At 64.1% G+C, this 54,671-nt stretch carries 59 protein-coding genes, 1 tRNA gene and 1 pseudogene (1 of these 61 running past the window's edge); 16 read left to right on the top strand and 45 right to left on the bottom strand.

Going from position 1 to position 54,671, the window contains the following annotated elements; genetic code table 11:
• Positions 1–395: the 3' portion of a MarR family transcriptional regulator gene (locus Q0687_RS26435; RefSeq protein ID WP_298883519.1), read on the top strand. The gene continues 112 nt to the left of window position 1, outside the view; 395 of the gene's 507 nt are visible here — the last part of the coding sequence; the start codon falls outside the window, past its left edge; it ends in the stop codon at positions 393–395.
• 27 nt (positions 396–422) lie between these two features.
• Here Q0687_RS26435 and Q0687_RS26430 read toward each other — a convergent pair whose 3' ends face one another.
• The 3 genes from Q0687_RS26430 to Q0687_RS26420 all read right to left on the bottom strand — a co-directional run bounded on the left by Q0687_RS26430 (position 423) and on the right by Q0687_RS26420 (position 3,835).
• Positions 423–1,538 (bottom strand): alpha/beta hydrolase, encoded by a 1,116-nt coding sequence (locus Q0687_RS26430; RefSeq protein ID WP_298883517.1) that lies wholly within the window; start codon positions 1,536–1,538, stop codon positions 423–425.
• Between the two features lie 274 nt (positions 1,539–1,812).
• Positions 1,813–2,784, bottom strand: a complete 972-nt coding sequence (locus tag Q0687_RS26425) for an SDR family NAD(P)-dependent oxidoreductase (RefSeq protein WP_298883514.1) — start codon at positions 2,782–2,784, stop codon at positions 1,813–1,815.
• A 142-nt stretch (positions 2,785–2,926) separates the two neighbouring features.
• Positions 2,927–3,835 carry a dihydrodipicolinate synthase family protein gene (locus tag Q0687_RS26420; RefSeq protein WP_298883511.1) on the bottom strand — a complete coding sequence of 303 codons (909 nt, stop codon included), beginning with the start codon at positions 3,833–3,835 and terminating at the stop codon, positions 2,927–2,929.
• Between the two features lie 321 nt (positions 3,836–4,156).
• Here Q0687_RS26420 and Q0687_RS26415 point away from each other — a divergent pair, with 321 nt between their 5' ends.
• On the top strand, positions 4,157–4,396 hold the full coding sequence (locus Q0687_RS26415; RefSeq protein WP_298883509.1) for a hypothetical protein: 240 nt from the start codon (positions 4,157–4,159) through the stop codon (positions 4,394–4,396).
• Between the two features lie 126 nt (positions 4,397–4,522).
• On the opposite strand, the gene Q0687_RS26410 is transcribed toward Q0687_RS26415, so the two are convergent.
• Entirely contained in the window at positions 4,523–5,497 is a 975-nt protein-coding gene (locus Q0687_RS26410; protein WP_298883508.1) for an alpha/beta fold hydrolase, read from the bottom strand.
• Positions 5,498–5,618: 121 nt separating this feature from the next.
• On the opposite strand from Q0687_RS26410, the gene Q0687_RS26405 reads away from it, so the two are divergent.
• Both Q0687_RS26405 and Q0687_RS26400 read left to right on the top strand, forming a co-directional pair.
• Positions 5,619–6,248 (top strand): TetR/AcrR family transcriptional regulator, encoded by a 630-nt coding sequence (locus tag Q0687_RS26405; RefSeq protein WP_298883507.1) that lies wholly within the window; start codon positions 5,619–5,621, stop codon positions 6,246–6,248.
• Positions 6,249–6,426: 178 nt separating this feature from the next.
• Positions 6,427–6,669, top strand: a complete 243-nt coding sequence (locus tag Q0687_RS26400; RefSeq protein ID WP_298883504.1) for a hypothetical protein — start codon at positions 6,427–6,429, stop codon at positions 6,667–6,669.
• A gap of 93 nt (positions 6,670–6,762) precedes the next feature.
• Here Q0687_RS26400 and Q0687_RS26395 read toward each other — a convergent pair.
• From Q0687_RS26395 to Q0687_RS26365, 7 genes are all read right to left on the bottom strand, one after another.
• A tRNA-Pro gene (locus Q0687_RS26395) sits at positions 6,763–6,840 on the bottom strand.
• A gap of 126 nt (positions 6,841–6,966) precedes the next feature.
• Positions 6,967–7,545 (bottom strand): MerR family transcriptional regulator, encoded by a 579-nt coding sequence (locus Q0687_RS26390; protein ID WP_298883502.1) that lies wholly within the window; start codon positions 7,543–7,545, stop codon positions 6,967–6,969.
• A 25-nt stretch (positions 7,546–7,570) separates the two neighbouring features.
• On the bottom strand, positions 7,571–7,912 hold the full coding sequence (locus tag Q0687_RS26385; RefSeq protein ID WP_018456841.1) for an integration host factor subunit alpha: 342 nt from the start codon (positions 7,910–7,912) through the stop codon (positions 7,571–7,573).
• A 133-nt stretch (positions 7,913–8,045) separates the two neighbouring features.
• The gene (locus tag Q0687_RS26380) at positions 8,046–9,026 is read right to left on the bottom strand and encodes a beta-ketoacyl-ACP synthase III (RefSeq protein WP_298883497.1); all 981 of its coding nucleotides are present in this window, start codon (positions 9,024–9,026) and stop codon (positions 8,046–8,048) included.
• On the bottom strand, positions 9,023–10,084 hold the full coding sequence (plsX, locus tag Q0687_RS26375) for a phosphate acyltransferase PlsX (RefSeq protein ID WP_298883495.1): 1,062 nt from the start codon (positions 10,082–10,084) through the stop codon (positions 9,023–9,025). Before plsX ends, Q0687_RS26380 begins: the two co-directional genes overlap by 4 nt.
• A 293-nt stretch (positions 10,085–10,377) precedes the next feature.
• Positions 10,378–10,959, bottom strand: coding sequence for a DUF177 domain-containing protein (locus Q0687_RS26370; RefSeq protein WP_298883492.1), 582 nt, complete (start codon positions 10,957–10,959; stop codon positions 10,378–10,380).
• Entirely contained in the window at positions 10,956–11,510 is a 555-nt protein-coding gene (locus Q0687_RS26365; RefSeq protein ID WP_298883491.1) for a ubiquinol-cytochrome C chaperone family protein, read from the bottom strand. Before Q0687_RS26365 ends, Q0687_RS26370 begins: the two co-directional genes overlap by 4 nt.
• A 98-nt stretch (positions 11,511–11,608) precedes the next feature.
• Here Q0687_RS26365 and Q0687_RS26360 point away from each other — a divergent pair, with 98 nt between their 5' ends.
• Both Q0687_RS26360 and Q0687_RS26355 read left to right on the top strand, forming a co-directional pair.
• Positions 11,609–12,115 (top strand): outer membrane protein assembly factor BamE, encoded by a 507-nt coding sequence (locus Q0687_RS26360; RefSeq protein WP_298883489.1) that lies wholly within the window; start codon positions 11,609–11,611, stop codon positions 12,113–12,115.
• A 131-nt stretch (positions 12,116–12,246) separates the two neighbouring features.
• Positions 12,247–13,260 carry a tripartite tricarboxylate transporter substrate binding protein gene (locus tag Q0687_RS26355; RefSeq protein WP_298883487.1) on the top strand — a complete coding sequence of 338 codons (1,014 nt, stop codon included), beginning with the start codon at positions 12,247–12,249 and terminating at the stop codon, positions 13,258–13,260.
• 65 nt (positions 13,261–13,325) lie between these two features.
• On the opposite strand, the gene Q0687_RS26350 is transcribed toward Q0687_RS26355, so the two are convergent.
• From Q0687_RS26350 to Q0687_RS26265, 18 genes are all read right to left on the bottom strand, one after another.
• Entirely contained in the window at positions 13,326–13,598 is a 273-nt protein-coding gene (locus tag Q0687_RS26350) for an acyl carrier protein (RefSeq protein WP_298883485.1), read from the bottom strand.
• Positions 13,595–15,073: a hypothetical protein gene (locus Q0687_RS26345; protein WP_298883483.1), complete on the bottom strand. Its 1,479-nt coding sequence runs from the start codon at positions 15,071–15,073 to the stop codon at positions 13,595–13,597. Before Q0687_RS26345 ends, Q0687_RS26350 begins: the two co-directional genes overlap by 4 nt.
• A 35-nt stretch (positions 15,074–15,108) precedes the next feature.
• On the bottom strand, positions 15,109–16,659 hold the full coding sequence (locus Q0687_RS26340) for an amino acid adenylation domain-containing protein (RefSeq protein WP_298883482.1): 1,551 nt from the start codon (positions 16,657–16,659) through the stop codon (positions 15,109–15,111).
• A 1-nt stretch (position 16,660) separates the two neighbouring features.
• Positions 16,661–16,825: a hypothetical protein gene (locus Q0687_RS26335; RefSeq protein WP_298883479.1), complete on the bottom strand. Its 165-nt coding sequence runs from the start codon at positions 16,823–16,825 to the stop codon at positions 16,661–16,663.
• 279 nt (positions 16,826–17,104) lie between these two features.
• On the bottom strand, positions 17,105–19,225 hold the full coding sequence (locus Q0687_RS26330) for a sodium-translocating pyrophosphatase (RefSeq protein WP_298883475.1): 2,121 nt from the start codon (positions 19,223–19,225) through the stop codon (positions 17,105–17,107).
• A gap of 223 nt (positions 19,226–19,448) precedes the next feature.
• On the bottom strand, positions 19,449–20,057 hold the full coding sequence (locus Q0687_RS26325) for a hypothetical protein (protein WP_298883472.1): 609 nt from the start codon (positions 20,055–20,057) through the stop codon (positions 19,449–19,451).
• A gap of 90 nt (positions 20,058–20,147) precedes the next feature.
• Entirely contained in the window at positions 20,148–20,753 is a 606-nt protein-coding gene (locus tag Q0687_RS26320) for a hypothetical protein (protein ID WP_298883469.1), read from the bottom strand.
• A 102-nt stretch (positions 20,754–20,855) separates the two neighbouring features.
• A complete protein-coding gene (gene thiL / locus Q0687_RS26315) occupies positions 20,856–21,848 on the bottom strand; it encodes a thiamine-phosphate kinase (protein WP_298883467.1) in 993 nt (330 codons plus the stop codon).
• A 154-nt stretch (positions 21,849–22,002) separates the two neighbouring features.
• A complete protein-coding gene (nusB, locus tag Q0687_RS26310) occupies positions 22,003–22,497 on the bottom strand; it encodes a transcription antitermination factor NusB (protein ID WP_298883464.1) in 495 nt (164 codons plus the stop codon).
• A gap of 3 nt (positions 22,498–22,500) precedes the next feature.
• A complete protein-coding gene (ribH, locus tag Q0687_RS26305) occupies positions 22,501–22,992 on the bottom strand; it encodes a 6,7-dimethyl-8-ribityllumazine synthase (protein WP_298883462.1) in 492 nt (163 codons plus the stop codon).
• Positions 22,993–23,105: 113 nt separating this feature from the next.
• Positions 23,106–23,732 carry a riboflavin synthase gene (locus Q0687_RS26300; RefSeq protein WP_298883460.1) on the bottom strand — a complete coding sequence of 209 codons (627 nt, stop codon included), beginning with the start codon at positions 23,730–23,732 and terminating at the stop codon, positions 23,106–23,108.
• A gap of 1 nt (position 23,733) precedes the next feature.
• On the bottom strand, positions 23,734–24,882 hold the full coding sequence (gene ribD / locus Q0687_RS26295; protein WP_298883458.1) for a bifunctional diaminohydroxyphosphoribosylaminopyrimidine deaminase/5-amino-6-(5-phosphoribosylamino)uracil reductase RibD: 1,149 nt from the start codon (positions 24,880–24,882) through the stop codon (positions 23,734–23,736).
• Positions 24,879–25,361, bottom strand: a complete 483-nt coding sequence (gene nrdR, locus Q0687_RS26290) for a transcriptional regulator NrdR (RefSeq protein WP_027529969.1) — start codon at positions 25,359–25,361, stop codon at positions 24,879–24,881. Before nrdR ends, ribD begins: the two co-directional genes overlap by 4 nt.
• 29 nt (positions 25,362–25,390) lie before the next feature.
• The gene (gene glyA / locus Q0687_RS26285; RefSeq protein WP_298883455.1) at positions 25,391–26,689 is read right to left on the bottom strand and encodes a serine hydroxymethyltransferase; all 1,299 of its coding nucleotides are present in this window, start codon (positions 26,687–26,689) and stop codon (positions 25,391–25,393) included.
• A gap of 293 nt (positions 26,690–26,982) precedes the next feature.
• On the bottom strand, positions 26,983–27,204 hold the full coding sequence (locus tag Q0687_RS26280) for a hypothetical protein (RefSeq protein ID WP_128951430.1): 222 nt from the start codon (positions 27,202–27,204) through the stop codon (positions 26,983–26,985).
• A gap of 37 nt (positions 27,205–27,241) precedes the next feature.
• Positions 27,242–27,475, bottom strand: coding sequence for a hypothetical protein (locus Q0687_RS26275; RefSeq protein WP_298883448.1), 234 nt, complete (start codon positions 27,473–27,475; stop codon positions 27,242–27,244).
• Between the two features lie 198 nt (positions 27,476–27,673).
• Entirely contained in the window at positions 27,674–28,192 is a 519-nt protein-coding gene (locus tag Q0687_RS26270; RefSeq protein ID WP_027529973.1) for a MarR family winged helix-turn-helix transcriptional regulator, read from the bottom strand.
• 516 nt (positions 28,193–28,708) lie between these two features.
• On the bottom strand, positions 28,709–29,200 hold the full coding sequence (locus Q0687_RS26265; protein ID WP_298883444.1) for a DUF6163 family protein: 492 nt from the start codon (positions 29,198–29,200) through the stop codon (positions 28,709–28,711).
• Between the two features lie 123 nt (positions 29,201–29,323).
• Here Q0687_RS26265 and hemB point away from each other — a divergent pair, with 123 nt between their 5' ends.
• Positions 29,324–30,385 (top strand): porphobilinogen synthase, encoded by a 1,062-nt coding sequence (gene hemB / locus Q0687_RS26260; protein ID WP_298883442.1) that lies wholly within the window; start codon positions 29,324–29,326, stop codon positions 30,383–30,385.
• Between the two features lie 93 nt (positions 30,386–30,478).
• Here the strand turns inward: hemB and Q0687_RS26255 are convergent, their stop codons facing one another.
• Positions 30,479–31,114, bottom strand: coding sequence for a DUF6151 family protein (locus Q0687_RS26255; RefSeq protein ID WP_298883439.1), 636 nt, complete (start codon positions 31,112–31,114; stop codon positions 30,479–30,481).
• 195 nt (positions 31,115–31,309) lie between these two features.
• On the opposite strand from Q0687_RS26255, the gene Q0687_RS26250 reads away from it, so the two are divergent.
• Positions 31,310–31,858, top strand: a complete 549-nt coding sequence (locus tag Q0687_RS26250; RefSeq protein ID WP_298883436.1) for an RDD family protein — start codon at positions 31,310–31,312, stop codon at positions 31,856–31,858.
• A 130-nt stretch (positions 31,859–31,988) separates the two neighbouring features.
• Positions 31,989–32,765 carry an arginyltransferase gene (locus Q0687_RS26245; RefSeq protein WP_298883433.1) on the top strand — a complete coding sequence of 259 codons (777 nt, stop codon included), beginning with the start codon at positions 31,989–31,991 and terminating at the stop codon, positions 32,763–32,765.
• A 5-nt stretch (positions 32,766–32,770) separates the two neighbouring features.
• Here the strand turns inward: Q0687_RS26245 and Q0687_RS26240 are convergent, their stop codons facing one another.
• Positions 32,771–34,126, bottom strand: coding sequence for an Nramp family divalent metal transporter (locus tag Q0687_RS26240; RefSeq protein ID WP_298883430.1), 1,356 nt, complete (start codon positions 34,124–34,126; stop codon positions 32,771–32,773).
• 167 nt (positions 34,127–34,293) lie between these two features.
• On the opposite strand from Q0687_RS26240, the gene Q0687_RS26235 reads away from it, so the two are divergent.
• Complete coding sequence (locus Q0687_RS26235) at positions 34,294–35,538, top strand: MFS transporter (RefSeq protein WP_298883428.1); 1,245 nt, start codon at positions 34,294–34,296, stop codon at positions 35,536–35,538.
• Here the strand turns inward: Q0687_RS26235 and Q0687_RS26230 are convergent.
• The gene (locus tag Q0687_RS26230) at positions 35,535–36,794 is read right to left on the bottom strand and encodes an adenylate/guanylate cyclase domain-containing protein (RefSeq protein WP_298883427.1); all 1,260 of its coding nucleotides are present in this window, start codon (positions 36,792–36,794) and stop codon (positions 35,535–35,537) included. The two genes, Q0687_RS26235 and Q0687_RS26230, sit on opposite strands and share 4 nt — an antisense overlap.
• A gap of 155 nt (positions 36,795–36,949) precedes the next feature.
• On the opposite strand from Q0687_RS26230, the gene Q0687_RS26225 reads away from it, so the two are divergent.
• Positions 36,950–38,107, top strand: a complete 1,158-nt coding sequence (locus Q0687_RS26225) for an MFS transporter (RefSeq protein ID WP_298883425.1) — start codon at positions 36,950–36,952, stop codon at positions 38,105–38,107.
• A gap of 31 nt (positions 38,108–38,138) precedes the next feature.
• Entirely contained in the window at positions 38,139–38,330 is a 192-nt protein-coding gene (locus tag Q0687_RS26220; RefSeq protein WP_298883422.1) for a hypothetical protein, read from the top strand.
• A gap of 227 nt (positions 38,331–38,557) precedes the next feature.
• Here Q0687_RS26220 and Q0687_RS26215 read toward each other — a convergent pair whose 3' ends face one another.
• On the bottom strand, positions 38,558–39,382 hold the full coding sequence (locus Q0687_RS26215; protein WP_298883420.1) for an N-acyl homoserine lactonase family protein: 825 nt from the start codon (positions 39,380–39,382) through the stop codon (positions 38,558–38,560).
• A 270-nt stretch (positions 39,383–39,652) separates the two neighbouring features.
• On the opposite strand from Q0687_RS26215, the gene Q0687_RS26210 reads away from it, so the two are divergent.
• The 3 genes from Q0687_RS26210 to Q0687_RS26200 all read left to right on the top strand — a co-directional run bounded on the left by Q0687_RS26210 (position 39,653) and on the right by Q0687_RS26200 (position 41,415).
• Entirely contained in the window at positions 39,653–40,471 is an 819-nt protein-coding gene (locus Q0687_RS26210) for a chromate resistance protein ChrB domain-containing protein (protein WP_298883417.1), read from the top strand.
• Positions 40,472–40,609: 138 nt separating this feature from the next.
• Positions 40,610–40,966 carry a hypothetical protein gene (locus Q0687_RS26205; protein ID WP_298883415.1) on the top strand — a complete coding sequence of 119 codons (357 nt, stop codon included), beginning with the start codon at positions 40,610–40,612 and terminating at the stop codon, positions 40,964–40,966.
• 56 nt (positions 40,967–41,022) lie between these two features.
• Positions 41,023–41,415: a DUF3551 domain-containing protein gene (locus Q0687_RS26200; protein ID WP_363323992.1), complete on the top strand. Its 393-nt coding sequence runs from the start codon at positions 41,023–41,025 to the stop codon at positions 41,413–41,415.
• 95 nt (positions 41,416–41,510) lie between these two features.
• On the opposite strand, the gene Q0687_RS26195 is transcribed toward Q0687_RS26200, so the two are convergent.
• The 12 genes from Q0687_RS26195 to rpoZ all read right to left on the bottom strand — a co-directional run bounded on the left by Q0687_RS26195 (position 41,511) and on the right by rpoZ (position 54,243).
• Positions 41,511–43,055, bottom strand: a complete 1,545-nt coding sequence (locus tag Q0687_RS26195) for a GMC family oxidoreductase N-terminal domain-containing protein (protein WP_298883533.1) — start codon at positions 43,053–43,055, stop codon at positions 41,511–41,513.
• 347 nt (positions 43,056–43,402) lie between these two features.
• The gene (gene parC / locus Q0687_RS26190; protein WP_298883413.1) at positions 43,403–45,658 is read right to left on the bottom strand and encodes a DNA topoisomerase IV subunit A; all 2,256 of its coding nucleotides are present in this window, start codon (positions 45,656–45,658) and stop codon (positions 43,403–43,405) included.
• A 60-nt stretch (positions 45,659–45,718) separates the two neighbouring features.
• Positions 45,719–45,997 (bottom strand): hypothetical protein, encoded by a 279-nt coding sequence (locus Q0687_RS26185; protein WP_298883410.1) that lies wholly within the window; start codon positions 45,995–45,997, stop codon positions 45,719–45,721.
• Between the two features lie 101 nt (positions 45,998–46,098).
• Positions 46,099–46,851, bottom strand: a complete 753-nt coding sequence (gene recO, locus Q0687_RS26180; protein ID WP_298883408.1) for a DNA repair protein RecO — start codon at positions 46,849–46,851, stop codon at positions 46,099–46,101.
• Positions 46,852–46,884: 33 nt separating this feature from the next.
• A complete protein-coding gene (locus Q0687_RS26175; protein ID WP_298883406.1) occupies positions 46,885–47,265 on the bottom strand; it encodes a hypothetical protein in 381 nt (126 codons plus the stop codon).
• Between the two features lie 21 nt (positions 47,266–47,286).
• Positions 47,287–48,213: a GTPase Era gene (era, locus tag Q0687_RS26170; protein WP_298883404.1), complete on the bottom strand. Its 927-nt coding sequence runs from the start codon at positions 48,211–48,213 to the stop codon at positions 47,287–47,289.
• The gene (gene rnc / locus Q0687_RS26165) at positions 48,203–49,123 is read right to left on the bottom strand and encodes a ribonuclease III (RefSeq protein ID WP_298883403.1); all 921 of its coding nucleotides are present in this window, start codon (positions 49,121–49,123) and stop codon (positions 48,203–48,205) included. The genes era and rnc overlap by 11 nt, the downstream gene beginning before the upstream one ends.
• Positions 49,120–49,884 carry a signal peptidase I gene (gene lepB, locus Q0687_RS26160; RefSeq protein WP_298883400.1) on the bottom strand — a complete coding sequence of 255 codons (765 nt, stop codon included), beginning with the start codon at positions 49,882–49,884 and terminating at the stop codon, positions 49,120–49,122. The genes rnc and lepB overlap by 4 nt, the downstream gene beginning before the upstream one ends.
• Positions 49,885–50,134: 250 nt before the next feature.
• On the bottom strand, positions 50,135–50,554 hold the full coding sequence (gene acpS / locus Q0687_RS26155; RefSeq protein ID WP_298883395.1) for a holo-ACP synthase: 420 nt from the start codon (positions 50,552–50,554) through the stop codon (positions 50,135–50,137).
• Entirely contained in the window at positions 50,551–51,303 is a 753-nt protein-coding gene (locus tag Q0687_RS26150) for a pyridoxine 5'-phosphate synthase (RefSeq protein WP_298883393.1), read from the bottom strand. The genes acpS and Q0687_RS26150 overlap by 4 nt, the downstream gene beginning before the upstream one ends.
• Positions 51,304–51,348: 45 nt before the next feature.
• Positions 51,349–53,640, bottom strand: a complete 2,292-nt coding sequence (locus tag Q0687_RS26145; RefSeq protein ID WP_298883391.1) for a bifunctional (p)ppGpp synthetase/guanosine-3',5'-bis(diphosphate) 3'-pyrophosphohydrolase — start codon at positions 53,638–53,640, stop codon at positions 51,349–51,351.
• 210 nt (positions 53,641–53,850) lie between these two features.
• Positions 53,851–54,243 carry a DNA-directed RNA polymerase subunit omega gene (gene rpoZ / locus Q0687_RS26140; protein ID WP_008133017.1) on the bottom strand — a complete coding sequence of 131 codons (393 nt, stop codon included), beginning with the start codon at positions 54,241–54,243 and terminating at the stop codon, positions 53,851–53,853.
• Positions 54,244–54,574: 331 nt separating this feature from the next.
• Between rpoZ and Q0687_RS26135 the strand changes: the two are divergent.
• A pseudogene (locus Q0687_RS26135) lies at positions 54,575–54,671 on the top strand (NYN domain-containing protein); the annotation flags it as partial.

Genomic DNA, 54,671 nt, shown 5'->3' with positions numbered 1-54,671 from the left:
GTCAGTTCTGGGCCAGGACGCTCGGCATCAGCGGACCGCAATGGCTGATCCTGATGGCGATTTCCGACCTCGACAAGGACGATGGCGTCCCCATCAACGTGGTCTCCAAGCTGCTTCACGTCGACCCGTCCTTCGTCACCACCCAGTCCAAGCTGCTGGAGAAGAAGGGCCTGTTACGCCGCCGCCCTTCACCGACTGACGCCCGCGTGGTGCGGCTGTCGCTGGTCGAGAAGACCCAGAAGCACATCGCGAGCCTCAACGAGCAGTACAAGACGATTCGCGAATTCGTCTTCCAGGAGTTCGACGAGAACGAACTGACGGAATTCACCACCAAGCTCGCGACGCTGAAGGGTCGGCTCGAGAAAGCCTGCGTCAGACTCTCCCTGGATTTCTGAGGCGCCCCTTCCGCTCGAAGGCCGCGCTCAGATCCGCTTGCCAGCGGCGCCGAGTTGGGATTCGAGCCAGTCGAAGATGTATTCGTTGGCAAGGCTCGGATTGTCGGCATGTGCCTGCGCCGCGCCGGTCTCCGCTGCGGTGAACACTTTCAGCACGATGTCGGAGCTGCCGAGCCGGGATTTCTGCACGATCTGCTGCGCCCGGTCGGCTTCGAGCCAACCATCCTCGCCCAGCGTGATCAGCACCGGGCATTCGGCGCCTGACGCCATCAGCGGCGCATGCGGTACCGGAACGATGCTGAGATCGCTCATGGCAAAGCGGCTGGCAAAGAACGACCGCTCGTGCAGGTCCCACAGACCGCCATCGCAGACGGCCGCGGCAAACCGCGGCTCCTGCAACACGGCGCGCGCAACGAACGATGAGCCCCACCCGTCGGCCACGATCGCAACGCGATCGAAATCGACGTCGCTGCGCAGCTCCAGGTAATCCATCGCGCTGGCGATCGAGCTCTCGATGTCCCGACGCTGCAGCAGCACGTCAACGTAGTCGTCGCGCTCGTCGCCGAGCAGATCGAGCGCCAACATCGAGAATCCGCGCTCGCGCGCATGCGGCGCAAGCTTGACCAGGAATTCTTCCTTGCGATGCCCGGGCTCGCCGATGCAGATCACGGTCGGAGCGCGACCGCTGGTCGCGGGCGCAGGCAGGAAATAGCCCTGCAACGAATGCCCTTCGATCCACGGAATTGTCACGACTTCGCCGGCAGGGCCGCGGGCCGTGAGGAAACGGCGGGCGCATTCCTGCATCGCGAGCACCGCCACCCAGCGGCGCTCGTCGGCGGGATCGAGCGGCATCGCGGCCGCGCCGTAATAGTTCATCGCGCGCAGCCAATTGCGCTGCGCGGTGACCATGTGGCCTTCCGCGAAGGCTGCCTCGGCACGATGCCGGTTGGCCTGCGCCAGCTTCTTCCACTCGCGATGCCAGGACTGCTCGTCGCCGCGCTTGAGCTGCCGCGCGATCATCAGGCATTCGGCGATGGTGGCGCCACCCTCTTGTGCCGCGGTCAGCAGCCGGGTGAACTCGGCGGAGATATCCTCTCTCTCCGGGCAGAGGATGAAGTCGTCGGAGAGGCAAGCGGGTATCATCGGAGCGACGCTCTATCGTGGCATTACCCCCGATTCACTAAACTATTTTAGTTCACCGACCAAGCAGCGCTGCCCCGAATGAGACCCGTTCAAGATCACCATCGCTTGAACGCGGGAATATCATTGCATGCGTCACATTCCGTTTCGTCATAAGGGCGTCAGGACAGGCAGGGGCGGCCGCAAATACATCAGTAAAATGTCGTGCACGCCCTTGCGATGACGATGATCATACCTACTTACGCGCGCGGTAATTGACCGCCTCCGCCGAACGGAGTCAGCCAAGCTGCCAGCCGACCTCCTGGGTAAAGCTTTCGTAGAAGGCACGGTCATAGGCCTGCTCGGGCGTCGCGCGGACACGCTCGTCCAGACGCTTTGCGTCATCTCCCACCAGAATACGCCACCGCTCTGCCTTCACGCCATCCAGGATGATCTTGGCGGCTTGCGCCGCGGTCGTCGGTGCATCCTCGAGGAAGCTGCGGGCGCGCTCGGCGAACACCGCCTGGATGTCCTCGTCCGACATTTTGTCAGCATCTGGCACGGCGGCCGCGACCATGCGTTTGCGGGTCAGCGCAACCTCGTCGGCGTTGAGCCGCTCCGAACCGTCGCCACTCTGCACCTTGCGTGAATTGGAGACGATCGAGGTGCCGATATGGCCGGGCATCACGACGGAGCATTTGACATGCGGCGCGTGCAGACGGAGATCATTGATCAGCGCTTCAGTAAAACCCTTCACCGCGAACTTCGCCGAGCTGTAGGCGGTGTGGGCCTGGCCCATGCCGATCGAGGCCCAGAAGCCGTTGACGCTGGCAGTGTTGATGATGTGGGCTTCGTCCGCCGCAACCAGCATCGGCAGAAAGGTGCGGACGCCGAGATAGACGCCACCCCAGCAGATGTTGAAGGTGCGCTCCCACTGCTCGCGCGTGTTGGTGAACAGGCTGCCGCCACCGCCGATGCCGGCATTGTTGAACAGCAGATGGATCTTGTCCGTCTTCTGCTGCTCGGCGAGCTCATCGCGAAAACGCTTGAGATGATCCTCGATCGAGACGTCGGCGACATGCGTCGTCACGCGCAGGCCCTGCGGCAGCTTCTCCACCTCGCACAGCCGCTTGGTCTCGGCCATCGCGGCTTCCGAGACGTCGCACATCGCGACGTTGCAGCCCTCGGCCACGAGCTGCCGCGCGAGCTCCCGTCCCATGCCCGTGCCGCCACCGGTGATAACAGCGATCTTTCCAGCAAATTCCTTCATGGGACTTTCGGCCCTCCGCTTGTCGGTGTGTTTCTTGTCGCTGCGCCGCCGACGCGGTCGCGCGCAAAATGTAGCAGCGCCGCATCCGCAGGTAAAAGCGGATCGGCGCTGCCATTCGAGATCAGTTATTTCGGCGTGCGGACTATTCGGCTGCCTCGGTGTGCCGCCCGCCCAGCGCTCCCAACGCCTCCAACGCCTTGCGGGTCGCCGCCTGCTGCGCGGGTGACGCCTCCGGCATCGGCGCACGCGGAAAGGTCCTGGGCAGGCCTTGGAGTGTCTGCGCGTAGCGCGTACAGGCAGGCAGGTTGTCGGCAATGATCGCGTTCCACAGCGTCAGCAGCTTCTTGTGCAGCTCGAGTGCACGCGGATGGTCACCTGCCTTCACGGCGTCCCACAGCGCGACGGAGGCATGCGGTGCAGCGGTCAGGATCGCAGCGATCGAGCCGTGGGCGCCGAGCGTATAGGACGGATACATCAGGGCATCGACCGCGCTGTAGATCAGCTTGTCCGGCGCCATCATCATGAGATCCGCGAACAGCTTGAGATCGCCCGCGCTCTGCTTGACGCCGACGACCAGCGGCACCTCGGTCATGATCCGCGTCAGCAGCGCCGGCGACAGATACGACCACGGCACCACGTTGTAGATGATGATGGGCATGCCGGTCTCATCGGCCATGGCGCGGAAATGCGCCACCATCGCCTCGTCATCGGGCTTGAACAGATAGTGCACCGGCGTGACCTGGAGAGCGGCGACATTCATGTCGCGCACCAGCTTGCCGCGGCGGATCGCATCGCGCGTGGAATCGACGATGATGCCGGCGATGACAGGGATGCGTCCCTTCACCGCCTCCACGGTCGCCGCCATCAAGTCGCGATATTCCTCGTGGTCGAGCGTGTGCCCTTCGCCGGTCGAGCCACCGGCCGCAACGCCATGGGCGCCGGCACCGATCATCCAATCGACCTGCGGCGCCACTAGCTTGTAGTCGATCTCGCCGTCTTTCCGGAATGGCGTTGTCATCGGCGGAATAACGCCGGTCGGTCGCACCTTCATGGTCTGCCCTCGCGGTTCCATAACCCTTGTGGCGGCCCCGCTCTTTTGACGAGTACCCGCACGTCTGAAGCGTATCGGCTACGCCAACCTTGTGAAGCGCTGATCGCGCGGCACTGCCCCCACAATCGCTCATCCCTGCCAATTATTCGGTGGGTTCCCCGTATTTGTCCGGCTTCGGTTTATGGGCAATTTTTTTACAATCCGAATCGTCAAATGGGGCACTGGGGCGAGCAGACCCAGCTGGCGTGTCGTTTCCGACACAGGCTGTGGCACTCGGCTTGCATCCTCCTCGTGGTCGAAACTACCGATGAGGTGACTGGAATGTTCATAACCGTCGTTGCCGTGCTCTGCCGGCTTGGCGCTGCTGCTTCGGGCGGCTGTGTCGAGGAAATCGTGACCGACAGCAACATGACGCCCGACATGTCGATGATGGCATGCGCAGTCGGTGCGCAGGCCCCGCTCGCAAAATGGATGGACGAGCATCCGATCTACCACAACAATTGGCGCCTCGAGCGCTACAAATGCGTGCCGGGCCATTACGAGATCAAGGGACACGCCTAAGGCCCCGCAAAATTACTGACATCGAGGAGACGCCCCAGGGGCCGCATCGTCCCTTTCATGAGGGCACCACAGCGGCAAGGTCTCAACCGAGGCCACGCGCAGCGTGACATCAGTCACGCACTTTCTTCAAGCCACCGCCCCCAAAATCATCGAACGTGCCCGCCGGCCCTCCGGTGTCGGCATCAATGCGTAATTGTGCGGCTGGTCACGCCACAGATACAGCTCGACCGATACACCCGCGGCCCGCGCTCGCGCGGCGAGATCGACGCTATCGGGGTAGAGCAGATCGCGCGTCCCCGAAAAGATCGTCATCGGCGCGAGCGATCTGAACGCGCCGTTGAGCGGGCTGACGAAGGGATGGCCGACATCGAGCTCGCCGGCATAGAGCCGCGCGGCCTCGATGATGCCGGGAATATCCTGGATCGGATCGCGCGCGGCGATCTCGATTTGCTCGGGGCGGCTGACAGACGCATCGGCTCCCGGCGAGATCAGCATCAGGCGGCTTGGCTGGCAGTGACCGCGGTCGCGCAGCCATTGGCACGCCGCAAGGGCAAGGCCCGCTCCGGCCGAATTGCCGACCACCGTGACCTTCGCCTGCCCCGCATCCTCCAGCAGCATCCGCAATAGCTCGGCCGTAGCAGGCACGACATCCTTTGCGGTGGCGCGCGGCGCCAGCGGGTAGATCGGCACGACGCAGACGACGCCTGCCTTGCGCGTCATCTGGCCGACAAAGCGCCAATGCGCCGGCACGATCTCGTTGATGTAGCCGCCGCCATGCAGGAACATGACGAAGTTGCAGCCCTCATGGCCCGACGACGGTGCGGTGTAATAGACCGGCCATCCGCCCATCTTGGTCAGCGTCGCCTCGACACCGCGGCCCAAACCCGTTGGCTCGAACGTTACAGGCTCCAGCGCGAGCTTCTGCACATGAGCCCGCACCGCTTCGGCGGAAGCGAGCTGGCGCTTGTACGGGAGCTGCCGCAGCAGCAAGTTGAACAGGCGGCTCTGCACGCTCGGCGCGGGATCGCGCCGGTCCGGCGGACTGAACACGCAACCCTCAGGGCAAAACTGCAGGGCTGATACGATCCTGGCAACGCTCATGGCCGCATCCCCATCTGGCTCGTTCGAGGCGGCGACGAAGAGGCTTGCTAACCGGCCGCCACTTGCCGATATAATGCGAGTATTCACTCGCTTTTCCTACTCGCATTCGGATCACAAGGCCGTGGCCCGCAAGCCGCCGACAAAACCCCGAAAAAGCGCCTCGCAGGAGCGATCCCGCGCCACGGTCGACGCCCTGGTCGAGGCGACCGCTCGCATTCTGGTCAAGGACGGTTTCGAGAAGACCAGCACCAACCGGATCGCCGAGGTCGCAGGCGTCAGCGTCGGCTCGTTGTATCAATATTTCCCGAGCAAGGAGGCGCTCGTCGCCGCCGTGATCGATCGCCACAACGAGGAGATCATGGCGATCGTTCGTGCGACACTCTGCGAAGTCGCCGACATGCCGCTCGAGAAAGCCGTGCGCCGCCTCGTCACCGTCGCGATCGACGCGCACCGTATCAACCCCAAGCTGCATCGCGTCCTTGCCGAGCAGATCCCGCGCGCAGGCAAGCTCGACGTCGAAGCCTTCAGCCGCGAGGTCCATACCCTCGTGCGTGCCTATCTCGACAGCCGCCGCAAGGAGATGCGCAGGATCGACCTCGACGTCGCCACCTTCATCTGCGTCAGCGCCATCGAAGCCGTCGCGCACAACACGGTGCTGAACCAGGCCGAGACGCTGCCGGACAAGCTCGTACGGACGCTGGTGGATGAGACGACGCGGATGGTGGTGGGATATCTGCGGCCATCCGCCTAGCATTCGTTCTGGACCAGCCTCGGCGCCCGAGGTCGTGGTATCAAAAGCCGCGATCGATTCGCGGGCGATCAGGCCGACACGCCTCGCCCCGCTATCGAACCGTCACACCTCAAAAACGCCTGCCCGAGCCAAGCAAGGGGTTGAAACTTGCCCGGCGATAATTACGTGATTAGGTAAGATGATTGAGTCACCAGAATGGAAGGCGATCGCCATCGCAGGATCGGTTGCTTGCCTCGCGATGTCCCTTTTGGCCGTCGACGCAGCCGTAGACCTCGATGTCGGCGGGCTGACCAAACGCCTGCAGAGCGCGGAAGCCTCCTTCGTGGACACGATGGGGCAATATCAACTTGCGTTCGCCGTTCCGACCTGGGCACGCAGCAAGGCCGACGCGGAGCGGCAGTGTGCGCCCGACGGGTGCTGATCGCCAGCGACTGATATCGGATTGTTCGGAGGACCGCAGATCGCTTGCCGATCCCGTGATCGGGCAAACATTTTGGCCCTTCGCTGAAGAAAATGGTCGGAGCGAGAGGATTTGAACCTCCGACCCCTAGTCTCCCAGACTAGTGCGCTAACCGGGCTGCGCCACGCTCCGAACGTCGTTCCATTAGCTAGGATCGCCGCTTTGCGCAAGGCGAGCGGCACCATTTTGGTGTGTTCGCTCAAAGCCCGCCGGAACTGCCCGCAAGGCCAAATGACAAGGCCCAAAGCAAAAGCGCCGTCAGGCGTCCTTCAGCGCCTGATCCAGCATCTCCCGGCAGGCGACCAGATCGGCAAGTGCCCGCCCCAGCCGTTCCCGGTCCAGCGCGCTGGGGCCGGCAGGCGCGGCGGACGTGCCGCCCTTGCGGAAGGTGGTCAGGATGTCCTCGTCATCGACCTCGGTGAAGCGGAAGTCGATGCCTTCCGCCTCATCGCCCTGGTAGTCGTCGTCATCGGCATCCGCGACGCCCTTGATGGGCGGCTCGTCGTCCGGCTCCATCAGGCTCGCCCCGATGGCGTCCTCGATGGCTCCGAACGAGACCGCAGCCGATCCGTCGGCCAGGCCCTGCACCGATTTGACGCCGTGCTCCTTCAGGATCCGCTGCACCCCGCGGATGGTGTAGCCCTCGCCATAGAGCAGCCGGCGGATGCCCTTGAGCAGGTCGACGTCATCGGGGCGGTAATAGCGGCGGCCGCCGCTGCGCTTCATCGGCTTGATCTGGGAGAAGCGGGTTTCCCAGAACCGCAGCACGTGCTGCGGAATGTCGAGTTCCTGCGCTACTTCGCTGATGGTTCGGAACGCATCCGGCGCCTTGTCCAAATGCCAGTCCTTATCCGTTGGGCGATTACGCCTCGGGTTGAGCCTTGCTGGCATCGCCATTGGTGCGGTGCTGGGCGTTGATCCGCTGCTTCAGGATCGCCGACGGCTTGAACACCATGACGCGGCGCGGCGAGATCGGCACCTCGGTGCCGGTCTTCGGATTGCGGCCGATGCGCTGGCCCTTCTTGCGGACCATGAAGGAGCCGAAGGAGGACAGCTTCACCGTCTCGCCCTTCTCCAGGCAATCGGTGATCTCCTTGAGCACGAGTTCCACGAACGCAGACGATTCCGTCCGCGACAACCCCACCTTCTGGTAGACGGCCTCGCAGAGATCCACACGCGTTACGGTTTTACTTTGATCGGTCATCGCCCTGCCCCACATCACGGCGAACAATTGTTGTCTGAAATTATGAGCTTACGATACGGCGGTCAACACCGCTCATCAATGCAGACGCATCGATATCGGCGCTGATTCCGGCAAAATTTTATCTGATGTGGCTTTACCAGCGCACCAGCGCGGAGCCCCAGGTGAAGCCACCACCCATGGCTTCCAGCAGAACCATGTCGCCGCGCTTGATGCGGCCGTCCTTGCGCGCCACCGCCAGCGCCAGCGGAATCGAGGCCGCCGAGGTGTTGCCGTGGCGATCCACCGTCAGCACCACCTTCTCCGGCGCGATATGCAGCTTGTGGGCGGAGGCGTCGATGATTCGCTTGTTGGCCTGGTGCGGCACGAACCAGTCGATGCTGTCGGCATTGAGCCCGGTCGCCTGGAAGGCGTCGACGATCACGTCGGTGATCATGCCGACCGCATGCTTGAAGACCTCGCGGCCCTCCATGCGCAGGTGACCGACCGTCTGGGTCGAGGACGGGCCGCCGTCGACGAACAACTTTGCCTTGTGCCGGCCGTCGGAGCGCAAATGGGTCGTCACCACGCCACGGTCGGTGGCAGCCTTGCCCGGTTGCTCCTGCGCCTCGAGCACCACCGCGCCGGCGCCATCGCCGAACAGCACGCAGGTGCCGCGGTCGTTCCAGTCGAGGATGCGCGAGAAGGTCTCGGCCCCGATCACCAGCGCGCGCTTGTAGGCGCCGGTACGCAAGAAATTATCGGCCGTGGCAAGCGCGAACACAAAGCCCGAGCACACCGCCTGAAGATCGAACGCCGCACCATGGTTGATGCCGAGGCCGTGCTGCACGGAGACCGCGGTCGCAGGAAACGTGTTGTCAGGCGTCGAGGTCGCGAGCACGATCAGCTCGATCGATTGCGCATCGACGCCGGCATCGGTGAGCGCGGCCTGCGCCGCCCTGATCGCCAGATGCGAGGTGAACTCGCCCTCGGCGGCAATGTGTCGTTCGCGAATGCCGGTGCGCTGCACGATCCATTCGTCGGACGTGTCAATACGCGCCGCCAACTGGGCGTTGGTCACCACCTGCTCCGGCAGATAAGAGCCGCAGCCGAGCACGACCGAACGAATTTGAGTCACGAAACAGCCTCCTGCGCGGTCTGCACGGAATTGAGTGCACCACCCTCGCGGTTGAGCATCTGATTGATCTTGTTCAGGAGATCGTAGTGAGCCATCTCATAGCCAACATCGATCGCATAGGCAAAGCCTTCGGCGTTGATTCCGCCATGGCTCTTGACCACCAGTCCATTGAGACCCAGCAGCACGCCGCCATTCGACTTGTTCGGGTCCATCTTGTCGCGCAGCGCCTGGAAGGCATTGCGGGCAAAGAGATAGCCGAGCTTGGATAGCCAGCTCCGCTGAATCTCGTTGCGGAGTAATTCCGCCATCTGGCGCGCGGTTCCTTCGGCGGCCTTGAGCGCGATGTTGCCGCTGTAGCCTTCGGTCACGATCACATCGGCAACCCCCTTGCCGATGCCGTCGCCTTCGACGAAGCCGATATATTCGAGTTCCGGCAGGTTCATCGCGCGCAGCATTTCGGCGGCCTCGCGGATCTCTTCGTGCCCCTTGATCTCCTCGGTGCCGATGTTGAGCAGGCCGACCGTAGGGCGCTTCTTGTCGAACACCACGCTCACCATGGCCGCGCCCATCACCGCAAGCGCCACCAGATGGCGCGCATCGCCGCCGATGGTCGCGCCGAGATCGAGCACCACGGACTGGCCGCGCATGGTCGGCCAAATCGCTGAAATGGCCGGGCGGTCGATGCCAGGCAGCGTGCGCAGATGGAACCGGGCCATCGCCATCAGCGCGCCGGTATTGCCGGCGGAGACCGCGACGTCGGCCTCCCCCTTCTTCACCGCATCGATCGCAAGCCACATCGAGGAGGTTTTGCGGCCACGACGCAGGGCCTGGCTCGGCTTGTCCGAGCCGCTGACGGCGACATCGGTGTGAATGACCTTCGCAGCGGCCTTCAGCTGGGGATGCCGGTCGAGCTCGGGCTCGATCCTGGCACGGTCTCCGACCAGCAGGAATTCAGTGTCCCGATGCCTCGCGAGGGAAATTGCTGCGCCTGGAATGACCACGGCAGCGCCGTCGTCGCCCCCCATGGCGTCCAGCGCGATGCGAACCTTGCTTGGCATAGAATCCCGGAAACCTGGTCTGGTGCGGTCTTGAACGAGCGGGCCGCAAAATGGGTTCGCCATGGACATGGCGACCGGCCAAGCGCCACGCCGCACCCGGACCGGGCGCGACAATAGCGTTTTGTTATCCCGAAACAACCTCTTGCCCCCAGCCTTTTGGCCTAGGAGCAATCTGGCAGCCCGCACTCAAATCCATGAAAATGGCATAAGAATCAATTGGATAAGACAGCCTTTCAAACCAGTCCGGCAAGGACCTCACACCCCCAGGACGGCGGTCTTACGGGGTATGCCCGCTATTTGCCCTTCTTCTTGCCCCGCTGGTTGTCCTGAAGCGCCTTGAGCGCCGCGAATGGATGGTCCTGGGGATCGGGTGCGGTGATATCAGCCGCGAATATGGCACCCTGCTTGCGGGGATAAGGATCGATCGCCAGGAACAGCGCATCGGTCGCAATGCGGCCGAGGTCGATGATTCCCTTGACGATCGCCTCGGGTGGATCGGCGACTTCCGGCGCCACCTCGTCGTCCTGCCCTTCCTCGATCAGATCCTCCAGCCGCCGCGCCTCGGCCTCCGGCGCAAAGGTCAGATCGACCTCCTCGTCGATCTCGCTCTCGATCGGATCGAGCGTGACGACGCAGGTCTGGCCGACCCTAGCCCGGACCCGGCCCGTGACCTGGACCCGGCCGCCACTCTTTGGCTCGACGTCGAAATCGGCATGGGCCGACAGGATGTCGCGCAGGCCCGCGAGATCGGCCATGGCCCGACGCTCGGCCTCCGAGGCTTCGAGTTCACGGTGAAGCCCGGTATCGGGAATTTGCGCTACTGTTACAGGTGAACGCCAGGGATCCGGCGCGGACCCGGTGATCGATCGGTTCATGACGTCTCATCCTCCCGAAGCGGCACGGGAAACCTGAAAGAGCCTTGCAACAGGGCGGAATCGCCGGCCTGGCCGAGATCGGCATCAGCCGCTGCCGCGTAGGCGGCGAGCCGCCGCGCCTGATCAAGCCCTGAACCATTCAAGATATTCTTGCAGATCGCCTGCGCCAGCGCCTCAATACCCGCCTCGATCGCCTGGTCGTAGGCCTGGACGCGGCCGTAGAAGGCCTCGCCGAACGCTCGCATCCGCTTCGGGACGCTCTGGTCGCCCACACCCATCTCGCGCAGATTGTCGTCCATGTCCTCGCAGAAGCGGTCGAATACCGCCTGAGACAGCTCTGCATGGCCCTGGGCGACAGTCCGCAGCCGCCGTAGCAGCAGCCACAGGTGCAGCAGCAACAGGTCGAAACGGCCATCAACCGTATCGGGCACGCCCAAGTCCCGGTAAAATATGGGTTCTCGCGCCTGCGTCACGATCATGCCATAGATGGCTTCAATGGTGCCGGCCGGGGCTAGCCGGGGTTTCCTGAAGTGATTGAACGGCCAAAGCATTGTGGTTTCCGCAAGCGGGCGCGCGCGAGTTGCATTAAGACGCCCCGCCCGGTACTTCAGCGCCTCGCGCGACGCAAGGGGACGGAATCAGTTCCACTATGACGATAACGAACCAGACCAGCCTGCGCGCAACTCCGCGGCGCGGCCTTCATGCACGTTGGCACCGCTTGAACTCGCGTTGGCGCGGCCTGCGCATGCTTGCGGCCGTGACGCTGGTCGGCGCCGCGCTTGCGGGCTGCACCGGCGAGCAATTCCAGAAGGGCTACATCCTGCCGGCCGGTGCGCTCGAGCAGATACCGATCGGCGCGAGCCAGGACCAGGTGCTGATCGTGATGGGCACGCCCTCCACCGTCGCGACCCTGGACGGCGAGGTGTTCTATTACATTTCGCAGCGCTCGGAGCGCATGATCGCCTTCATGAACCAGAAGGTGGTCGACCAGCGCGTGATCGCGATCTATTTCGACAAGAACCGGCGGGTACGTCGGCTTGCGAATTACGGCCTCCAGGATGGCAAGATCTTCGACTCCATCAGTCGCACCACGCCGACGTCGGGTCAGGAGATGAGCTACCTTGCGCCGCTGTTCAAGCTGCTCAGCTTCAACTGAGATCGTGAGCTGACACGGCCTGCCTGCGGCGTCGTGACGCTGTTCGCACGAGCTGTGCTGTTGCTCGCGACTTGCCGTTATGCGCCCGCTTCCCTACGCTCTCTGCAAAACAAAAAGCAGGGAGTGGATTCGTGCCCAACAAGCTTCGGACGAGATTGCTGTCCCGCCGTCGCGTGCTCGCCGGTGCCGCTGGCCTGACCGCCGCAGCGATCCTGCCGCGATCGAGTCTTGCCGATTGGAAGCCGACCGAGAACGTTCGCATCATCGTGCCGGCTGCGGCCGGCGGGTCCACTGATGTGATGGGCCGATTGCTCGCCGCCCATCTCCAATCCGCATGGGGCCAGACCGCAGTCGTGGAAAACCGCTCCGGCGGCGGCGGCACGATCGGGACCGCCGAGGTCGTCCGTTCCAAAGCCGACGGCCACACCATCCTGATCGGCAATCCCGGTCCGAACGCGATCGCCTACAGCATCTTCAAGAACCTCACCTACAAGCCGGAGCAGCTCCAGCCTGTCTCCAACATGATCCGGATCCCCAACATCGTGTCGGCGCATCCGAAGACCGGCATCAAGTCGGTCGCCGAGCTCATCGCCTATCTGAAGGCCAATCCGGACAAGCTCAGCTACGCCTCGTCAGGCGTCGGCCAGAGCCCTCACCTCACCGGCGCCTGGTTCCTCCAGCTCACCGGGCTGAAGATGACACACATCCCGTTCCGCGGCGCCGGGCCTGCGCTCCAGGCCGCGCTCGCCGGCGACATCCAGATCCTGTTCGACAATCTCTATCCGAGCCTGCCGCAGGTGCAGAGCGGCACCCTCAACGGCCTTTGCGTCACCACGACAGAGCGCAGCGAGCTCGCGCCCAACCTGCCGACGATGCGCGAGAGTGCGCCGGAGCTTGCCAATTTCGACGTGTCGTCGTGGTTCTCGGTGTTTCTGCCAAAGGGCGTCCCCGCGCCCGTGCTTGAGGCGCTCAATCTGCAGGTCAAGACGATGCTGGAGCGCGACGACATCAGGAAGCAGATCACCGCCATGGGCGCCCGCGCCGACTACGGCACACCGCAGCAATTCTCTGACTTCGTGGATGCCGAGACGAAGAAGTTCGCCGGCATCATCCAGAAGGAAGGGCTGCAAATGGACGTGCAGTAGGTTGCCGGGTCCGGCGCAGCTGATGACGCTGTGCCACATCCCCGACCCGCTTCCCGCGCCTGGTTTCAGGCAGGTTCGGCCGACGGCTGCTGCACCAGCCCGGCGATTGCCGAGATCGAGTCCAGGCGCGTCAGGTCGAAACCGATATCGGAGAAATTGATCCCGTAATCGGTCTCGATACTCATGATCAGCTCCACCGCGTCGAGTGAATCGAGACGCCCGCTGGTGAACAGCAGATCGTCGTCGCTCAGTGGCGAGCTGTCGCCCTTCATGATGAGCCGCTGCGTGATGTAGTGCCTCATGCGCGATCTGACTTCAGGGCGCTCTGTGGTGGTCATGTCGTTACTCCCAGGAGATAGAACAGGAATTCTGCGCGCTGCCAGAGCGAGTGCTCACGGTCCAACGGCGCATCAAAGATGTGAATGAGACAGAAGAATCCGGCGACCCACAGGCAAGGCAGCAAGCGGCCGCGCAGCCATCCTCGCTGCGCTGGCTGCGGCGCGCGCCGCATCTGCGAGAGCCCCACGCTGATCGCCAGCACGAACGTGTAGAACGCGTGGGATTGCTCGCCGACCACGGCCCGCCAAAGCCCCATTTCGCCGACGAAGTGAATGTCGCGGATGAAATGGAACAGCAAGTTGCCGACACAGGCAGCGGCAAAGGTCGCGAAGAACATGCGAAGCCGCCGCTGACCGCGGAAATAGCGAACGAAGGTCGGGTAGAAGAAGTGATCGACCAGGAGCTCCTTGTAGTAGAAGTAATAGCGGTTCCAGAACTCGGCGAGCGTCGCCGACTCCATTGGACGATAGGTGTTGCGCAACAGCCGGAAGCCGGCGAGCCGCGCCGTTGCGACGATGACGCCGCCGAACACTGTCATGCCGAGCAAATCGTCGACAAAGAAGACCACAACGCTCGCCCACCCCACCAGGCGCGGCTGGGGATGACCTGCGAGATATTGCAGCAAATTGTCGTCGAACAGCGGAAGCCGCAACTGACCGTGGACGATTTCATCAAGACAGATCTTGCCGATCGCCAGGACCAGGATCCAGGCCGCAAGCTTGATGCCCTTGAGTTGCGTGACCGCGAGCTCTTCGGGGGTCTTGGCCTCGAAGCGGCGGAGATAGGACAGCCCCTTCCCGAATGGGGTCAGCGTTGCTCCCCAGAAGGGATGAAAAACGCTCAAATGCTGCCACACCGGAGATCGCTCCTTGGCCGCGTCCATCAGACCGTAAGCGAGGAACCACAGATAGGGCTGGAACGTCATCAGGAACGACCAGAGCAGAACACGCGGTGTGCCGGCCATGAAACTGGCTTGCGTGAGGACAACCAGCGCCAGGAATGCAAGCAACAGGCTGAGCGTCGGGCGGCGAAGCGCGATGGCTCCCGATCCCTGCATCGCCAGCAATCCCGAGAACAACGCAAACGTCACGACCAGCATGGCCGCCGACACCGATGTCTGGTCGATCCGGTCCGCGACGCCTTCGTTGAGCGCCAGCTGCCCGAGAAACGCATGGTCAATCAGGAAGCCGTTGCGGCACAGCAGGAGCAAGGTCGCGAGAAAAATCAGGATGCGCCGGTATCGCGGCGCGTAGGCGCAGGCCAGCGCGAGGCCCGCCGCGGAGAAGTCGATACCGATCTGCCAGAACAGCATCGCAAGCAGCCCGACCGCGCAGCAAAGTAGCAGGCGGCCATGGGCTTGCTGGACATCCGCCACAAGTTTCGGGTCGCGATCGATCTGAGGAATCAACCGCCACGACGGCTTCAGGCGCAAACGCGCGGCGGCGTTATCGTAGAGCTGGCTCTCTGCGCTCATCGGAGAACGCAGCCGGACACTGCAGGCTTTGGCATTTACGAGGCCCTTGCGACGGCTTGACCAAGCAGTGACGCCACCGAACGCCTGTCTGCCTTACCATTGGCGTTGACGGGGATGTCTTCCAGCCAGATGAACCGGCTCGGCACCATGTAGGCGGGAAGATGCGCGGCGCAGTGTTGGCGCAGCTCGTCTTCCGCCAACTTCGCACCCGCATAGGCAGCCAGCAGCCGGCTAGCACCGCCGGCATCGTGAAGCACCACGGCGAGCGCGCGCGTCACTCCCTTGCAAGCGACCAGCGCGTGGTCGATCTCCTCGAGCTCGACGCGGTAGCCCCGAAGCTTGACCTGATTGTCCGCACGGCCGCGAAAACGGAGCACACCGGTTCCGGCCTCGGCCTCGACGAGATCACCGCTGCGATAAAGGATCGAACGATAGCCGTCGATCAGCGGATCCTGACGGAAACGGCGGGCCGTCTCTTGTGGATTGTTGATGTAGCCCAGAGCGACGCCCGGGCCTCCCAGCCACAGCTCGCCCGCCGTGCCCGCGGGGACCGGCTTCATGTCCTCGTCCAGGATGCGGTAACTGAAATTGGGATTGAGCTTGCCGAGGGGCGCGAGCCCGTCGGTGGTGTCAAAGGTGGATTCGACGATCTCGAAACCACTGCAGATGCAGCTAGTTTCCGTCGGGCCGTAACAATTGATCAGCTTCGCCTTGCCGGCAAACGCGTCATAAAACCGGCGAAGCCGTGCCAGCGGAAATCCCTCGCCGCCGAACATGAACCGGCTCACGCTGGGCAGCCAATTGGGACCCAACAGATGCATGGAGTCCAGAAACATGAAGAGCGTCGGCACGGCGAAGAAGAACGTGCACTGATGCTTCGTAATCTCCGACACCAGCTCCGCAGGCGGCCGCCCCTTCAGCGCGTCCAGCGCGACGATCGCGGCCCCGTTCAACAATCCCGCATAGATGTCGAAGACCGAATTGTCGAAGTAGATCGGATTGACATTCGTCAAGCGGTCGCCGGGTCCGATGCCAAGATCCTGCTTTGCCCAAGCGATCAGATGAAGCACGCCCTGGTGCGGGATGACCACGCCTTTCGGCTCGCCCGTCGATCCCGACGTGAACATCACATAGGCCGGGTCAACCCCGGTGATCAGGGCGGTTTGCGGCAGGTTCGCATCGTCGAGGCGCGACACGGCATCCTGCAAGGCCGCGCGGGCGGCGTCATCGCCGATCAATGCCCGCGGACCAAATCCCTCGCGCACGCTGACAACGAGCGCGGGACGGCATCGCTCCAGCATCAGCCGGGCACGTTCGGCGGGGGCGGCCGGATCGAGGAACGCATACGGCGCTCCGATCTTGATGCAAGCCACGGCCAGAGCATAGGCCTCGGCCATCTTCGGCAGCTCGAGACAGACGACGGCGCCCTTGTCCACGCCTTGCGATATCAGCCAACGTGCAAGCCGGTTTGCCGAGCCGTTGAGCTCGGAAAAAGTGAAGCTCTCGCCTTCGCAGATCAGGGCGATGGCGTCCGGCGAGACCGCGACGACCTCTTCGAAATGCAGCGCCAGATTATGAGCAGTCATCTTATGCCTCGACCTGCTCAATGCGCGCAGTCGTACGGGTGAGCCAATCGATCATCTCGGATTCGGGAATTGGCTTGTTGGTGAAGTTGCCGGTCCAGCCCACGAATGACGGCGCGAGACTGTTCGGGCCACGGCGGTACACCTGATCGAACGCGGGTGTACGCATCCGAACCTCCTCTCATAGCCGGCCGCCGGAGCAGCAAGCGCCTGAACATGTGAGCGCGCATCGCGCCGCAGACGGGATGAGAAGGACTCAAACGCGTACTACGGAACTTGGTTAGAATGCTGCCAAGGCCTCGCGCAACTTTAGAGTGCAGCGGGTTAAACAACCTTAAAGACGACGGCTCTGGAACCGCGCTCAGACGGGCGGATGCATGCCGATCGCCCCAAAGTAAAACCCCCGCGGCCTGCGCCGCGGGGGTTCCGTCTCACGCCGTATCGCGGTTCAGTGCGCCAGGATCGCCAGCAGCAAGAGCGCCACGATGTTGGTGATCTTGATCATCGGATTCACCGCGGGACCCGCCGTGTCCTTGTAGGGATCGCCGACGGTGTCGCCAGTTACGGCCGCCTTGTGGGCATCCGAACCCTTGCCGCCGAAATGGCCGTCCTCGATGTACTTCTTGGCGTTGTCCCAGGCGCCGCCGCCCGAGGTCATCGAGATCGCGACGAACAGGCCGGTCACGATCACGCCGAGCAGCATCGCGCCGACGGCCGAGAACGCGGCCGACTTGCCGGCCGCGCCGCCGCCCGCGATCGCATAGATCACGAAGTAGACGACGATCGGCGACAGCACCGGAAGCAGCGAGGGGATGATCATTTCCTTGATCGCCGCCTTCGTGAGCAGGTCGACCGCCTTGCCGTAATCAGGCTTGTCGGTGCCCTGCATGATCCCCGGCTTCTCGCGGAACTGGCGCCGCACCTCCTCGACGATCGCACCGGCTGCACGGCCCACGGCCGTCATGCCCATGGCGCCGAACAGATACGGCAGCAGGCCGCCAAACAGCAGGCCCACCACGACGTAAGGATTGTTCAGCGAGAAGTCCGGATTGACGCCGGCGAAGTAGGCGTGATGCGCGCTGTCCGCAACGAAGAACTTGAGGTCCTGGTTGTAGGCCGCGAACAGCACGAGGGCACCGAGACCGGCTGAGCCGATCGCGTAACCCTTCGTCACCGCCTTGGTGGTGTTGCCGACCGCGTCGAGCGCGTCGGTCGATTTGCGCACCTCCTTGGGCAGGCCCGCCATCTCGGCGATGCCGCCGGCGTTGTCGGTCACCGGGCCGAACGCGTCGAGCGCAACGACCATGCCGGCCAGCGCCAGCATGGTGGCGGTCGCGATCGCGATGCCAAACAGGCCGGCAAGGCTGTAGGTGACCAGGATGCCGGCGATGATCACGATCGCGGGCAGCGCGGTCGCTTCCATCGAAACGGCGAGGCCCTGGATCACGTTGGTACCGTGACCGGTCACCGAGGCCTGGGCAATCGACTTCACCGGGCGATAGTCCGTCCCGGTGTAGTACTCGGTGATCCAGATGATCAGCGCGGTGACGATGAGGCCGACCACGCCACATTCAAACAGCGACATGCCGGTATAGTCGACGCCGTCGAGCTTGCCGAAGCCGATCAGGTAATAGATCACGCCGGCGATGCCGATCAGCGACAGGACGCCGGTTGCAATCAGGCCCTTGTAGAGCGCACCCATGATCGACTGGCTCGGCCCGAGCTTCACGAAGAAGGTGCCGATGATCGAGGTGATGATGCAGACACCGCCAATGGCGAGCGGCAGCGTCATCATGTTGGACAGGATCGGCGTCTTGGCGAAGAAGATCGCAGCCAGCACCATGGTTGCGACCGCGGTCACCGCATAGGTCTCGAACAGGTCGGCGGCCATGCCGGCGCAATCGCCCACGTTGTCACCGACGTTGTCGGCGATGGTGGCCGGGTTGCGCGGATCATCTTCCGGGATGCCTGCTTCGACCTTGCCGACGAGATCGCCACCGACGTCCGCACCTTTGGTGAAGATGCCGCCGCCGAGACGGGCGAAGATCGAGATCAACGAAGCGCCGAAGCCGAGCGCCACCATTGCGTCGATGACGGTGCGGCTGTCAGGTGCAAGCCCCAGGGAATGAACCAGGAAGCCGAAATAGAGCGTCACCCCGAGCAGCGCGAGGCCGGCCACCAGCATGCCGGTGATCGCGCCCGCCTTGAAGGCGAGCTCGAGCCCGCCGGCGAGCGACGTCGTCGCAGCCTGGGCGGTGCGCACGTTGGCACGGACCGAGACGTTCATGCCGATGAAGCCGGCGGCTCCCGACAGGATCGCGCCGATCAAGAAACCGATCGCGACATAGAGCCCAAGGAAATAGGCAAGCAGCACGAAGATGACGATGCCGACGATGCCGATCGTGGTGTACTGGCGCCGGAGATAGGCCTGTGCGCCTTCACGCACAGCTCCCGCGATCTCCTGCATGCGCGGCGACCCCGCATCCGCACTCAACACCGAAGACGTCGCCCAAATCGCGTAGACGACGGAAAGCACTCCGCAGAGCACTATCAACCATAATGCTGTCATTTGATTTTTGCCTCAGATCCTTGATGTACGTACCCCCGGCGCCTGTTGTTTTTCCGTCATGCGGAGCGGCGCCCTTATGTGAACAGGGCCGCCCCTGCCCGAAGGGGCGGCCCTAGTCGGTCGCGAGCTTGCCAAAATCAAATTGAGGGTGCAACGCCAGATAGGTGCGAAAAAGCCGATCTCGGCAGGTATTTAGCCTAATCCCGAGCGCTGCCGTCAGCCTTCAGGCCGCCGACCTCAAGGGATGACGGGAGGCCGACGCCAATTCCAGGGTCTGCCCGCTAGCCGTTGCGCGCCGGGCGAAGATCTTGACCTCGTAGGCGCCACCGCCGGGGCCCGGCTCCAGCATCACCGAAACGACCTGATCGAGCGTGAGGGCCCCGAGCGGCACATCCTGGTCTGGCAGGATCAGGGTCGCCAATTCGCCAACGAACACGATCACAAGATGGCCTTTCGCCATGTTGCTCTTCGCCAGCACCCGCAACTGGCTGTGATAAGGCTGCCGCGTCCAGGCCGATGGCAAATCGGGATCAACCACGACCTGGATGTTGTTGGTATTCGGGTGCACCGTCAGCACCATCTTCGCCTGATCGGGCTTCCAGTGCATGGGCAGTGCCGGCGTGGTTTTCCAGAGACAATCGAACGCCGCGCATTCGCTTGGCCTGTTGGCGTGGATCGTACAGCCAAGGCTCGGCTCGCAATGTGAACACCAGGTGCCGGCGGGCTTGCCGAACGCGACCACGTTGTAGACCTTGCAACAGAGCGTGCAGCTTCCGCACGCGCGGTGCTGGGCAACCGGTGCCTCGCCCGCCCCCGAAATGACTGCCGTCATCCCACCACACCCATCAGCTGCCAACCCTGTTGGCGCTGATACGTCCGCAGGCTTTCGCGGGGATTGCGCGAGAATTGCGAGAGGCCGGCCTTAAGCCGCCGACCTCACGGGATAGCGGGACGTGGACCCGACTTCGATGGTTTGACCGTCCGGCATGGTCCGCGTGGTCGAAACCTTGACCTCATAGACGCCGCCGTTCGGACCGGGCTCCACCCGCACCGCGATGGTCTGTTCGGGTGTCAGAGGCCCGAGCGGCACGTCCTGGTCCGGCAGCACGAGAGTGGCCTGATCATTGACGAAGACCACGACGTAAATGCCTTTCGGCATGTTCTTCTTGGACCACTGCCGCAGGTGATCGTGATAGGGCTGCCGGCTCCACGCCGACGGCAAGCCCGGGTCGACCTGGATCTGGATGTTGCGGGTGATCGGCTGGATGGAGGCCACCATCTTGGCCTGGTCGGGCTTCCACTGCGCCGGCATCGCCGCGTCGGTCCGCCAAAGGCAGTTAAACTCCGCGCACTGGTTCGGCAAATTGTCGTGGATCTTGCAGCCGCGACCGGGCTTGCACTGCCCGCACCATTTGCCTGCGGCCTTGCCGATCTCGACAATGTCGTAGACCTTGCAGCACAGTGAACAGCTTCCGCATTCCCTACCGGGAACAATCTGCAGCGTGTTCGCGGTTGAAGCTGCCGTCATCCGAATCAAGCCCGTCGTTGCGATTGCCGATATTACCCTGACATCGCGAGAAAACGGAGACCCTGGGCCTCGCATCCCGGCGAACCACGGGTCTGACCTGACCTAGAAATGACTGTAGGACAATCGCCGCAGCGTGACCTCGTGGCCCTGCGCGTCGATCCATTGCGGCGCCCCTTGGCCGGCAATGATGGTACCGATCATCGTGACCTCTACCCCGGCCTGCTCGGCCTCTCGCACGAAGGCCTCGCTGCGTCCTTCCGGAACCGCGCACAGGATCTCATAGTCGTCACCACCCGAAACCAGCTTCTCGAGCCCGACGGCGGAGACCGCGCTGGCGGCAGCGGGTGACGCCGGGACGTGGTGGGCGTTGATCACGGCACTGACGCCAGAGGCGGTGCAGAGCTTGGCGAGATCACCCGCCAGGCCGTCGGACACATCCATCGCGGCGCTCGCGTGGTCGCGCACGACGATCGCCAGCGTATTGCGCGGCCTTGGAACGCGATAGCGGTCGATGAGAAAGTCCCGCGCAGCCGGGTCCGTCAGTGCGGACGCGGTCGCACCGCCCGTGAGCACATCGAGACCCAGCGCGGCATCGCCGATCGTTCCCGTCACAAAGACAAAGTCACCCGGCCTTGCGCCGGTGCGGCCGACCATCCGCCCTTTCGGCACGCGCCCGAAGGCCGTGATCGAGATCATCTGCGGTCCCGGTGTCGACACCGTGTCGCCGCCGAGCAGCGGGCACGCAAAGGCCTTGGCGTCTTCGCCGAGTGCATCGGCGAACGGTCGCAGCCAGGCATCCTCCTTGCTGCGCAGCGCCAGCGTCAGCACGAAGCCGGCAGGTAGAGCGCCCTTGGCGGCAAGATCAGACAGGTTCACCCGCAGCGCCTTGCGCGCGATGGTATCAGGAGGATCAGTGGCAAGATAATGCACGCCCTCGACCACCGCGTCGGTGGTGACCACGATGTCTTCGCCCGACGAGGACAGGATCGCGGCATCATCGACCAGAGCGAATGCGCCGGGATCCGTCGCCAGCGGCTTGAAATAGCGCGCGATGAGGGAGTCTTCGGCGGAGCCTCGATCGTCGTTCTGCGTCACGATAGCAGACCCGTCATCCTGAGGTGCGAGCCCTTGCGAGCCTCGAAAGATGCACGGCCGAGGTGCGACCTCAGCGGCACGCCGTCGTCCTTCGAGGCCTCCGCTTCGCTCCGGCACCTCAGGATGACGGCTACGGCGGACGTCATCGTCTCAACTACCCCCGCCCGAACTCGTCACCGCGAAACTGGCGGCCGATCTGGTCGAGCACGGCGTTGACCATGCCGGTCTCCTCACGGTCGACGAAGGCATTGGCGACGTCGACATATTCGGAGATCACGACGCGGCCCGGCACGTCCTTGCGATGCTCCAATTCGTAGGCCCCTGCCCGGAGCACCGCGCGCAGTATCGCCTCGATGCGCTTGAGCGGCCAGCCCTTCGACAGCGCCTCATCGATCAGCGGATCGAGCTTCTTCTGGTCGCGCACGACGCCGGAGACGACGTCGCGGAAGAACGCGGCTTCCGCCGGCAGATAAGTGTCGCCCTCGACCTCATTGCCGAGCCAGTGGCTTTCAAATTCGGCAAAGATGTCGTTGATGCCGGCACCGGCGATGTCCATCTGGTACAGCGCCTGGACGGCGGCGAGCCGCGCCGCACCGCGCCGGTTGGCTTTCTTCTCCGCAGTCGCAGCCGGTTTCCTGTGGTCAGCCATGGCTCAGGCCCGCGCCAGGCGGCGCTTGATGCGCAGCATCGCAAGCGCCGCGCGTGCGGCATCACCGCCCTTGTTGAGCTCGCTGGCACGCGCCCGCGCCCAGGCCTGGTCCTCGTTGTTGACGGTGAGGATGCCGTTGCCGAGCGGCAGTTTTCGCGCGACCGCAAGGTCCATCAGCGCGCGCGAGGATTCCTGCGAGACGATCTCGAAATGGATCGTATCGCCGCGGATGACGCAGCCAAGCGCGATCACCGCGTCATAGGGCTTGCCGTTCGCGGCAGCCGCGTCGACCGCGATGGCTACCGCGGCCGGGATCTCCAGCGCGCCGGGGACCGTGATGACGTCATGGGACAGGCCCGCGGCCTTCAGTTCAGTGACCGCGCCGTCCAGAAGCGCATCCTGGAGATCGTCATAGAACCGCGCCTCGACGACAAGCGCACGTGCGCCTGAAATGTCGGTCTGGTCCTTCAGGGGTGCGCGCCGCGCGTCTGCCATCGTTCAAAATCCGTCTATTCTGGGTCGGGCCGTTATGTAGTCGCCGCGAGCCGGCAAGCCAAGTTCAAAAGGGTACAGTCATTCCGGGGCGCGAAGCGAACCCGGAATGACGGCTACGCCGTCATTTCCGTGAGCCGCGCCGCATAGCGGGCCATCAGATCGACCTCGATATTAACCTCACTGCCCGCCTTCCAGCCGCCGATCGTCGTGACTTCCAGCGTATGCGGAATGATCAGCACCGAAAAGGTCACGTCCTTGACCGTATTGACCGTCAGCGAGACGCCGTCGAGCGTAATCGAGCCCTTGGTGGCGATGAAGCGCGCCAGCTCCCGCGTCGTGGAGAGCTCGAACCGCGCCATGTCGGGCAGGTCCTCGCGGCTGACGATGGTCGCAATCCCGTCGGCATGGCCGGCGACGATGTGGCCGCCGAGCTCGTCACCGATCTTGAGCGCGCGTTCAAGATTGAGCTTGGTGCCCAACTTCCAGTGCTTTGCCGTCGTCAACGCCAGCGTCTCGGCGGCGGCATCGACATCATACCAGGTTCTTTGCTTAGAATCCTTGCCATCAGCGACGCCGGAAGCAACCACGGTGAGGCACACGCCATTGCTGGCAATCGAGGCGCCATCGGCGATGGTGGCCTGATCGTAGCTGCAAGCGATGCGCAGACGGTGCAATTGCCCCTGCGCCACAGGCTTGAAGCTGACGATCTCGCCGATATCGGTGACAATGCCGGTGAACATGCTAGGCGCGCTCGTAGACGGTGAGAGTATCGGGGCCGAATGTCTCGCTAGCATGAACCTTGTAGGCCTGCGACTGCGTGATTTTCGACAGGGGCAATGCATCGAGCGCATCGACCCCACCGGCGCCCACCTCTTCCGCTCCGCGGAACAGCCAGATCTCGTCGACGAGGTCGGCGGACACGAAGGAGGCCGCAACACGGCTACCGCCCTCGACCATCAGCCGCGTGATGCCTTTGTCGGCGAGTGCGCGCAGCGTGGCCGCAAGGTCGAGCCTGGATGCACCGTTCGGCGGCATGCGCAGGATTTGCGCACCGGCTGCGCCAAGGCGGGTCGCGGCCGCAGCTTCAGCCAGCTCGGAAGCTATCACCCAAAGCGGCGTCTCGCGCGCGGTGCGCGCCAACTGGCTCGCGGCCGGAATGCGCAGGCTCTGGTCGAGCACCACCCGCACCGGCGAGCGCGCCGCCATGCCCGGCAGGCGGCAATTGAGCTGCGGATCATCAGCCAGCACGGTGCCGATGCCGACCAGGATGGCGTCGCTCGAGGCGCGGAGCAGATGCACGCGATCGCGCACCGCCTCGCCCGTGATCGCGAGCGGCTTACCGCCTTCAGCGCCGATCTTGCCGTCGGGCGAGATCGCAAGCTTCAGGATCACATGCGGACGCTTGTCCCTGATACGGCGAAAATGGCCGGCGTGGTCGAACGCAGCCTCCGCCGCGCACAGGCCCACATCCACGGTGATGCCGGCGGCGCGCAGACGCGCATGGCCCTGCCCTGCAACGTCCGGATTGGGATCCTCGATCGCCGCCACCACGCGCGTGATGCCGGCCGCGATCACCGCGTCGGCGCAGGGCGGCGACTTGCCGAAATGCGAGCAGGGTTCGAGCGTGACATAGAGCGTGGCGCCGCGCGCTGCCTCGCCTGCCCGCCGGAGCGCTTCAACCTCAGCATGCGGCCGTCCACCTGCTTGCGTCCAGCCGCGGCCGACGATGACGCCGTCCTTGACGATAACAGCGCCCACCGCCGGATTGGGCCAGGTACACCCCTGCCCGCGCCGACCGAGCGCGAGTGCAAGCTGCATGAAGCGGCGATCGGCGTCCTTGGAGTCGCGGATCTTCTGGGCGAACTGATCCTCCAGGATGCGGAAGATCATTTGCGGATCGCGGCGAGCCGCGCTTCCTCCTCACCGGAGAGCTCGCCGAGCACGTCGGCGAAATCCTTGGCCTCGCGGAAATTGCGATAGACGGAGGCGAAGCGCACATAGGCGACGTCGTCGAGCGTGCGCAGATGCTCCATCACGGTCTCGCCGATCACCTCGGATGAGATCTCGGCCTCGCCCCCGGTCTCGAGCTCGCGCACGATGGTGGAGACCATCTTCTCCACCCTTTCAGGCTCGACCGGCCGCTTGCGCAAGGAGATCGAGACCGAACGCATCAGTTTGTCGCGATCGAATGGCACCCGACGGCCGTTGCGCTTGATCACTGTGAGCTCGCGCAGCTGCACGCGCTCGAAGGTGGTGAAACGGAATTCGCAGGCGACGCACACGCGCCGCCTGCGAATAACGGAAGAATCCTCGGTCGGACGCGAGTCCTTTACCTGCGTATCGAGACTGTTGCAGTTCGGGCAGCGCATCCGTTGACCTTAACCAGTTTTCCTTGGCCTTACTGATAGATCGGGAAGCGATCGGTGAGCGCCTTGACCCGCTCCTTGATCGCGGCCTCGACCAGCGGCGCCTTGCCGTCGTCGGACTGCGCGATCGCGTTGAGGACCTCGGCAATCATGCCGCCGACCTGCTGGAATTCGGCGACGCCGAAGCCTCGGGTCGTCGCCGCCGGCGTGCCCAGCCGAATTCCGGAGGTGACGAACGGCGACTGGGGGTCGAAGGGAATACCGTTCTTGTTGCAGGTAATAGCGGCGCGAACCAGCGCCTTCTCCGAGACGTTACCCTTCAGGCCCTTCGGCCGGAGGTCGACCAGCATGAGATGGTTATCGGTACCGCCGGAGACAATATCGAAGCCGTGGCTCTTCATCGCCTCGGCGAGAGCCTTGGCGTTCTCGACGACGTTCTTCGCATAGACCTTGAAGTCCGGACGCAGCGCCTCGCCGAAGGCAACCGCCTTCGCCGCGATCACGTGCATCAGCGGGCCGCCCTGCAGGCCCGGGAAGATCGCCGAGTTGAACTTCTTGGTCAGCGCCTCGTCGTTCCACAGCATCAGACCGCCGCGCGGGCCGCGCAGCGACTTGTGCGTGGTCGTGGTGGTCACGTGGGCATAAGGCACGGGCGAAGCATGCACGCCGCCGGCGACGAGACCCGCGAAATGCGCCATGTCGACCAGCAGGTACGCGCCGACGCTGTCCGCGATCTCGCGGAAACGCTTGAAGTCCCAGGCGCGCGAATAGGCCGAGCCGCCGGCGACGATCAGCTTCGGCTTGACCTCTTCGGCCTGCTTCTGGACCGCGTCCATGTCGATGATCTGATCCTCGCGGCGCACGGTGTAGTGCGAGGCCTTGAACCACTTGCCGCTCATGTTGACGGGCGAGCCGTGGGTGAGATGGCCGCCCGCCGCAAGATCGAGACCCATGAAGGTGTCGCCGGGCTGGAGCAGCGCCAGAAACACCGCCTGGTTCATCTGGCTGCCGGAGTTCGGCTGCACGTTGGCGAAGCCAGCGCCAAACAGCTTCTTGGCACGATCAATCGCGAGGTTCTCGGCGACGTCGACCCACTCACAACCGCCATAGTACCGCGCGCCCGGATAACCCTCCGCATATTTGTTGGTCATCACCGAACCCTGCGCTTCCAGCACGGCCCGGCTCACGATGTTCTCGGAGGCGATCAGCTCGACTTCATGGCGCTGCCGGCCGAGCTCACCCTTGATGGCGGCGGCGATTTCCGGGTCGGCCTGCTCGAGCGAGGCGGTGAAAAACGAATCGGGCGCGTTGGCGGTCTTGGCTGCGGTCATCGTGCGAATATCTCCACCGCCGCAGCCTTTTGGCGGGCTACGGGGGTCTGGTGTGGCGATCGGAAGCGGCGAGCGCGATCTACCACATCGCCCCGCCCCGGCCAAGCATTTGCGGGTCGGGCTCAGCAATTATGCCAGATATGGTGGAGATGTCAGGACTTCGAGGCCCGCAAGCTTACGGGACTGTCCGGCATCGAGAGGCGGATTCGCCGGTTTGGCCGTCCAATTCCAGGAGCTTCCCCGAGGGGGGCAAAAGGGCCCGGGTGCTTGTCGCCACCCAGGCCGTCCCGTGTCTACAGCCCGGTATACCCGGCCTTCACGGGGTCCACACTGCCATCGAGCTGGCGCAGATAGGTCAGGCCGCAAACCGTCAACCTGTGGGTGTCCTTCTCGCCGGCTTCCATCAGGGTATTGAGGTAGTTTGTCACCTTTTCCCGCGCCTCTGCGCTCGCCGCGGACGTGCGGTTGGCGAGCAGGTCATAGGTTTGCATGATGCGGTCGATGGCGGCTTCCATGGCACCCTCTGGTTCTCTGGGATTTTGGGAGTCTTGATCAGGCCGCTCTGACGCCGGACTGCGCTTCGAACCGCGCAATGGCGGCGTTGGCGAGCCTGATCTTGTTGAATTCGCCGTGCTGGAGCAGCTTGACGATGATCTCAAGCAGGCGCTCGTTGGTGACGAGCGTGTCGGGAATGGCACCGGAGCGGCGGAGGTAATTCGCGGCGATGGCGTAGGCATCACTCACGAGTTCGACGTTCATTGCCTGCAACCCGCGCTCGACCAGCATCGCATCCTCCGATCCGGAGAGACAACTGCTACGCGAGCACCTGGTTCCCGCCTATCAGGCGATTTTTCGCAAGTGCAAAAAACGTCAAAACGCACCGGTCCGGGATAAGCCGGGCCGGCGCGCTTGGGGAAGTCAGGCACGTTGGGAGGGCCTGCCGGTCTTGTTTGGGGCCGGCTTGGCCTTGATCCCTTTTAAAACTCAGAGGCGATACAGGATCTGGTCGGTCCAGAAGCGCTCGAGGCGGTGCAGCGACTTGTTGAGGGTCGAGAACTCCTCGCCCGAGATGCCACCGACCTGCTCCACCGTCTTGACATGCTTCTGGTAGAGGCTGTCGACGATGCGGCGGACTTCCTGGCCCTGCGGCGTCAGGCGGATGCGCACCGAGCGGCGATCAACGCGCGAGCGCTGATGATCGAGGAAGCCGAGCTCGACGAGCTTCTTCAGATTATAGGAGACGTTGGAGCCGAGATAGTAACCGCGCGTGCGCAGCTCGCCCGCGGTCAGCTCCTTGTCGCCGATGTTGTAGAGCAGGAGCGCCTGCACGGAATTGATGTCGGCGCGGCCACGACGATCGAACTCGTCCTTGATCACGTCGAGGAGCCGGCGATGCAGCCGCTCCACCAGAGTCAAAGCTTCCAGATAGAGCGACTGAACCGAACCCTGCGGGCCGGAAACGCGCTCTGCGGTATCTGCCGCAGTTGCGACGGCTTTCATCATGACACTTCCCCTGTTGTCGTTTTTATCGACACTTATTCGACGAAACTTGTGTCCCGTCTGATAGGTGCAACTTAAGGGGGGCGTTTGAAGATCGGCTTAAATAAGAGAATAAAGAGATCATGAATTTAAGACAGTGAATTGCTGATTAAGCCTGTGCCACAAGCACTTTTCGCAACCCTCTGTTGACCGTGGCAAGGTCCTGTTCACCCTCCGTCCGGCCCTTCTGTCACATTCCAGAACAGCCCCGCCTCGTTTCGAAACGCACGCGTAAGAGCTGTGGCTGAAAACGCTAGGTCAATGAAAAGTTACCTCGAATTTGAGGCAACCAGCGATCAACCAAGTCACCACGACTTCGCGTAGCTCGCGCACGTGTCCCGCACAAGCGCAGCCCAGATCCGGGACCCAGAAGGCCAAAACATAGGTCGTAGAAGCAATGGGCCCCGGCTCAGCAGCGCATCACTGCGTGCTGCGCTGCGTCCGGGGCACAAGCATGTGCATGTTGAAACCGCCCCTGCCCTACGGCGGCCGTTCGCGCGCGGCCATCCAGGCGAGCGCGAGATAGGCGGCGAGCATGAAGGCCTCGACGCCGACGACGATCAGACTGCCGCCGTAAATGCCGGGGAACATCAGCTCGATCACCGCCATCGAGACCACGGTCGTCAGCCACACCACCGCGCCCCAGGGCGTGGCCAACCAAAGCCCGACGGCAGCGACGAGCTCGATCACGGCGAAGTAGATGGTCGAGGCCTGCCAGGCCATCGACTGGTTCTCGAACGCCTCGTCCTCGCCGCCGACGAAGCCCGTCACCTGCGCCCAGTGATAGAGACCTTTGAGGATCGACAGCAGCGCCATCACCCGCAGAAACAACACCAGCCGTCGCGTCCAGACATTGTCATCGGACTCAGGTCTCTCCGACGAGATCGCAGCGACCGACATCGCGCTGTCTCGGGCGCTGTCCCTGACGGCATCCCTGGCATTGGCACTATCGCGGGTGGAGATCTCGGACATGCCCCCTTCTGGCTGTTTCGCCCCGCAAAATCAATCGGCTGCCATCACCTTGCGGGAGGTCAAGCCGCGGTGACGGGAACCATGCGAGCTGGTATAAGAATAATTCCAGCCGGGAGAACAGTAATGGCGATCAAATACGGACGTCCGATCGAACTGCGCGAGGTCGCGCGCGGGACGGGTGCCGCGGTGCCCCATGCCCTCGATCTGACCGTCCGCCCGCGCCGCAACCGCAAGGCCGAGTGGGCCAGGCGCATGGTGCGCGAGAACGTGCTCAATACCGACGATCTGATCTGGCCGCTGTTCCTGATCGACGGCAGCAACAAGCGCGAGGGTATCGCCTCGATGCCTGGCGTCGAGCGCCTCAGCGTCGATCAGGCCGTGCGCGAGGCCGAGCGCGCCATGAAGCTCACGATCCCCTGCCTTGCGTTGTTTCCCTACACCGAGCCGTCCCTGCGCGACGAGGAAGGCTCGGAAGCGACCAATCCGAACAACCTGGTCTGCCAGGCGGTGCGCGCAATCAAGAAGGAGTTTCCCGAGATCGGCGTGCTCTGCGACGTCGCGCTCGATCCCTTCACCAGCCACGGCCATGACGGCCTGATCTCCGACGGCAAGATCCTGAATGACGAGACGGTCGCCGTGCTGGTGCGCCAAGCGCTGGTGCAGGCCGAAGCCGGCTGCGACATCATCGCGCCCTCGGACATGATGGACGGCCGCGTCGCCGCGATCCGCGAGGGGCTGGACCGCTCAGGCCTGCTCGACGTGCAGATCATGGCCTATGCGGCAAAGTACGCCTCCGCCTTTTACGGCCCGTTCCGCGACGCCATCGGCTCGGCCAAGACACTCACCGGCGACAAGCGCACCTACCAGATGGACAGCGCCAACACCGACGAAGCGCTGCGCGAGGTCGAGCTCGACATCTCCGAAGGTGCCGACATGGTGATGGTGAAGCCCGGCATGCCCTATCTCGACGTGGTTCGCCGCGTGAAGGACACGTTCGCGATGCCGACCTTCGCCTACCAGGTCTCGGGCGAATACGCGATGATCGCAGCCGCCGCGAACAACGGCTGGCTCGACGGCGAACGCGCGATGATGGAGAGCCTGCTCGCCTTCAAGCGCGCCGGCGCCGATGGCGTGCTCAGCTATTTTGCGCCCAAGGCGGCAGAGAAGCTGCGGGCACAAGGATGAGCTGCCGTAGGGTGGGCAAAGCGAAAGCGTGCCCACCATCTGGTAGTGATCGCGACACATCGTGGGCACGGCGCAAGCGCGCCTTTGCCCACCCTACGGCACCGTTTGCTCGTTCGGCCGAGGCCCGCATAACGGACGTAGTGCATCGCGTTGTTCGCGCGACAGCACGGTGATCGGATAGATCGGCTGCTGCGCTTCCCGCTTGAAGAACGGATGCGGCCATGTCTTCCCACGCACCTTCCATGAAAGCACCTTGCCGATAGCGCGCAGGATGAGAGGGAGATTAAGTCCCGTCGAACCCGGTGGCGGCTCGCCTACTGCATACTTGCCGAGAATGGCGCCGACTGGCGCTCCGGCGACCTCGTCAACGGCCGACGCGCCCCCCGCGAACGCCTGTGCGATGATGCCCACAAAGGGAATGGTTGGCGTCAGCGTATTGCCGATCGGCGCGTTGCAGCAGCTTGCATACCACCGGTACAGGCCTTTCGGGCTCAGTCGTATCCCCGCGATCCGGTCCTGCCCCTGCACAAACGCGAGCGTCGACGGCGCGACCTGGACAATGTCGCTGCCGCCTTTCGCGTTCAACAGATCGGCGCGGCCGAGCTGATGCAGGAAAGCCTGGCAGTCGTCGCAGTAGCAGACCACACGATTGACCGTTTGCGGTGACACACCCGCGACCACGGCGCGGACACTGCCGCAGCGGCAACGCAATTCGACCTGACCACCCATGAAGATCATCCTGTCGGGCGCCGGAATTGCACCCTCGCCCCACGCAGCATGATGCAAATCATGAACCGCGCAAGCGCCGGCGGCCGCCGAATCGCCCGAATATTTTGCAGTGTTGACCGGCCGACAGCCTTGGCGTGTGGCCGGATGGTTCCCATGTGCTGCGGGGTGAGAGATCCGAAAGCGGAAGGGAAGCTCATGTCCACCTCGGGTTCGCCAAACGACAGCGGTGTCTGGCGCAATGACGGCGGCGCGCAGGCGCATGCCTACGATCCCTATCGGCATCCGGAACTGTTCCGCGGCGTTGCGACGCGGCGCGTATTCGCATTCCTGATCGACATGGTCGTGATCTCCGTCCCCGTCATCCTCGGCTACATCTTCATCGCGGTGTTCGGCGTGGTGACGCTCGGCCTCGGCTGGGCGCTGTTCTGGCTGGCCTGGCCGGCCTCCGTGATCTGGGCCATCGTCTATTACGGCGCCTGCATTGGTGGCCCCTCGTCGGCGACCGTCGGGATGCGGATCATGGACCTCGAGTTGCGCACCTGGTACGGCGCGCCCGGCTACTTTGTCCTCGGCGCCACCCACGCCGTGCTGTTCTGGGTGTCGGTTTCGTTCCTCTCGCCCTTCGTGGTTCTCGTCGGCCTCTTCAACGGCCGCCGGCGCCTGCTGCACGATTTCGTGCTGGGAACGGTCGTGATCAACAATTCGGTCCGCGCGCCGGTGCCCCAGGCCGCAAGGACCTATTGAGAGCCTGGTGATCAAGGACCTACTAACCCGGATCCGCTAGACTGGATGATCTGACCAGCCTAGCGGACCGATTGACCGGGAGCTTTCGTAGCGCGATGCTGATACCCATTTCGGAGGCCCACGACGTCCCTTGACCCAGCACTCGCGCGACACCCCCCAATTTTACCTCACGGCGCCGTCCCCCTGCCCGTATCTGCCGGGCCGGCATGAGCGCAAGGTGTTCACGCACCTCGTGGGGGAGCGCGCCGGCGACCTCAACGACCTCCTGACCCATGGTGGGTTCCGCCGCAGCCAGTCGATCGCGTACCGGCCGGCCTGCGACCAGTGCCGGGCCTGCGTCTCGGTCCGGGTCGTCGCCAACGAGTTTCGCCCGTCCCGCAATTTCCGCAAGGTGATGGCGCGCAATGCCGACATCATCGGCGAGCAGCGCAGCGCGGTGCCGACGTCAGAGCAATATTCGGTGTTTCGCGCCTATCTGGACGCCCGCCATCGCCATGGCGGCATGGCCGACATGACGGTGCTCGACTACGCCATGATGGTCGAGGACAGCCATGTCGAGACCCGCATCATCGAGTATCGCAGGCGGGGTCCCGACAGCGGCCTCACCGGCCGCGGCGAGGAGCTGATCGCGGTCGCACTCACCGACGTGCTCAGCGACGGCCTGTCGATGGTCTATTCGTTCTTCGAGCCGAGCCAGGTCTCGCGCTCGATGGGCACCTTCATGATCCTCGACCATATCGCGCGCGCACGCCGGCAAGGCCTGCCTTACGTCTATCTCGGCTACTGGATCGAAGGCTCCAAGAAGATGGACTACAAGGCCCGCTTCCTGCCGCAGCAGCGCCTCGCGCCCTCGGGCTGGCTGCGCATCGACGCGCAAGGCGATGCGACGTCAGAGCCGCAGGACTGACGCGTTCAGCCGGACAACGTATCCACCAGCAGCTTCACGTTCAAAACCACGATCACGCCCGCGACGATCCAGGCGAGCGCGGCGACGTATGGTGCAATCGCGAACTGGCCCATCTTGCGGCGATCCGACACGAACCGCACCAGCGGGATCACGGCGAAGGGCAGCTGCATCGACAGCACGACCTGGCTGAACACCAGCAGATCCGCCGTGCCGCGCTCGCCATAGATCGCGGTGACGACGATCACCGGAATGATGGCGATGCCGCGCGTGACGAGGCGGCGCGCCCAGCTCGGCAGGCGCAGGTCGAGAAAACCTTCCATCACGATCTGGCCGGCGAGCGTCGCGGTGACCGTTGAATTCAGACCCGAGGCCAGCAGCGCCACCGCGAACAACGTCGAGGCGATACCGAGGCCAAGCAGCGGCGACAGCAGCTCGAAAGCTTGGCCGATCTCGGCGACGTCGGCATGGCCGCTTCTGTGGAACGTCGCGGCCGCCACCACCAGGATCGCGGCATTGATGAACAGCGCCAGCATCAGCGCGATGGTGGAATCCGTCGTCGCCCATTTGATAGCGTCGCGCCGGCCCTCGTCGTCGCGCGCATAGGCGCGCGTCTGCACGATCGAGGAGTGCAGATAGAGATTGTGCGGCATCACGGTCGCTCCGATGATGCCGATCGCGATGTAGAGCATCTCGGAATTGGTGAAGATCTCGGTCTTCGGCGCAAAGCCGCGCAGCACCTCGGCCACCGGCGGCGCCGCGGCCACGATCTGCACCGCAAAGCAGACCGCGATCACCGCCAGCAGCGCCATGACGAACGCTTCAAGGAAGCGGAAGCCGCGGTTCATCAGGATGAGCAGCAGGAACGCATCAAGCGCTGCGATCAGCGCACCGCCGACCAGGGGAATGCCGAACAGGAGTTTCAGTGCGATCGCAGTGCCGATCACCTCGGCGAGATCGCAGGCGATGATCGCCGCCTCGCACGCGAGCCAGAGCAGCATATTCACCGCGGGCGAATAGGAGGCGCGGCAGGCCTGCGCGAGGTCGCGGTCGGTGACGATGCCGAGCCGAGCCGCCAGCGACTGCAGCAGGATCGCCATCAGGCTCGAGAGCAGAATGACCGAGAGCAGCGTGTAGCCGAATTTCGACCCGCCGGCGAGGTCGGTCGCCCAATTGCCGGGGTCCATGTAGCCGACCGAGACCATGTAGCCCGGGCCGACGAAGGCGAGCAGCCGCCGCCACCACGCCCCGGCCGTAGGGATGGCCACAGTGGCATTCACCTCGGCCAGGCTCTTGGTCGCGGGCGCACCATTGCGCCAGCCGGCGGCGGTGTCGGGGATCAAATCGGGCGATCTTGCATCCATGGGGCGAGAATACCGAAGTCGGCTCTTATTGCAACTCATTTGCAACTGCATCTAGCCCCTTTGGTTCCCGCTTCCGACCTCGCGCCCAACCCTGTCGGGAAGCGGGTGGGTTTGGCCGCTCCCGGGAGCGAATAGTGGGGGCATCACGAGTTTGCAGGAAATGCGCCATGTCAAATGCCACTCGCCTTCCCGACACCTTCAACCGCCTCGCCTGGTCCAACCTCGCAGCGCAATCGGCCGAGCAGATTGCGCTCGCCGCCGCCCCCATCGTCGCCGTGCTGACGCTGGGCGTCGCCGAGGGCCAGACCGGTATGCTCCAGACCGCGCTCACCCTGCCCTTCGTCCTGTTCGCGATTCCCGCGGGCCTGCTTGCCGACCGCATCTCCCGCCGCGTGCTGATGGCAGGGGCCGAGGCACTGCGGGCGGTGGCGCTGGGGACAATCGTTCTGCTGCTCACCCTCGGCGCGCTCACTTTGCCGCTGCTGGCGCTGCTCGGCTTTGCCGCCGTCTGTGGCACCGTCGTCTACAGTGTCGCTGCGCCGGCGCTGGTGCCCTCGTTGGTGAGCGCGGAGCTGCTACCGGCGGCGAATGCCCGCATCGAGCTCGCGCGCACCATCGCCTTTGCAAGCGGTCCCGCGCTTGGCGGCGCGCTGGTGGGATGGTGGGGCGCGAGCCCGGCCTTCGGCTTTGCCGCGGCGCTCTCGGCGATCGCCGTGGTGCTGCTCTCCGGCCTTTACGAGCCCGTGCGTGCGCCGACCCCGCGACGCCATCCGTTCCAGGACATTCGTGAGGGCGCCGGTTTCGTCTTCCACCATCCGCTGTTGCGACCGGTGTTCATCACGCAATTCATCTTCAACACCGGCTGGTTTTTGCAGATCGCGGTGTTCGTGCCCTACGCTGTGCGCCATCTCGGCCTCACCGCGACCGGCGTCGGCACCGTGCTGACGATGTACGGCGTCGGCATGGTGATCGGCGCGCTGTTCGCAACGCGCGTGATGAAGCGTATCGCCTTCGGCACCGTGGTCGGCCTCGGCCCTGTCACCGGCTTCGTCGCCGCTGTGGTGATGGCGTTGACCGTGCTGGTACCCTCGCCCTGGCTCGCGGCGTTGAGCTTCTTCCTGCTCGGCGTCGGCCCGATCCTGTGGGTGATCTCGACCACGACCTTGCGCCAGTCGGTGACGCCGCCGCGTCTCTTGGGCCGCGTCTCCGCCATCAACATCATGAGCTACGGCGCCCGTCCGCTCGGCTCGGCACTGGGTGCGATCGTCGGCGGTCTCTGGAGCGCGGAAGCGTGCCTTTATCTCGCCGCCGCCGTCTTCGGTGTGCAGGCGCTGGTGATCTGGCTGTCACCCGCGGTGGCGCTGGATCGGCAGCCGGCGATGGTGGGGGACGAAGCTGCGGCGCGGTGCTAGTTCGCCAGGTACCGCTCGTAGCTACCCGTCACCGGCTCGCTCGCGTCGACTTCGGGGTCGAGCGTATAGAGATCCTGCGCGCGGCCGATGCCGCGAAGCGCGTAGCGGCCGGTGGAGACGAGATAGCGGCGGCCGGCGGCATCGAGGCCCTTGTAGAACTCGGCTGACGCCAGCAGCTCGCGATCGACCGAGCGGCTCATCGAGGCGATGCGGCTGACCTCGTTGACGGTTGGGCCGACCACGGTGAAATCGAGCCGGTCCTCGCTGCCGATATTGCCGTAAAAAACCTCGCCGACATGCAGCCCGATATAGGCCGACGTGGTCGGACGTCCCTCCGCCGCCCGGCGTGCGTTCAGCGCCGTGACATTCTGGCGGAACAGGTGCTCGGCCCGCAGCGCGGCGCGCCGCGCATCCGCCATGTCCTCACCCCAGAACATCGCAAGCACGCCATCGCCGATCAGCTTCAGCACGTCGCCACCGGCCTCGTGGATCGCGTCGATCACGGCCTGGGCATAATCGTTGAGGAACGGGATGATCTCGTCCGGCCCGATGCTCTCGCTGATTCCTGTCGAGCCGCGCAAATCCGAATACCAGAGCACGGCCTTGATGCGCTCGGTGACGCCGCGCGAGATGCGCCCGCGCAGGACCTGCTCGGAGGCATCGCGCCCGAGATAGACCCGCCCCAGCGTCCGCACGATGTCGACCTGCTGCGCCGATTTGATCGCAAGTCCCAGCACCGGCACGAGATCACGCAGTGCTTCGAGCTCGCCTTCGGTAAAGCCCTCGTCCCGCCGCGTCGTCCAGCAGGAGTAGAGGCAGTCCATCTGCCCGAGCGCTCCGCTCTCGCCGAAGCGGTGCACGAAAGCCAGGAAATGGCGATGACCATTTTCGGCGAGCTCGCCGATCTGCGAGAAATCGAGCGAGGGCGCGTCGGCAAGATCCAGCAACATCTCGTCGTGGCCGTGCTCGAGCAGATGATAGAACACCGAGCGGCGCCAGTTCTTGGCCGCATCGCCCTCCGCCGTCGAGCCATATTCGAGGACGTCGCTCTCGTTGGTCGGGACATCGCTCCAGCGAAAGGCACGACCCTCGTAGATCGGGTGCAACGTATCGATGACCACGAGCCCGCGCGAGAGATCCAGCCCTTCGGCGCGGCAGCGCTCGCAGAAGCCGCGTAACAATTCAGGTTCGGGAAGGCCGGTGAGCCCCTGGCCGGCCAGCCAGTTCATCAGCGCAAGGCGGGAGGTGAGTTGCATGCGCCATTATGGCGTGCATTCGTGACGAGCGAAAGGCCGAGCACGTCAGAGGCTCCCGCCCGCGGCAGATCGAATATGTCGCGGACGCGGTTGACGCGCTCTCGCCCCAGGCCGCAAATGCAAATGATGACACAGACGGCCAGAAATTCGGGCATATGAGCCAGCGCCAGCTTCCAATCATCCTCGCGCTCGGCACGACACAGACCCTCGCCTGGGCCTCCAGCTATTATTTGCCGGCCCTGCTTGCCGATCCCATGGCGAACGACCTCGGCATCTCCACCAATTGGATCTTTGGCGCGTTCTCGGCCTCGCTCGTGATCTCCGCCATGCTGGGGCCGCGCATCGGCCGGCAGATCGATCTGGTCGGCGGCCGTCAGGTCTTGTCGGCCTCGAACCTGACCATCGCCGCCGGCCTCGTCCTGCTCGGCTTCTCGCAATCCGTTGCGGTGATGGCGTTCGCCTGGCTCGTGCTCGGCATCGGCATGGCGATGGGACTCTACGACGCCGCCTTCGCCGCGCTCGGCCGCATCTATGGCACCGAGGCGCGCGGCTCGATCACCGGCATCACGCTGATGGCGGGCTTTGCCTCGACCGTCGGCTGGCCCCTGACGGCCTGGGGGCTCGCGCATATCGGCTGGCGGGAAACGTGTTTCGCCTGGGCCGCCGCCAACATCCTGATCGGCCTGCCCCTCAATTTCTTCATGTTGCCTTCGATCAAGGGCGCCAAACAGGCCGCAGCGACCGTGGAGAAGCCGCACATCCCGCTCGACCGCACCATGATCCTGCTCGCCTTCGTCTTCGCGGCCGTCTGGACCGTCACCGGCGCCATGGCCGTGCATTTCCCGCGCATCCTCGAGGCCACGGGCGCAAGCCATGTCGAGGCGATTGCGGCCGGCGCGTTGATCGGTCCGGCCCAGGTGATCGCGCGCATTCTGGAGGCGAGCGTCCTGTCCCGCTTTCATCCCTTGTGGTCGACCCGCCTGGCCTGCCTGACCCACCCGATTGGAGCCGCCGTCGTCGCCATTTTCGGCGCGCCGGCGGCGAGCGCCTTTGCGCTGCTGCACGGTTCCGGCAACGGCATCTTGACGATCGCGCGCGGGACGCTGCCGCTTTCGATCTTCGGCCCGAAGGATTTTGGCTACCGCCTCGGCATCATCGGCGCGCCGGCACGCATGGCGCAGGCGATCGCGCCGCTCGCTTTCGGCCTCTTGATCGACGTGATGGGCGCCAAGGTGCTGATGGTCTCGTCTGCGCTCAGCCTGTCAGCGCTGGCCGCGCTGGTCCTGATCCGCGCCGACAAGCGGCCGGATTGACCGGGCGCGCGGTTTCGCGCACAAGCGCCGGATGACCGAAGACAATCGCCCGCCCCGCACCTTCCTAGGCTTCATCCGCTGGGCCATGACGCCGCGGCAGGCCTGGGGCGTCTATCTCCTCGCCGTGCTGCTGGTGTGGTTGGTCTCCTTCTATGCCGGCAGCTTGAAGCCGAAGAAAACGCCGGAAGGCGGTCCGCCTGCGATCACCGCGCCGCGGAGCTAGTCGGCTTCGCCTCGCTCGTCGCGATCCAGATGCCGGCGAACACGGCAACGAGGCCAATCAAGAGATTTGGCGTGATCGGCTCGCCGATCAGCAGCGCCGCCAGCGACGAGATAGCGGGTGATCGCGACCCCGAGCCACTCTCCCACGCTTCGCCTCCCGTGCCGGAGCGTTTGGCCGCGCCTAGCACATCCCTGCTGCCACGGTGACGGCAACAGGATTACAGCAGGCTAATCATAAAACTCCGGCGACATCTTCTGGCCGTCGCGCTGGGCCTTGTCATGGTTGATCCAGAGCTGCGCCTTTTCCTTCGAAAGGGTGTCGGCGATCTTCTGCATCGACGCCAGCGACTGCTCCTTGTTGGCATTGATCACGGGAACACGGCGGTTGTCGTAATTATCCTTGAAGTGAGCGGCATCGCCCGAGAGCACCACCACGCCTGTTTTCGGCAGCCTCACCATCAGCGATTGGTGCCCCGGCGTGTGGCCGGGGGTCGAGAGGATGGTGATGCTGCCGTCACCGAACACATCCCTGTCGCCCGCAAGCAATTCGACCGGATGCGAGGGCTTGAAGCGCGGCTCGTTGTTAGCGCCAGGCCAGTCATATTCGGCCTTCTGCACGTAGAGCGTCGCCTGCGGGAACATCTCGACATTGCCGATGTGATCGGGATGGGTGTGCGAGACGCCCATCGCCTTGATGTCGGCGGGCTTGACCCCGATCTGCTCGAGCTGGGAAGCGAGCGTCTTCGGGCGCCGCCAGGTCACGGCCTTCGGATCAGCAGGCGCAAGCCCGTTCGGCATCACCGCGACGGCGTCGGGAATGCCGGTGTCCCACAGGAACCAGCCCTGGCTGTGCTTGATGAGATAGCAGGTGTCGACGAAATCCATCGACTTGCCTTCGTTCACCCCCGGCGACCAGCGCCCGATGTCGCCGGCGACGCCTTCTCCGCAATTCATGATGTAGAGCTTCTCGACACCCTTGATCTGCGCGAACGCAGCCTGTGCTGACAGCGCGAATGCGGCAATGGCGAGAGCGAGCGTGATCTTGCGGGTCATCCTTGGTCCCTCCTGGCAGCGCCATGTTGCAGCGGCTCGTTGCAGTGCCCTGGCTCGGCCGAGGATCAACCCCGCCCCGGTCGCAGAATTCCGCTTCCGCACAATTATAGGCCGCCTCACATGCCCTGCTAACGCCCAATGCCCATGCAGCAGGCGATTGACAGCGTGGCGCGGTTTCGCTGTAATCGGCGCCATGGGGATTGAGCGATCTCCCCACGAGGCGACATGCCCAAGTATCGCGTCCCCAGGTTTTTGCGAGGACGCAACACCATGCCTACATTCACGACCATATCATCCGACAAATTGGCGCGCCTGATCGGCACTGCCAATGCCCCTGCCCTGATCGATGTCCGCACCGAGGAGGATTTTGCCGCCGACCGGAGGCTGATTCCCGGCTCGATCAGGCGCAGCCACGAGACCGTTGCCGAATGGGGCGGCGAATTTGCCGGCCGCTCCGCCATCGTCTCCTGCCTGCGCGGCGCCAAGCTCGCGCAGGGCACGGCCGCCTGGCTCAGGCAACTGGGCGCTGACGCGGAGACTCTCGAAGACGGGTTCGAAGGTTGGAAGGCAGCAAAACTGCCGCTGCTCGACACGCGAAAACTTCCGCCGCGCGACGCCAAGGGACGCACCGTCTGGGTCACGCGGGCGCGGCCGAAGGTCGATCGCATCGCCTGCCCCTGGCTGATCCGCCGCTTCGTCGATCCCGCTGCGGTATTCTTGTTTGTCACGCCGCCCGAGGTGATCGCCGTCGGCGAGCGTTTCAAGGCAGCGCCCTTCGACATCGAGAACGTGTTATGGAGCCACCGCGGTGAGCTCTGCACCTTCGACGTGATGATCGAGGAGTTCGGCATTGCGACGCCGGCGCTGCTGCGGCTCGCCACGCTGGTGCGCGGCGCCGACACCGCACGGCCGGATCTCGCGCCGGAGGCACCGGGCCTGCTCGCGGCCTCGCTCGGGCTGTCGCGCATGTACGACGACGACCTCGAACAACTCGAGGCGGGCATGCTGCTTTACGACGCCTTCTATCGCTGGTGCCGCGACGCCACCGCCGAGACCCACAACTGGCCGACCAACAAGGTGAAGGCTTAGAGAGTCGCCGCAACGTTCAAGCAGGAGCTGATGCCGGTCACGGCATCAGCTCCGCTGAAGCGTTTGATTCAAATCAATGGTGATCCAAATGCTGGGGATCAACTGGGATGATGTCGCTCATCATCACAGGAGACGAGCATGCGGTCGTTGATATTTGCAGCCGTCCTGAGCCTGATGCCGGTTTCGGCGTTCGCCGTCTCCGATTGCCGGGTCACGGGTCAGCCGTCGGTGTTCGGCGTCGACATGACGGCCTACTTTGCGATCAGGTCCGGGCATACCTGCAATTTCCCGATGCGAATTCCCGGAGCGATGCATAAGTCGGGTGTTTCTCAGCCGCCCTCACACGGGTCGCTCAGGCAGCTCAATGTCACGACTTTCAGATATACTGCCGCATCCGGATACAAGGGCGCCGATACGTTTGCGATCTACGGCGAAGGACAAGGTCCATATGGCTCAGGCCGATCGGTCATGACAGTGAATGCAACGATCGAGTAGCCGGCGGCCCGATCACGGCGCGGTTTCGCTCGCTGAGCGAACTGGAGGAAGCTCTCATGTACAAATTGGCTTTGACGGTTTTGACAATGAGCATCGCCCTAACCGCGGGGCACGCCCGGGCTCAAAGATATGATCCCGCCTTTCCCGTTTGCCTGTACGTCGTCTCTTTGGGAATCAGCCCATACTACAGATGTAGCTATACGACGATGGACCAATGCAGGGCGTCGGCGAACGGCCAGATGTGCGTTCTCAATCCGTATTACAAGGGTGCGACGGCCAAAGAGAACCATCGGCGTAATTCGCGCCAAACATACACGCGGCCAAAGCCTTCGAGCCACTACCGGGCTGCACCCTCCAATCCATATGATGAACCTTACTATGGAGCATCCCAAGGTTACGCACCGGGCGAGAAAGAACGATTTCTCCAGAGTTTGAGGCAATCTCTGTGAAGACCATGGACCGACCGTGTTCGCGCGTGCCTGGTCACATCAGGCGGTGACGCGCATTTTGCCCGGCAAGGCGCGCGCGGCCTCGCCTGCCCTACCTACCGCATCATCATCCGCGCGATCGCCTCTCCGATCACCACCGTCGTGAAGTGGGTGTTGGCACGGCAGTCGGACGGCATGATCGAGGCGTCGGCGACGCGCAGGCCCGAGATGCCTTTCACCGTGCCATCGGGATTGACGACGCCGTCGGCATCATTGACACCGCTCATGCGGCAGCTGCCGGCAGCATGCTGGATGTCGCCGGTCTCCCGGCGCAACAGCGCGTCGAGCTCGTGATCGGGCAGGCTGGCGGCCTGCGGCAATGTCAGATCAGTGTCGGCCAGCCTGATCCAGTCGGCGATGCCTGATAGCGCTGGCTGCGAGGTGATGACGGCGAGCCGCTTGACCGCGTCCATCATCCGCAGCATGTCGCGGGGATCGGCCAGCATGTTCTCCTCGACGATGGGATCGATATCAGGATCGGTCGAGGCCAGCTTGAGGGTGCCGCGCGAATAGGCGTTGAACAGACCGGCGCCAATCGCCCCGGGCATGCCGATGCCGCGGTGATTGAACGCAATCAGGATCATGTCGCGCTTGCCGCCATCGGCCAGGCCCGACGAATAGGTCACGCAGCAATTGGTGTGGCGGGTATCCGGATCAGTCGGCCGCAGGTTTTCGTGGAGCTGGATGGTGGCGCGAAACAGCGGGTGGTCGAAGAAGTACTTTCCGACCGGAAGGTCGCGCTCAACCGCGATGCCCATCGCCTTCAGCTCCTCCGCAGGTCCAACGCCCGAGCGCAGCAGGATCGCCGGGCTGTGGATCGCACCGGCGCAGAGCACGATCTGGCGTGCGCTGATCTCGCCGGTGCCCTGCCCCTCGGTGTGAACGCGAAGGCCTGTCGCCCTGCCGTCGCTGATCAGCACGCGATCGACCAGCGTACGCCCACGGATCTCCAGATTGGCGCGGCCGCGCGCAGGCTCGAGATAGCCCTCATTTGTGCTGATGCGGCGACTGTCGCGGCTGTTGATGGGATAGCAGGCGACGCCCTCGCCGTCAGGGCCGTTGAGATCGGCGCACCAGGGATAGCCGCTCGCCAGCGCCGCATCGTGCAAGCCGCGATCGATCGGGCCCCATTTCTCCGGTGGCGCGCGATAGACCGGCAACGGCCCGCCGCGACCGTGTCCCACGGCATCGCCGAATTCAAGATCGTCCTCGATCACTGAGAATAGGGGCATCACCTCCCGGGCCGACCAGCCGGTGCAGCCATTGGCCGCCCATTCGTCGAAGGCATCGGCAACGCCGCGAATGGCAATCTGGCCATTCATCATCGAGGATCCGCCGAGCCCCTTGCCGCGCCAGTAGAAGCGCGGCTCCTGTCCGGCGACGCGGCGCGTCAAGAGATCAGGCCACTGCCATTTCTCCTGGTACTGGCGCTGGTGGATGATCGGAATCGGGTTCGGCGTCTTCACTTCCCAGGGCGCTTCGTCAGCGCGCCAGTCGAGACCCGCCTCCAGCAGCAGGACGCGCCGCGCCGGATCCTCGGAGAGCCGTGCCGCAACCGCAGCGCCGGCCGAGCCGCCGCCGACAACAATGACATCGTACATCGCGTGAATTCTCGACATTCCAGAACACCAGGATGGCGGACGGTATCAGACCGCGCAACGTGGCGGAACGTGAATTGGGGAGCGATGACGTCGCCTCTCGTCATTGCGAGCGCAGCGAAGCAATCCAGGAAGCCCTCCGCGGAGGCAGTCTGGATTGCTTCGTCGCAAGAGCTCCTCGCAATGACAATGGGGAGGCAGTTGCACGCTACCCCTCTCTCGTGCCCCGGACGCAGCGCAGCGTCACTTCGACGGTGCGCTGCTGAGCCGGGGCCCGTGTCTCCGAGCAATCAATGCAGCGTGGGTCCCGGCTCAGCGTTCTCGCTGCAGCGCGTCCGGGACAAGAGCCACTACCCGATCACCTTGCCGAACCTGTTCGACTTCGGGAAACCCTTCGGCGGCAGGCGGCCGGCATCGGCGCGGGTGCCTTGCCACTCCGCGAGCTCCTTCATGGTCGCGGAGAATTCGCGCCCCGCAGAGTCCTTCCAGGTGAGTCCCGCCTTGGCTTCGAACACCGCGACGTCGGAGAGGCCGCCGTCCTTGTACTTCTGCAAGCGCACGCCGCGACCGCGGGCCATCTCCGGCACCTGGTCGAGCGGGAAGATCAGCATCTTGCGATTGTCGCCAATAACAGCGACGGTGTCGCCGAGCACTTCGGTGACCGTGCGCGCCTCGTTCGGCATTTCGACGTTGAGGACCTGCTTGCCCTTCTTGGTGGTGCCGACGCAATCGTCCTCGTTGACGACAAAGCCCTGACCCTCGGTGCTGGCAACCAGGAATTTGCGGCCGCCCTTGTGCACGAACAGCGCGACTGGGGCCGCCTCCTCGAGGTCGATGAACAGGCGGATCGGCTCGCCATGGCCGCGCCCGCCCGGAAGCTTCGCAACATCGAGCGAGTAGAACTTGCCGTTGGTCGCGAACAACAGCAGCTTCGAGGTCGTCTCCGCGAAGAACGCGAAGCCGAGCTTGTCGTCCTGCTTGAAGGCGAGGCCCGAGAGATCCTCGACGTGGCCCTTCAAGGTGCGGATCCAGCCCTTGTCGGAGACGACGACCGTCACCGGCTCGCGCTCGACGAGGGCTTCCTCCATCGCGGCGAGGTCGTGCTCGGGCGCATCGGCGAAGGTGGTGCGGCGCTTGCCGAGCGGCGTCTTCGGTCCGAACATGTCGCGGACCTTGCCGACCTGCTCGCCGACCTTCTTCCACTGCTCGGATTCGGATGCGAGCAGGCCTTCGATGCCCTTCAGCTCCTTGCGCAGATCGCGATCTTCATCGCGGATCTGCATTTCCTCGAGCCTGCGCAAATTACGCAGACGCATATTGAGGATGGCCTCAGCCTGGATCTCGGTGAGCTTGAACGCCTTGATCAAGGCCGGCTTCGGCTCGTCCTCGGTGCGGATGATCTTGATCACCTTGTCGAGGTTCAGATAGGCGACCAGATGGCCGCCCAGGACTTCGAGCCGGTGCTCGATCTGGCCCTTACGGAAGTTCGAGCGGCGGATCAGCACGTCGCGCAGATGGTCGAGCCATTCGCGCAGGCACTCCGCGAGCCCCACCACCTTTGGGATGCGGCCCTTGATCAGCACGTTGAGGTTCAGCGGAATCTTGTTTTCGAGCTCGGTCAGTCGGAACAGCGATTCCATCATCAGCGCCGGATCGACGTTCTTAGACTTCGGCTCGATGACGATGCGGACATCTTCGGCCGACTCGTCCCTGATGTCGCCGACCAGCGGCAGCTTCTTTTGGTCCAGCAGCTCGGCGACCTTCTCGATCAGCCGCGATTTCTGCACCAGATAAGGAATCTCGGTGACGACGACGACCCAGGTGCCACGGGCGCCCTCTTCGTGCTGCCACCTGGCGCGGACGCGGAACGAACCACGGCCGGTCGTGTAGGCTTCGGCAATGGACTGCTTGGAATCGACGCAGATGCCGCCGGTCGGGAAATCGGGTCCCTTGACCCATTTCATCAGTGCCTTGGACTTCGCGTCGGGCTTCTCGATCAGGTGCAGAGCGGCCTCGCACAGCTCGGCGGCGTTGTGCGGCGGGATCGAGGTCGCCATGCCGACCGCGATTCCCTGTGCGCCGTTGGCGAGCAGGTTCGGGAAGCCGCCGGGCAGCACGACCGGCTCTTTCGACTGACCGTCGTAATTGGCGCGGAACTCGACGCCGTCCTCGTCGATGCCCTCGAGCAGAAGCCGCGCGACATCGGTCATGCGCGCTTCGGTGTAGCGGTAGGCAGCCGGGTTATCGCCGTCGATATTGCCGAAATTTCCCTGGCCGTCGACCAGCGGGTAACGCGACGAGAAATCCTGCGCGAGGCGCACCATGGCGTCGTAGATCGCCTGGTCGCCATGCGGATGGAACGAGCCCATCACGTCGCCGACGATCTTGGCGGATTTCTTGAAGGGCGTACCGGGATCGAGCCTGAGCAGGCGCATCCCGTAAAGGATGCGCCGGTGCACCGGCTTCAGGCCGTCGCGCGCGTCGGGCAGCGCGCGGTGCATGATGGTGGAGAGCGCATAGGCGAGATAGCGCTCTTCCAGCGCGTCACGCAGCGGCACCTCGTGAATTTCGGCCGGTTCTTCCGGCGGAACGATTCGTTTTCCCATGCCGCCCGGTTAAACCGTGGAAGCGAATCGGGCAAGGATGGAGTGGTTCCCTGTGGGCTGCTACTGCCCTGCCCAGCCCGCCGTCACGGTCGGCTGGACCTTGGCCGGCGAGGTCGCCGGCATGTTGGCGACGCACCGGCGCGCCGCCTCGATCTCGGCTTCGGTTGCGCCATGGGATCGGGCCCATGTCTCTGCGGCCGCAGCGGAATATTTCGCCACATAGTACCGGACGACGGTGCAGGAGGCCCGGCGAAACACGCCAGGTTGCGGCTCGCCGGCGATCGCGTCGGGCGCAAAAGCGAACAGCGCCGCGGTCAGCGCAAAACCCCTGATCAACATTTGGGCTGTCCCCGTTGTGGAACCAGCCCGGCCAACGCGGATGGACGAATTTCGTTCCGGGAGAACCCCATCTCATGAGGCAATGCAGCAGCGCGATCTGCTCATGGCGCCGGGAGCGCCGCTTTTGCCTGCTGCCGGGTCAGGGCGTTGATGAAGCCTGCACGCGCATCGGAATGGCCCTGTCCGCGCGGCTCCAGCACATGGCGCAGCAGGAACAGGCCGGTCAACCGAAAGCCGTCCTGCAGATCCTCGTCGGTGAGTTCATAGGCGGATTCGCCGTGACGCAGGAACGGCGGCAACCGCAGCAGCCGGTCGCGCCACGGCTCGCCCGCGCCGCGCGACACCGCGCCGCCTGACTTCGGCGACACATAGATCAGATCAGTGGTCTCCCCCGTCACCGCGCAGTTTTCGAGGGCCAGCCCGAAGCCGAGCTCGGACAGCATGGCCAGCTCAAAATGGATGAGATGCACGGCCGCGCTGCCGATGTCGTCGAAATCATCGAGCGAATGTTCGAGCAGCCCAAAGATGTCCTCGTGCGGATCGCGCTCGGGCAGCAGCCGCGCAATCGAGGCCAGATGGGTGACGCCATAGACCCCGTGGGACGATCCCAGCAGCGTCGCGGCGCGCAGCTTCAGGCCTTCGATCGCGTAGGTGCCGAGATGCTCATCGAGCCTGGCCCGCCACACCGCGCTGACGCTGTTGCCGGGCTGCAGGAGCGGCCGCAGCCGCGAGCTGGCGCCGCCACGCACGAGACCGAGATGCCGGCCGTGCTGACGCGTCAGCAGTTCGACAATGGCGCTGCTCTCGCCATGCCGCCGCACGCCCAGCACGATGCCTTCGTCGGTCCATTCCATGGGGTGAAGTGTAGCGGATTTCGCCCTACAACGTCACGCGTTGAACCAGCCCTGCGCGTCGCCGGTGAAAGAGTAATACAGCCCGAACGCCGTCAGCGCGCAGGAGACGATCTCGATGGCGCTGTCGAGTTCGAGGCCTCGCTCGCCGAGGATCTGGGCGAGCGAGATCACCGACAAGACCAGCGCCGCCGCCAGCACCCAGCGCGGCCAGTTCTTGCGCCAGCGCGCGGCCAGCCAGACGAAATAGACCAGCAGCAGGATCATCCCGCCCGCGAGCAGCGTCCCGGTCATGATCATCTGCTCGGTCATTTCGATGCTGGGCGTGCGGTCCTGTACCGCGACCGACAGGGAGTCCAGCATCAACGAGGCATAGAGCAGCGCTTCGAAACGCTGGACGTTGCGGGGCACACTCATAAAAGACCGATCTGTTCTTGCTTATTCTTTGGGGAATTCCAGACCCATTTCGCGGTAGCGATCGGGGTCGTCACCCCAATTCTCGCGCACCTTGACGAACAGGAACAGATGTACCGGCACGTCGAGGATCTGCATCAGTTCCTTGCGCGAGTCGGCACCGATCGACTTGATGGTGGCGCCGCCCTTGCCGAGCACGATCTTGCGCTGGCTTTCGCGCTCCACGAAGATCGTCTGCTCGATCCGCACCGACTTGTCCTTGCGCTCCTCCCATTTGTCGGTCTCGACCGTGGACTGGTAGGGCAATTCCTGGTGCAGCTTCTGATAGATCTTCTCGCGCGTGATCTCGGCCGCAAGCTGCCGCATCGGCGCGTCCGACATCTGGTCCTCGGGGTAGAGGTACGGCCCCGGCGGCACCATCTCGGCGAGCGTGGTGCGGATGTCGTCGACGCCATCGCCCGAGATCGCCGCGATCATGAAGGTTCGCACGAACTTCACGCGCTCGTTGGCGGCCTGCGCCAGCGCCAGCAGCTTCTCGCGCTGGACCAGATCGACCTTGTTGATGACCAGGATCTTGTCATGATTGACGCTGGCGGCCTTGGAGAGGATCGCCTCGGCCTCCTCGTCGATGCCGGTCTTGGCATCGAGCAGCACGCAGACGAGATCCGCGTCATGGGCCCCGCTCCAGGCGGTCGAGACCATGGCGCGGTCGAGCCGGCGCTTGGGCAGGAAGATGCCTGGCGTGTCGACCAGGATGATCTGCGCGTTGTTCTCGATCACGATGCCGCGGATCAGCGCGCGCGTGGTCTGGACCTTGCGCGAGACGATGGTGACCTTGGCTCCGACCAGCGCATTGACCAGCGTGGACTTGCCGACATTCGGCGCGCCGATCAGCGCAACGAAGCCGCAGCGCGTCGCGGTAGGCGCCTCACCGCTTGTTTCAGCCGTCATTGCCGCCGCCAACGCCTTCACGTTCGATCATGACTGAAGCTGCCACCTTCTCCGCCGCGCGTTTGCTGCCGCCGATGCCTTCGGCAGGCGCCAGCCCCGGCAGGTCGACGGCGACGCGGAACTGCGGATCGTGATGCGGACCGGTGCGCTCGACCTCGCGATAAACGGGCGTCGGCAATCCCTTGCCCTGCGCCCATTCCTGCAGCACGGTCTTGGGGTCGCGCAAGGGACGCCGCGGCTTGTGCATGCGCTCGGTCCAGTTGCGCTTGACGAACTCGTCCGCCGCCGCGTGGCCGCCGTCGAGGAAGATCGCCCCGATCACGGCCTCGCAGATGTCGCCGAGGATGGATTTGCGCAGGCGGCCATCGGCGCTGGAGCCGACCGAGCCGAGCTTGATGTCGTCGAGCAGACCGAGCGACTTGGCGACGTCGGCGCAGCTTTCTTTGCGCACGAGTTCGGCAAGCCGCTTGGACAACTCGCCCTCATCGGCATTCGGGAAGGCATGATAGAGCATGTCGGAGACGACGAGCCCGAGCACGTGGTCGCCGAGGAACTCCAGCCGCTGATAGCTGTCACCGCGCTTGCGCCCGGACTTCAGCGCCGACACATGCGTGATCGCCTGCATCAGCAGGTTCGGATCAGCGAAGTGATGGCCGATGCGGGCCTCGAGCGCCGCGCTCGCATCGGCCGCCGCCTTGGCCTTGGCCTTGCTGCTCCGCGTCCGCTTCTTCTTCGCAGGCGTCTTGCTTTCAGGCGTCTTGCTTTCAGGCGCCTTGCCGTCCGAAGCCTTGGCGTCGGAAGCCTTGCCATCCGGAGCCCTGCTCGCAACCGTCTTGGTTGCAGCTTCGCCGTCGGGAGCGGCTTGCGCCTCGATCGATTGGGTCGCGACGTCCTTGGCTTCGTCTTTCATCGGACGATTTTGAAGAAGCGATTCCAGCGCACCGACCACGGCCAGCGCCAGAACATCCAGGCATGCTCGCCTTCGCCTATCGAGAAGAAGATCATCTGGGCGCGGCCGATCAGATTTTCCGCCGGCACATAACCGACCTGGCCGAGGAAGCGGCTATCGGTCGAGTTGTCGCGGTTGTCGCCCATCATGAAGAAATGGCCTGGAGGCACCGTGTAGACATTGGTGTTGTCCATGTAGCCGTTGTCGGCGCAATCGAGCGTCTCGTAGGAGACGCCGTTCGGCAGCGTTTCCTTCCAGCGCTTCACCCGCGAGATGCCGCCGCCTTCGGAGCCGCACGGATCCTCGCCGACAAATTCGCTCATGCGTTGGCGCTCGACCGGGGTATCGTTGATGTAGAGCAGACCGTCCTTCATCTGGATGTGGTCGCCGGGCAGGCCGATCACGCGTTTGATGTAGTCGGTGGTGTCGTCCTTCGGCAGGCGAAACACGACGATGTCGCCGCGGTTCGGCTCCGAGCCCCAGATCCGTCCCGAGAACAGCGGCGGCGAGAACGGGATCGAATAATGGCTGTAGCCGTACGAATATTTCGAGACGAACAGATAGTCGCCGACCAGCAGCGTCGCCTTCATCGAGCCAGACGGGATGTTGAACGGCTGAAACAGGAAGGTGCGGATCACCAGCGCGATCAGGAGAGCATGGATCACGACCCGGATCGTTTCGCCGACGCCGCTCTCAGTTTTCGTTCCTGAAGTCACGCTCATTGCTCTCTCAATTCCGGCCGGCGATCACAGAACGCCCTCCCCCCGCGAACAGCCCACCGGTTCGCGGTCCAAGGAGATTGTCCTGATTCTGATAGTGAGGGCCAATTCCGGCGTAAAGCCGAATTCGCCCAGCCTGATTTGCGTCCGCAAACTTTTAGACGGTTGTCGCAGGCCACGCAATCAAGGATCGCATCAAAAACTCACAAACCATTGATTTTTCATACGAATTATAAAATTGGCCGCCCGGGTTTCAGGGCTTGGCCAGCGGCGTGGCGGAAATGATCACGAAGGCCTGCGCCAGCGGCCAGTCATCCGTGATCGACAGATCGATCTGGGCCTCGAAGCCATCCGGCGTCAGGGCCTGAAGCCGGGCCAGCGCTCCCCCGGTCAGCCGCATCGACGGCCGTCCTCCAGGCAGATTGACCACCCCCATGTCGCGCCACCAGACACCCTGCCGGATGCCGGTGCCGAGCGCCTTGGAGCAGGCCTCCTTGGCGGCAAAGCGCTTGGCGTAGGTCGCCACGACCATCTTCTCGTTCTTGGCCCGCCGCTCCGCCTTGGCGCGCTCGGCCGCGGTGAAGATGCGATCGAGGAAACGCTCGCCATGGCGCTCGATCACCTTGGCGACGCGCGTGATGTCGATCAGGTCGGAGCCGATGCCGATGATCATGCCCGGCTCCGGCCACGATCCATCGCCGCGCGCATCTTGCGCACCGTCTCGGCAAGACCGACGAACAGGGCTTCGCCGATCATGTAGTAGCCGATATTGAGCTCCATGATCTCGGGCAGCGCTGCAATCTTCTCCGCGGTCGCGTAGTCAAGCCCGTGCCCGGCATGGACCTCGAGGCCTGCGTCCTTCGCGACCTTCACGCCCGCCACGATTCGCTGCCATTCAGCCTCCGCCTTGTCGGCGTGGCCGTCGGTGACGGCATCGCACCAGGCGCCGGTGTGGATCTCGATCACGGGCGCGCGCAGCCGGGCCGCCATCGCGATCTGCGCGGGATCGGCGGCGATGAACAGCGAGACGCGGATGCCGGCATCGTTCAGCCGCGCGATATAGGGCGCGAGCGCATTGTGCTGACCGACCACGTCGAGCCCGCCCTCCGTCGTCACCTCCTGGCGACGCTCCGGCACCAGACACACCGCGTGCGGCTTGGTGGCGAGCGATATCCGCATCATGTCGTCGGTCGCCGCCATCTCGAAGTTCAGCGGCTTGGAGATCTCGGCCTTCAGCCGCGCCATGTCCTCGTCGCGGATGTGCCGGCGGTCCTCGCGCAAATGCGCCGTGATGCCGTCGGCGCCGGCCTCGATCGCCAGCAGCGCGGCGCGGACCGGATCGGGATGGCGGCCGCCGCGCGCATTACGGACGGTCGCGACATGGTCGATATTGACGCCGAGGCGGAGCGGAGATGCAGGCATTTCAGGACTCGCAAGATCGGAGCAACAGGCGATGACGAAGCTCGCCTATCCATTGACACGTTCGACTTTGGCGACGACCGCCTTGGCGCGCAGCTGGGCCAGGATCGCGCTCAAATGCTTGAGATCGTAGACTTCGAGATCGATCGTCGTCTCCGTGAAGTCGGGCGAGCGGCGCTGCATGCTGATATTGTCGATATTGCCGTCGTGCTCGGCGATCACGGTGGCGATCTGCGCCAGCGCGCCGGGCTCGTTGACGTTCTCGACCTTGATGCGCGCAGGGAAGCGCTGCGGCGCGGAGTCCTCGATGTCCCAGCGGACGTCGAGCCAGCGCTCCGGCTCCTCCTCGAAATCCTTCAGCGCCGGCGACTGGATCGGATAGATCGTGATCCCCTCGCCCGGCGTGACGATACCGACGATGCGATCGCCCGGCACGGCGCCGCCATTCGGCGCGAACTTCACCGGCAGGGAAGAGTTGTTGCCACCGATCGGAATCGCGACCGGGCTGCGTGACGGCTCAGGCGACTTCTCCTTGAGCTTGGCGGCGAGCCCCTGCCCCTTCTTGACGCCATAGCGCGCGACGCGCTCCTCCTTGTAATCAGGATACATCGCGCGCGCGACGTGGGAGGCCTTGATCTCGCCGCGTCCCACCGCCGCCATCACGTCCTCGATCGAGGTGCGCGCGAGCCGCGGCAGCGCGCCCTTGAGCTTGTCGTCGGCGTATTCGATCTTGGCGCGCTCGAACAGGCGCTCGACGATGCGCCGGCCAAGGCCGGCATATTGATCGCGCACAGCAGTCCGCGTGGCGCGCCGGATCGCGGCGCGGGCCTTGCCGGTGACCGCGAGCGTTTCCCAGGCCGAGGGCGGCGCCGATTGCGCTTCCGAAGTCAGCACCTCGACCTCGTCGCCATTCTGGAGCTCCGAGGACAGCGGCGCGAACTGGCCGTTGATCTTGCAGCCCACCGCGCTGTTGCCGACGTCGGTATGTACGGCATAGGCGAAGTCGATCACATTGGCGTGGCGCGGCAGCGCGATCAGCTTGCCCTTCGGGGTGAAGCAGAACACCTGGTCGTGGAACAGCTCCAGCTTGGTATGCTCGAGGAACTCTTCCGGGTTGGCGCTCTCGGAGAGGATGCCGATGGTGTGGCGCAGCCAGGCGAACGCGTTGGACTCGCGCTTGAGGAATTCGGTCGGCGAGCCCACGCCTTCCTTGTAGAAGACGTGCGCCGCGATGCCGCGCTCGGCGATCTGGTCCATCGCCTCGGTGCGGATCTGGAGCTCGACGCGCTGGTTGCCGGGCCCGATGACCGTCGTGTGTATCGAACGATAATCGTTCTGCTTCGGCGTCGAGATGTAGTCCTTGAACCGCCCCGGCACGACCGGCCAGGTGGTGTGGACGATGCCGAGCGCGCGATAGCAGGCCTCGATGTCGTTGACGACGACACGGAAGCCGAAGATGTCCGACAGCTGCTCGAAGCCGACCGACTTGCGCTCCATCTTGGTCCAGATCGAAAACGGCTTCTTGCGGCGGCCATAGACCCGTGCGCCGAGGCCGCGGTGACGCAGATTGTTGGAGAGCTGGTCCTCGATCTCGCCGATCAGGTTGCGGTTGCGCTCGGCGAGCGCATCGAGCCGCTGCATCACGACCGAATAGGCTTCGGGGTCGAGGGTACGGAAGGACAGATCCTCCAGCTCCTCGCGCATCTCCTGCATGCCCATGCGCCCGGCCAGCGGCGCGTAGATGTCGAGCGTCTCCTCAGCAATGCGCCGGCGCGATTCCGTCGGCACGAAATCGAGCGTGCGCATGTTGTGCAGGCGGTCGGCGAGCTTGACCAGGAGCACGCGGACATCGTCGGCGATCGCCAGCAACAATTTGCGCAGGTTCTCGGCCTGCTTGGCCTCGCGCGAGACCAGCTCGAGCCGCTTCAGCTTGGTCAGGCCTTCCACCAGCGCCCCGATCTCGGGGCCGAAGATCTGGTCGATCTCGGCGCGCGTCGCCTCCGTGTCCTCGATCGTATCGTGCAGCAGCGCCGCGACGATGGTGGCATCGTCGAGCTTCAGATCGGTGAGAATCGCCGCCACTTCGAGCGGGTGTGAGAAATAGGGGTCGCCCGAGGCTCGGGTCTGCGACCCGTGCGCCTTCATGGCATAGACATAGGCGCGGTTCAGCAGGTCTTCGTTGGTGTTCGGATTGTAGGACCGGACGCGCTCGACAAGGTCATACTGCCGCATCATCCGCGCGCGCGGCTTCGCCGGCCGTGCCACCGGCGCAGTCGGGGCCACGGCAACCGATTCGGTTGCGGCCTGCATCTGCGTGGGTCTGCGGCGTCGATACACCATACCGTCCTGCCTTCAAACGGACCGGGAAACGGCCCGTTGTATACATCCTAAGCTCCGATCGCGGACACGGCCGATCAATTCACTGACAGGCGCGCGACACGAACCGGCAACGCTATGGTAACCACGAAAACGCCAACAAAAGCAAAGGCCCGAACGCGGGTTCGGGCCTTTGATAAGATCACAAGAAGTCGACGATCGCGAGCAAGACGATTACTCGTCCTCCTCGGGCTGCTCTTCCGGCGGCGCGAGGCCTTCGAGGCCCTTCAGGAGCTCCTCTTCGGTCATGCGCTCCACAGCCACTTCGGTATCGTCCGCATCGACGCTGGCACCGGCGGAGCCGATCAGCGGAACCGTGTCCGGCTCGGGCTCGTCCACCTCGACAAACTTCTGGAGGGAGTGGACCAGCTCCTCGCGGAGGTCCTCCGGCGAGATGGTCGTGTCGGCAATTTCGCGCAAAGATACAACAGGGTTCTTGTCGTTATCGCGGTCAACCGTTAGTTGTGAACCGGACGAAATCATGCGGGCACGGTGGGCGGCCAGCAGGACCAGGTCAAACCGGTTGTCGACCTTGTCGATACAATCTTCTACGGTGACGCGAGCCATAGACTGTCGCTCCGTTGTGGGTGGGACGAAATATGTGGATGATCCGGGCTAGTTATAGGGACCGGGCCGATTTCGCAAGGCCAATTTGTGATTTGGCCTCGCCAAAAGGCTCTGATACCCCCACATTGGGGCTGGGATCGGTGGTTTCCCGGGCTGCCATGGTGGGCGGCACCGGGAGTAAACAGGACCGCCATAACTATACCTTGATTGCCCCGACTTCTCCGGATTTGCGGTTTCGACGGGTTTCGGCAGCACTTTGAACTGCGCGGCATGCTGCCGCTGCGCCAACAATAAAACGATCAATCACGAACACACTACGCGAGCAAACTGAATGTCACCTTCCCCTACCAACAAGATCGCGCTCTTCATCGACGGGGCCAATCTTTACGCGACGGCGAAAACTCTCGGCTTCGACATCGACTACAAGC

Origin of the sequence: uncultured Bradyrhizobium sp. (assembly GCF_936928535.1) — a bacterium.
Classification (GTDB): domain Bacteria; phylum Pseudomonadota; class Alphaproteobacteria; order Rhizobiales; family Xanthobacteraceae; genus Bradyrhizobium.
The sequence above is the reverse complement of the archived record's forward strand: the minus strand, read 5'-3'. Positions and strand labels throughout refer to the sequence as shown.

Excerpts from the sequence above, each read along its gene's own strand:
- Q0687_RS26430 (WP_298883517.1), bottom strand. The coding sequence starts at position 1,538 with ATGATACCCGCTTGCCTCTCCGACGACTTCATCCTCTGCCCGGAGAGA.
- Q0687_RS26425 (WP_298883514.1), bottom strand. The coding sequence starts at position 2,784 with ATGAAGGAATTTGCTGGAAAGATCGCTGTTATCACCGGTGGCGGCACG.
- Q0687_RS26420 (WP_298883511.1), bottom strand. The coding sequence starts at position 3,835 with ATGAAGGTGCGACCGACCGGCGTTATTCCGCCGATGACAACGCCATTC.
- Q0687_RS26415 (WP_298883509.1), top strand. The coding sequence starts at position 4,157 with ATGTTCATAACCGTCGTTGCCGTGCTCTGCCGGCTTGGCGCTGCTGCT.
- Q0687_RS26410 (WP_298883508.1), bottom strand. The coding sequence starts at position 5,497 with ATGAGCGTTGCCAGGATCGTATCAGCCCTGCAGTTTTGCCCTGAGGGT.
- Q0687_RS26400 (WP_298883504.1), top strand. The coding sequence starts at position 6,427 with ATGATTGAGTCACCAGAATGGAAGGCGATCGCCATCGCAGGATCGGTT.
- Q0687_RS26385 (WP_018456841.1), bottom strand. The coding sequence starts at position 7,912 with ATGACCGATCAAAGTAAAACCGTAACGCGTGTGGATCTCTGCGAGGCC.
- plsX (WP_298883495.1), bottom strand. The coding sequence starts at position 10,084 with ATGCCAAGCAAGGTTCGCATCGCGCTGGACGCCATGGGGGGCGACGAC.
- Q0687_RS26370 (WP_298883492.1), bottom strand. The coding sequence starts at position 10,959 with ATGAACCGATCGATCACCGGGTCCGCGCCGGATCCCTGGCGTTCACCT.
- Q0687_RS26365 (WP_298883491.1), bottom strand. The coding sequence starts at position 11,510 with ATGCTTTGGCCGTTCAATCACTTCAGGAAACCCCGGCTAGCCCCGGCC.
- Q0687_RS26360 (WP_298883489.1), top strand. The coding sequence starts at position 11,609 with ATGACGATAACGAACCAGACCAGCCTGCGCGCAACTCCGCGGCGCGGC.
- Q0687_RS26350 (WP_298883485.1), bottom strand. The coding sequence starts at position 13,598 with ATGACCACCACAGAGCGCCCTGAAGTCAGATCGCGCATGAGGCACTAC.
- Q0687_RS26345 (WP_298883483.1), bottom strand. The coding sequence starts at position 15,073 with ATGAGCGCAGAGAGCCAGCTCTACGATAACGCCGCCGCGCGTTTGCGC.
- Q0687_RS26340 (WP_298883482.1), bottom strand. The coding sequence starts at position 16,659 with ATGACTGCTCATAATCTGGCGCTGCATTTCGAAGAGGTCGTCGCGGTC.
- Q0687_RS26335 (WP_298883479.1), bottom strand. The coding sequence starts at position 16,825 with ATGCGTACACCCGCGTTCGATCAGGTGTACCGCCGTGGCCCGAACAGT.
- Q0687_RS26330 (WP_298883475.1), bottom strand. The coding sequence starts at position 19,225 with ATGACAGCATTATGGTTGATAGTGCTCTGCGGAGTGCTTTCCGTCGTC.
- Q0687_RS26325 (WP_298883472.1), bottom strand. The coding sequence starts at position 20,057 with ATGACGGCAGTCATTTCGGGGGCGGGCGAGGCACCGGTTGCCCAGCAC.
- Q0687_RS26320 (WP_298883469.1), bottom strand. The coding sequence starts at position 20,753 with ATGACGGCAGCTTCAACCGCGAACACGCTGCAGATTGTTCCCGGTAGG.
- nusB (WP_298883464.1), bottom strand. The coding sequence starts at position 22,497 with ATGGCTGACCACAGGAAACCGGCTGCGACTGCGGAGAAGAAAGCCAAC.
- ribH (WP_298883462.1), bottom strand. The coding sequence starts at position 22,992 with ATGGCAGACGCGCGGCGCGCACCCCTGAAGGACCAGACCGACATTTCA.
- Q0687_RS26300 (WP_298883460.1), bottom strand. The coding sequence starts at position 23,732 with ATGTTCACCGGCATTGTCACCGATATCGGCGAGATCGTCAGCTTCAAG.
- ribD (WP_298883458.1), bottom strand. The coding sequence starts at position 24,882 with ATGATCTTCCGCATCCTGGAGGATCAGTTCGCCCAGAAGATCCGCGAC.
- nrdR (WP_027529969.1), bottom strand. The coding sequence starts at position 25,361 with ATGCGCTGCCCGAACTGCAACAGTCTCGATACGCAGGTAAAGGACTCG.
- glyA (WP_298883455.1), bottom strand. The coding sequence starts at position 26,689 with ATGACCGCAGCCAAGACCGCCAACGCGCCCGATTCGTTTTTCACCGCC.
- Q0687_RS26280 (WP_128951430.1), bottom strand. The coding sequence starts at position 27,204 with ATGGAAGCCGCCATCGACCGCATCATGCAAACCTATGACCTGCTCGCC.
- Q0687_RS26275 (WP_298883448.1), bottom strand. The coding sequence starts at position 27,475 with ATGCTGGTCGAGCGCGGGTTGCAGGCAATGAACGTCGAACTCGTGAGT.
- Q0687_RS26270 (WP_027529973.1), bottom strand. The coding sequence starts at position 28,192 with ATGATGAAAGCCGTCGCAACTGCGGCAGATACCGCAGAGCGCGTTTCC.
- Q0687_RS26265 (WP_298883444.1), bottom strand. The coding sequence starts at position 29,200 with ATGTCCGAGATCTCCACCCGCGATAGTGCCAATGCCAGGGATGCCGTC.
- hemB (WP_298883442.1), top strand. The coding sequence starts at position 29,324 with ATGGCGATCAAATACGGACGTCCGATCGAACTGCGCGAGGTCGCGCGC.
- Q0687_RS26255 (WP_298883439.1), bottom strand. The coding sequence starts at position 31,114 with ATGGGTGGTCAGGTCGAATTGCGTTGCCGCTGCGGCAGTGTCCGCGCC.
- Q0687_RS26250 (WP_298883436.1), top strand. The coding sequence starts at position 31,310 with ATGTCCACCTCGGGTTCGCCAAACGACAGCGGTGTCTGGCGCAATGAC.
- Q0687_RS26240 (WP_298883430.1), bottom strand. The coding sequence starts at position 34,126 with ATGGATGCAAGATCGCCCGATTTGATCCCCGACACCGCCGCCGGCTGG.
- Q0687_RS26235 (WP_298883428.1), top strand. The coding sequence starts at position 34,294 with ATGTCAAATGCCACTCGCCTTCCCGACACCTTCAACCGCCTCGCCTGG.
- Q0687_RS26230 (WP_298883427.1), bottom strand. The coding sequence starts at position 36,794 with ATGCAACTCACCTCCCGCCTTGCGCTGATGAACTGGCTGGCCGGCCAG.
- Q0687_RS26225 (WP_298883425.1), top strand. The coding sequence starts at position 36,950 with ATGAGCCAGCGCCAGCTTCCAATCATCCTCGCGCTCGGCACGACACAG.
- Q0687_RS26220 (WP_298883422.1), top strand. The coding sequence starts at position 38,139 with ATGACCGAAGACAATCGCCCGCCCCGCACCTTCCTAGGCTTCATCCGC.
- Q0687_RS26215 (WP_298883420.1), bottom strand. The coding sequence starts at position 39,382 with ATGACCCGCAAGATCACGCTCGCTCTCGCCATTGCCGCATTCGCGCTG.
- Q0687_RS26210 (WP_298883417.1), top strand. The coding sequence starts at position 39,653 with ATGCCTACATTCACGACCATATCATCCGACAAATTGGCGCGCCTGATC.
- Q0687_RS26205 (WP_298883415.1), top strand. The coding sequence starts at position 40,610 with ATGCGGTCGTTGATATTTGCAGCCGTCCTGAGCCTGATGCCGGTTTCG.
- Q0687_RS26200 (WP_363323992.1), top strand. The coding sequence starts at position 41,023 with ATGTACAAATTGGCTTTGACGGTTTTGACAATGAGCATCGCCCTAACC.
- Q0687_RS26195 (WP_298883533.1), bottom strand. The coding sequence starts at position 43,055 with ATGTACGATGTCATTGTTGTCGGCGGCGGCTCGGCCGGCGCTGCGGTT.
- parC (WP_298883413.1), bottom strand. The coding sequence starts at position 45,658 with ATGGGAAAACGAATCGTTCCGCCGGAAGAACCGGCCGAAATTCACGAG.
- Q0687_RS26185 (WP_298883410.1), bottom strand. The coding sequence starts at position 45,997 with ATGTTGATCAGGGGTTTTGCGCTGACCGCGGCGCTGTTCGCTTTTGCG.
- recO (WP_298883408.1), bottom strand. The coding sequence starts at position 46,851 with ATGGAATGGACCGACGAAGGCATCGTGCTGGGCGTGCGGCGGCATGGC.
- Q0687_RS26175 (WP_298883406.1), bottom strand. The coding sequence starts at position 47,265 with ATGAGTGTGCCCCGCAACGTCCAGCGTTTCGAAGCGCTGCTCTATGCC.
- era (WP_298883404.1), bottom strand. The coding sequence starts at position 48,213 with ATGACGGCTGAAACAAGCGGTGAGGCGCCTACCGCGACGCGCTGCGGC.
- rnc (WP_298883403.1), bottom strand. The coding sequence starts at position 49,123 with ATGAAAGACGAAGCCAAGGACGTCGCGACCCAATCGATCGAGGCGCAA.
- lepB (WP_298883400.1), bottom strand. The coding sequence starts at position 49,884 with ATGAGCGTGACTTCAGGAACGAAAACTGAGAGCGGCGTCGGCGAAACG.
- acpS (WP_298883395.1), bottom strand. The coding sequence starts at position 50,554 with ATGATCATCGGCATCGGCTCCGACCTGATCGACATCACGCGCGTCGCC.
- Q0687_RS26150 (WP_298883393.1), bottom strand. The coding sequence starts at position 51,303 with ATGCCTGCATCTCCGCTCCGCCTCGGCGTCAATATCGACCATGTCGCG.
- Q0687_RS26145 (WP_298883391.1), bottom strand. The coding sequence starts at position 53,640 with ATGGTGTATCGACGCCGCAGACCCACGCAGATGCAGGCCGCAACCGAA.
- rpoZ (WP_008133017.1), bottom strand. The coding sequence starts at position 54,243 with ATGGCTCGCGTCACCGTAGAAGATTGTATCGACAAGGTCGACAACCGG.